The organism is Stappia sp. TSB10P1A, from assembly GCF_900185725.1.
Taxonomy (GTDB): Bacteria; Pseudomonadota; Alphaproteobacteria; order Rhizobiales; family Stappiaceae; genus Stappia.
The window spans coordinates 280135-336902 of sequence record NZ_FYAU01000016.1; the positions used below are offsets into that span (position 1 = coordinate 280135).

A 56768-nucleotide genomic window follows, 5' to 3' on the forward strand; every position below is an offset into this window, starting at 1 on the left:
GGTGAAGAGCAGCGCAAAGCCGATGGGCAGCATCGACTTGATGATCCAGCGGTGGCTGAGGCCGGTCTGGGCGGCCGAAACCTCGCCGATCTGATAGGACTTGCTCGCGAAGACCCAGCCGAACGAGACGATCAGATAGCAATAGGTCAGCAGGAAGAACAGGATGCCGGCCAGTTCCATCCAGACGCGGGCCCGCCGGGTCAGCCGGTCGCGCACCAGCTCGATGCGCACATGGGCATCCTTGCGATAGGCGAAACCGAGGCAGAGCATGAAGAGCACGGCATGCAGGTGCCACTCCAGCTCCTGCAGCTTGGTGCTGTCGACGAAGAACGGCGTGTCCATGATCGACGTGTCGAAGTCGAGCCACTTGCGCTGAGTGACATCGTAGAAGATGACCAGCATCAACGGCACGAAGAGCCAGGAGGCCAGCTTGCCGACGCCGTTGACCACACGGTCGAAGTCGTCCGACGTCTGCAGCATGGTCTCGTAGGCCCGCGGCGCGCGGGCGCGCAGGATCAGCAGGGTGAGGCCGAGGACCAGCAGCGAGCCGATCAGGCCGGACAGCCCGTCATTGGCGCGGAAGAAGGCGCGGGGATCGACGTCCATCAACCGGAGGACGGCCGTCATTCCCGAATCGGTGATCGCGAAGACGAAGGCGGCCAGCACCATGGCGGCCACGGACAGCGACACGCGCCCCCCGAGGAACCCGCCGACGACGCCGAGCGCGAAGCCGGCGGCGCAAAGATAATAGGCAGGAACGCCAAGCTCGAACGCCGCGACGACGGAGGCCGCGATGCCGAGAAGGCTAATCAGCGTTGACATGGAAACCCTCTCCCCGACCGGATAATCGGTGGACCGTACGGCCGCGGTCGGCGTCCAGCGGGCCGTCGGGCGCCAGGCCCTGCGGCCTTGAGCGCAAATGACGGGCCCGCACCACCGGCTGGCAGCGCGGACCCGCCGTGTCAGGCGTTCCGGGTTACCTCTTCAGGTAACCGACGTCGGACCAGATCTTGTATTCCTCGCGGAACTTGGAGAGCGACTCCCAGACGCGGGCGAAGTTCGGGCTGGCCGCCTTCTCTTCCTCGACCACCTCGGCCCAGGCCGCTTCCATGGCCTCGAGCACCGCCGGGTCGAACTGCTTGATCTGGACGCCATGGCCCTGCAGCTCGGCGAGCGCGGAAGCCTGGATGGCCTCGCCCTCGGCAATGCCGTAGATCATGTTGGCGTCGCAGACGGCCTCGAAGATCGCCTTGGTCTGGTCGTCCAGCCCGTCCCACTCGGCCTTGTTCATCATCAGATCGAACATGGTCGACTGCTGGTGCCAGCCCGGGAAGTAGTAGAACTTCGCGACCTGGTGGAAGCCGAGCTTGAGATCGATCGCCGGCATGGAGAACTCGGTCGCGTCGATGGTGCCGAGTTCGAGAGCCGGGAAGATGTCGCCGCCGGCGAGAAGCTGGGTCGAGACGCCGAGCTTCTGCATGACCTTGGCGCCAAGGCCGAAGAAGCGCATCTTCAGGCCCTTGAGGTCGTCGACCGTGTTGATTTCCTTGCGGAACCAGCCGGCCGCCTCGGGCGCGATGACGGCGCAGATCAGCGACTTGATGCCATAGGAGCCATAGATCTCGTCAAGCAGCTCCTGGCCGCCGCCGAACTTCAGCCACGCGACATATTCCGGCGCGCTGGGGCCGAACGGCACCGCCGCGAACAGCGCGAGCGAGACGTCCTTGCCGGTCCAGTAGCCCGGCGTCGACCAGGCGGCCTGCACCGCGCCGGAGGCAACGGCGTCGAAGGCCTCGAGCGCCGGCACGATGGCGCCCGGCTCCTGGAACTTGACGTTGATCTGACCGCCGGAAGCGGCAGCGAGACGCTCGGACACGAGCTTGCCGAGCGTGCCGAGCTGCGTGAGCGAGCCCGGATAGGTCGACTGCATGTCCCAGTCGAGCTTGTCCAGCGCGACGGCCGGCGATGTCGCACCGATCGCAAGAGACGCCGTTACGGCAACTGCAGAAAGAAGAGATTTCACGTTCAGGTCCTCCCTAGGAACATCCTGCGCTCCAGGGACCGGACACGGCAACGACAAGGGCGGGTGCACTGCCCCACCAGACCGATGCCGAAAACGCTCCCCTCGCGCAACAGGACAGAACCGGATGCCTGCCTTTGCCGGCAGATTGTCGCCGCACAACCCGCCTGGCCACATCCGCGCCTGTCACCCGCGAACCGGGCCCGGCCTCCCAACCGGAGCATCGATCCGCGCTAACTGGATAACAATATTGACCACTGAACGCAATACGGAATAAGTTGCCGCTGAACTCTTCAGCACGAAGACTTCCGCTGCGGTGCGGCGAGAATTCTTTTGCGCTGCAATAAAAAAGAACGGGACGATGGTATTCCAAAAGATCCATCACAACCGGACGGCAGATTCCGTTGTCGATCAGGTGGAGGAACTGATCCTGCAGGGGGTGCTGCGCCCCGGCGACCGGCTGCCGGCCGAACGTGATCTGGCAAAGAAAGTTGACGTCTCGCGCCCTATCCTGCGCGATGCCATCAAGACGCTGGAGGAGCGTGGCCTGCTGGTGACCCGCCATGGCGAGGGCACCTTCATCGCCGACGTGATCGGCACCGTGTTCTCCGAGGCCATCGTCGAGCTGGTGCGGCGCCACCCGCCGGCGATCGCCGACTATCTGGAATACCGCCGCGAGATCGAGCGGACCACCGCGCGGCTGGCGGCGCAGCGGGCAACGGACGCCGACAGGGAGATCATCAGCCGCATCTTCCGCGCCATGGAAGCGGCCCATGACGGTCAGGACTTCGCGCGGGAGGCCGAACTCGACGTCGAATTCCACCAGGCGATCGGCGAGAGCGCGCACAACATCGTGCTGCTGCACACGTTGCGCTCCTGCTACCGGCTGCTCGCCGACGGGGTGTTCTACAGCCGCGTCCAGCTCTACCGCTATCCCGGCTCGCGCGAGAAGCTGCTGGAGCAGCACCGGGCGATCTACGAGGCGGTGATGGCGGGCGACGCGGCCCAGGCGGGCGATGCAGCGAGCTCCCACATCGATTTCGTCGAGCAGGTCGCCTATGCAATGGCACGCTCGGGCAGTTGGAGCGTCGTCTCCGAGCTGCGGCTGGCGCAGCGCCTGGAGAGCGAACAGGACGACAGCAAGCGGCGGCGGACCTCGCGCCGCCCGACAGAGGAAGCAGGGACGCAATGACAGCCACCGCGCAAACCGGCGCGCAGCCAAACGAGACAGCGCAGGCGCCGAAAACCGCCCCGCGCGTCGGCCTTTTCGTGACATGCCTCGTCGACCTGTTCCGCCCGAGCGTCGGCTTCGCGGCGGTGAAGCTGATGGAGGACGCGGGCTGCCTTGTCGAGGTGCCGGCGGCGCAGACCTGCTGCGGCCAGCCGGCCTTCAACTCCGGCGACCGGAAGGACGCCCGCGCCATCGCCGTCCAGACGATCCGCGCCTTCGAGGGCTACGACTACGTGGTCGCGCCGTCCGGCTCCTGCGCCGGCATGCTGAAGAAGCATTACGAGGAACTGTTCGACGACGACGCGCCGGCGCGCGAACGGGCGGCGGCCTTTTCCGCCAAGGTGTTCGAGCTGGTCAGCTTCCTCACCGACGTGCTCGGCGTCACCGGGGTGGACGCAAGCTTTACGGGCAGCGTCACCTATCACGACAGTTGTTCGGGCTTGCGCGAGCTCGGCATTTCCCGGCAGCCGCGCAAGCTTCTCGCCTCGGTCGAGGGGCTGGAGCTGAAGGAAATGCGCGATCCCGACGTGTGCTGCGGCTTCGGCGGCACGTTCTGCGTCAAATATCCCGACATCTCCAACAAGATCGTCGAGGAAAAGACCAAGACGATCCGCGAGAGCGGCGCCGGGCTGCTGCTCGCCGGCGATCTCGGCTGCCTGATGAACATGGCCGGCAAGCTCAAGCGCGAGGGGTCGGCCATCGAGGTCCGCCATGTCGCCGAGGTGCTGGCCGGCATGACCGACCAGCCGGCGATCGGCGAAAAGCGTCAGGGCTGACCGCAACAGGCAAGCGCAGGGGAGCCAGCCGCACATGCAGATCACCTCGCCACAGTTCAAGGCCAATGCCCGCCACGCGCTGGACGACGCGCCGCTGCAGCGCGCGCTCGGCCATGTGCGCTCGGGCTTCATCACCAAGCGGGCGGTGGCGGCCGCGGCGCTGCCGGAATTCGACCTGCTGCGCGACAATGCCCGCGACATCAAGGACCATGTGCTGGCGCATCTCGACCTCTACCTCGAAGCCTATGCCGAGAAGGTGGAGGCGGCCGGCGGCACGGTGCACTGGGCCGAGACGGCCGAGGACGCACGCCGCATCATCCTCGACATCTGCCGCAAGCGCGGCGCCCGGACGGTGACCAAGGGCAAGTCGATGATCACCGAGGAGATCGGCCTCAACGCCTTCCTGGAGGAGCATTCGGTCGCGCCGGTGGAGACGGATCTCGGCGAATACATCATCCAGCTCCGCGGCGAGCATCCGAGCCACATCATCGCCCCGGCGGTGCATGTCAACAAGGACCAGGTCGAGGCGGATTTCCGCAGGGTGCATACCCATCTCGATCCGGAGCGCAACCTTGAAGAGCCGACGACCCTGCTCGGCGAGGCGCGGGCGGTGCTGCGCGACAAGTATTTCCAGGCGGATATCGGCATCACCGGCGCCAATTTCCTGGTGGCGGAGACCGGCAGCTCGATCATCGTCACCAACGAGGGCAATGGCGACCTGACGCAGATCCTGCCGAAGACGCATGTGGTGGTCGCCTCGATCGAGAAGATCGTGCCGACGCTGGAGGACGTGTCGCAGATCCTGCGGGTGCTGGCGCGCTCGGCGACCGGCCAGGACATGTCGGTCTACACCACCGTGTCGACCGGGCCGAAGCGCGCCGGCGATCCGGACGGGCCGGAGGAGTATCATGTGGTGCTGCTCGACAACGGCCGCTCGGCGATGCTGGGCACCGAGTTCCAGGACATGCTGCGCTGCATCCGCTGCGGCGCCTGCATGAACCACTGCCCGGTCTATCACGCGGTCGGCGGCCACGCCTATGGCTGGGTCTATCCGGGCCCGATGGGGGCGGTGCTGACGCCCTCGCTGATCGGCGTCGACAAGGCCGGCCACCTGCCCAACGCCTCGACCTTTTGCGGGCGCTGCGAGAGCGTGTGCCCGATGCGCATCCCGCTGCCGAAGATGATGCGGCACTGGCGCGAGCGCGAGTTCTCGCGCAACCTCAACCCGGCAACCGCCCGCTACGGGCTGGCGCTCTGGGCCTTTTTCGCAAGGCGGCCGGCGCTCTACCAGGGGGTCACGCGGCTTGCCATGGGTGCGCTCGGCCTGATCGGGCGGGGGCGCGGGCGCTTCTCCTTCCTGCCGCTGGCCGGCGGCTGGACCCGGCACCGCGACCTGCCGGCGCCGCAAGGCGGCACCTTCCAGGCGCAATGGGCGAAGGCGAAAGACACGCGCTCGAAGAGTGCAAGCGGAAGGGCCTCGGCATGAGCGACGCAAAAGCCTCGATCCTCGCCAGGATGCGCTCGGCGATGGGGCGCAAGGGCGACGAAACGGCCCGCCGCGCGGCGGTCACTGATCGGCTGCAGCGCGCACCGAAGGGGTTGATCCCGGCGCGCGGCCAACTCAACCCGGCGGCGCGGGTGGCGCTGTTCTGCGAGATGGCGGAGAAGGTGCAGGCGAGCATCGCCCGGGTGGCGAGCGCTGCCGAGGTGCCGCAGGCGGTCACCGAGTATCTCAAGTCGAAGAACCTGCCGGCGCGGGTGCGCTTCGGCGAGGACGCGCGGCTCGCCGAAATGCCCTGGGCGGGGCAGGCGAACCTGGAGATCGACCGCGGCCGGGCCGAGAATGCCGACCTTGCCACCGTCTCGCACGCCTTCGGCGGCATCGCCGAGACCGGCACCTTGATGCTGACCTCGGGCCCGGACAACCCGACGACGCTGAACTTCCTGCCCGAGCACCATATCGTCGTGGTGTCGGCGGCCGATATCGCCGGCGACTACGAGAGCCTGTGGGAGCGGATCCGCGCAGCGCACGGCAAGGGCACGATGCCGCGCACGGTGAACATGATCACCGGCCCGTCACGCTCCGCCGATATCGAGCAGACCCTGCTGCTCGGCGCGCATGGGCCGCGCGCGCTGCATATCGTCGTCGTCGGCGAGGCGTGAGGCGAGGCCGCCATGGCGCTCACCAACCGGGTCTCCGCCGACGGCAGCCTGGACGCGGTCGCCGCGCGCGGCACGATGATGGGCAATCGCGGCGGCCGGCTGCACGACCCCGAAACCAGGACGCTCGGCCGGGCACGCTGGCGCTCGCGCGCCTGGATCTGCTGCGTGCTGGCGTTCCGCGGCCGCCGGCGCAAGGTGATGGGGCCGGGCTATACCGAACTGTTCTTCCTCGATGAAGTGACGGCGCTCGCCTCCGGGCACCGGCCCTGCTTCGAGTGCCGGCGGGCGGATGCGCTGCGCTATCGCGCGGCCTGGCAGCGGGCGCAGGGGCTCGGCTCCCCGCCCAGCGCGCCGGAGATGGACCGGCAGTTGCATGACCAGCGCATACGCGAACGAACATGCCTTTCGCTCCGCGACCTTGAGGCGCTTCCCGACGGGGCGATGGCGCGGCTCGGCGAGACGATCCTGACGCGGCGCGAAGGCCGGTGGCTCACCTGGAGCTTCGACGGTTACCGCCCGGCCGAGCCGGACGCCCTCGCGCGCGCCGCCGACACGCAGGCGGAGCTGCTGACGCCGCCGGCAAGCGTCGCCGTGCTGGCCGCCGGCTATGCGCCGCTCTGGCATGACAGCGCGGACAGCCCCGACAGGTCCTGATTGTCGCAGGGCCTGATTGTCGCAGAGACAGGGCGCCGCATCCTCGCGCCGCGCCGCCCGTGCCAACCTTGCCGTTCTGGCGTCCTTAGGAGGGCGGTCCCACCGTGGGCCCGTTCGGGCGCCGCGACACAGGACGGACATCCCATGACGAACAGGCTCACCCGCCTTCTCGAATATATTCCCGTGTTCGGTGCCCTGCTGCGCAGCGCGCGCCGCGGCGGCCAGGCCGAACGCTGGGCCTTCTTCTTTAATATCTTGGCGCTGTGGCTGCTGGCGGTCGCCTGGTACGGCTATCCGGTGCTGATCGTCACCATGCTGACGCTGACCGGTCTCTATCTCTTCGCCCTCGTCTACCTGACCTCGGAAGGCTTGCGCGCGCGCTGGCGCACGCGGCGCTCATAAAGGGTGCGGCAGCGGGCGTGAACCATCAGCGGCGTGCATCGATCCGGTCAACAATCCTGATTGGTCGCGGGGAGCGGGATGGGGCATGATCGCCTCACCCTCTCCCTTCACAGAAACCGCTCATGACCACGCTCGCTTCCGGCGCCGCGCTGCGCGACAGCCCTTCCCTTTCCCCGTTCGACATGGGGCTCTACGGCCTCACCGTGCTGGCCTGGGGCTTTTCCTGGTATGCGCTGAAGATGCAGCTCGGCGTGGTGGCGCCGGAAGTCTCGCTGTTCTGGCGCTTCGTGCTGGCGGCGGCGATCATGATGGCCTGGGCGGCGCTGCGCGGCGTGCGGCTCGACTTCCCGCTGCGCGCGCATCTGCGCTTCGCCGGGCTCGGCCTGTTCCTGTTCTCCACCAATTTCACGCTGTTCTACTATGGCGCCCAGCATGTGCCCTCGGGCCTGTTGTCGGTGGTGTTCTCGCTCGCCTCGGTGTTCAACATGATCCTGGGTTTCGCGATCTTCGGCCAGCGCATCAGCCGGCGGGTGATGCTCGGCGCGCTGCTCGGCTTTGTCGGCGTGGCGCTGCTGTTTCGCCCGCAGATCGTCGGCGCGGCCGGCGTCGGGCTCGACATGCAGGCGGTGCTCGGGCTCGGCCTGTGCGTTGCCGGCACGCTGTCCTTCTGCCTCGGCAACATGGTCTCGACCGCCAACCAGAAGAGCGGCATCCCGCTGGTCTCGGCCAGCGCCTGGGGCATGGTCTACGGGGCAACGTTTCTCGGCCTGTTCGCGGCCGCGCGCGGGGCGTCCTTCGACATCGAATGGACGCCGGTCTATCTCGGCGCGATGGTCTATCTGGCGGTGGTCGCCTCGGTGATCGCCTTCGCCTGCTACCTGACGCTGCTGGCGCGGATCGGCTCGGCACGGGCCGGCTATTCGACGGTGATGTTCCCGATCGTCGCGCTGCTGGTCTCCACGGTGCTGGAGAATTTCCACTGGGGGCCGGACGCGATCGCCGGCCTCGTCTTCGTGCTGGCCGGCAACCTCCTGGTGCTGCGCTCGGGCCGCGCCAAGACCTGACGCAGCGGCCTATTCGGCCGCCATCAGCATCTCGGTGCTGACATTGCCGATGGCCGCGCGGATATGGGCACAGAGCGCGTCATGCACCGGGTCGGTGGCCGCGGCGGCACGGATCATGGTGATGTCGCAGGGCGGCAGCGTCGGGAAGCCGTCGCTTTCCGACAGGATGCGCATGCCGGCGCGCACCGCGCTTTCGGGCAGGACCGCGATGGCAAGCCCGGCCTGGACCGCGCCGATCAGCGCCGCCGCGCTGGACGAGGTGTAAGAGATGCAATGGCGCCGGTTCATGCGGTCGAGCAGCGAGACCGCCTGGCCGCGCCAGGAACAGGTGGTGGGGCCGAGCGCCAGGCGCAGCACGTCCTCGCAATGCAGGCACTGGTTGGCCGGGGCGACCCAATGCAGCGGCTCGCGGCGGATCACCTCGCCCTGCACGCGCACGCAGTCGCCGGAGGTGACGATGGCAAGGTCGAGCTCGCCGCGCTCGATCAACTCGCCGGTGAAGATCGAGCCCTGGCATTGCACGGCGATCTCGATGGCCGGGTTGAGCCGGGCGAAGGCGGCCAGCACCTGCGGCAGCAGGCGCTCGGCATAATCGTCCGGCAGGCCGAGGCGGACGCGGCCGACGATGGAGGGCTCGGAAAAGGCGGTCACCGTCTCGTCGTTGAGACGGATCATCCGCTGGGCGAACTCGATGAGGCGGTGGCCGTCCTCGGTCAGGCGCGACTGGCGTCCGTCCTTGACGAAGATCTGCCGCTCCAGCCGGTCCTCCAGCCGCTTCATCTGCATGGAGACCGCCGACTGGGTCTTGTTCACCGCATCCGCCGCCTTGGTGAAGCTGCCGAGCTCGGCGATGGCGAGGAAGGTGCGCAACTGGTCGATATCGAGGGCATGGGCCATGGCTGCCGCCTCCGGCTGGCGCGGGCGGCGAAGGCACGCGCCGCGCAGGATCGGGTCTGACGTCAATACATCACGAATGAAGATCGATATCCATCGAAAACATTCGTTTGTTTAATTGATCGTCCCTTCCTATTCTCTTGTCATACGAAACGGACAAACGGCGGCGACCCCGCCACAGCACATACCAGGCGCACCATACCGGAGCGCCGGAAAGGAGAGTCTTGCCATGACGCAGGCATGCAACACCCCGCTTCCCGCGCAAACGCGCGTGTCCCTCGCCGCCACGCTCGGCACTGCCGCGACCGCGCTTCTGACGATCGTTGCCGCGGCATGGCGCCAGCGGCAGAACCGCAAGGCGGTGGCCGGCCTCCTCGACCTCGACGACTACATGCTCGCAGATATCGGCGTGACGCGCTCCGACGTCGCCGCCTCGCTGCACGGGTCCGACTATCTCGACCCGAGCGCGCAGCTCGCGCGGCTGCGGAACGAACGGCGGAACTCCAGCGTTTCCGGGCGGCGCAAGCGCGGCGCCTGACCTCCCCTTCGCGCCGGGCGGCTCACGAGACCCTCTCCCTTCGCCCGGTGCCGAGGCCCTGTCGGCCCCTCGCCGACGCACCTTGCCCGCCTCCCCCGAGGCGGGCTTTTTTTGTTCAGGTCTCGTCCGGCTTCGCACCGGAAGAGACCCGCTCGAACAGGCTCTCATAGGCGCGGATCTGCCGTTCCTGGATGTCGCGGCCGAGCGACAGCCAGCGGTCGACCAGAGCCGATCCGGCATCGGCTGCGGTGTCGTCGGCAGGCTCGTCGACAGGTTCGGGAGCGGGCTCGGGCGCCGGCTCCTCCTCCTGCCGGGCGGCGGCGCCGGTCGCGGTGGCGGCGCCGACAAGGCCGAGATAGCCGTCCCAGAACGAGCGCATCGCCTGCGCGTAAGGTTCCATCACCCGCAAGGGGTTGGGCACCGGCTTCGGCCGGCCGCGCGCATAGCCGGCCAGGAAGGCGTCGAGCAGTTCGCGCGCCGGACCGAAGGTGAAGCGCCGCGCCACCTGGCCGAGCGCCAGGGTGGCGACCACCGGCATCATCGTCTCGACGCCCGGCCGCTCCAGCCCGGTCTGCTGGGCGACATAGTCGGCGATGGAGCGCTGCACCTCGGACGGGCCGAAGATCAGCGCCAGCGGCTCGCCCACCAGCGCGGAAGGGTCGGGCAGCGCCGCGGCCCGGCCGGGGCCGGGCATCAGGGCGAGCAGCCCTTCGAGCGCGGAGGGAGAGGCCGCATAGCGGCGCATGCCGGCGAGCGCCGCCGGCATCAAGGCCTCGGCCGCGCGGGCGACGTCACGCTCGCCCCAGCCGAACTGACGGCGCATCGCCTCGCCGACCGCGGCCGGATCGAAGGCGCCCAGGGCAGGAAAGCTCTCGGTCATCGGATGCCTTTCCACTTTCGGATCAGGCATCTTCCGCTGTCGCGGCGGCGCGGTCAAATGACTTGCGCCGCCGCCCCTCGCTCGACAGACCCCTCAATAGGCGTAAGCGGAATAGACCTTGGACAGATCGCCCTGCCAGTCGCCGTTGTAGCGGCGCAGCATGACGTCGGCCGGCGACATGCCGCTCGCCACCGTCTCCTCGACGGCGGCAAGATGCACGCGCTCGTCCTGGCCGCCGTCATTGAGGCGGGCGCGGCGCTTCAGCCCCTCGCGGGACAGCGCCACCATCTCGCGGGCAAGGTCCAGCACCGTGCCGCCGCGGAACGGCGCCTCGAGGCCGAGGCGCGGCACGTCGTTGCGAAGGGCAACGCGCTCCTCCTCGCTCCAGTCGCGGATCATCTCGCCGGCCTGGTCGAGAATACCCTCGTCATAGAGCAGGCCGACCCACAGCGCCGGCAGGGCGCAGATGCGCCGCCACGGGCCGCCGTCGGCGCCGCGCATCTCCAGATACTTCTTCAGCCGCACATCCGGGAACAGGGTCGACAGGTGGTTGTTCCAGTCGCCGATGGTCGGCCGCGCATCCGGCACGACGCCTTCCAGCGCGCCGGTCATGAAGGCGCGGAAGCTGGTGCCGGTGACGTCGTAATAGGTGCCGCCGCGCTTGACGAAATACATCGGCACGTCGAGCGCCCATTCGACATAGCTCTCGAAGCCGAAGCCGTCCTCAAAGGCGATGGGCAGCGGGCCGGAGCGGTCGTTGTCCGTGTCCTTCCAGATCTCGGCGCGGAACGAGCGGAAGCCGTTCGGCTTGCCGTCGGTGAAGGGCGAGTTGGCGAAGATCGCGGTGGCGACCGGCTGCAGCGCCAGGCCGACGCGCATCTTGGCCCGCATGTCGGCCTCCGAGGCGAAGTCGAGATTCACCTGGATGGTCGAGGTGCGGTACATCATGTCGAGGCCGAGGCTGCCGACCTTGGGCATGTAGCGCGTCATGATCTCGTAGCGCGACTTCGGCATCACCGGCACATCCTCGCGGCGCCAGTCCGGCGTCATGCCGAGGCCGAGGAAGCCGATGCCGAGCGGCTCGGCGATCTGGCGGAGCTGCGCCAGGTGCGCGTTGGTCTCGCGGCAGGTCTGGTGCAGGGTCTCCAGCGGCGCGCCGGACAGTTCGAACTGGCCGCCGGGCTCGATGGAGATCGCGCCGCCGCCGACCGGATCGGCAAGGCCGATGACGAGGCCGTTGTCGTCGATCCGCTCCCAGCCGAGCAGGCCTTCCATGCCTGTCAGCAGGGCCTCGATGCCGGCGGGGCCGTCATAGGGAACGGGGGAATTGTCGGCGAGGCGGAAGGCGAACTTCTCGTGCTCCGTGCCGATCCGGAACGCATCCGTCGGCTTGCAGCCGGCCTCCAGCGTCGCGGCGAGGTCGGCCACCCCCACGATCGGGGTGGAATCAATGGTATCGCGGGCCATGGGATATCCCTTCGCGTGGTCGGCGCGCACCATACTCAGCCGTCCCGACCAAAACAAATGCGATTTTTCGTGATCAAATCCAGTGGCGGAATGGCTGGAAAACGGCGGCCATGCCGGCCGTAGGGGCAGCCTCAGACCCAGTCGCCGAGCCGCGCCTGAACCACCGCGAGCGCGGCGACCGCCGCCGTGTCGGCGCGCAGCACGCGCGGCCCCAGCGGCATCGGCACCACGAAGGGCTGCGCCCGCAAGAGGGCGCGCTCGTCTTCCGAAAAGCCCCCTTCCGGCCCGACGAGCACGGCGAGCGGCACACCCTGCGACAGGCCGCCGAGCGCGGCAAGCGGGTTCTGGCTCGCCTCGCCCTCGTCGCAGAAGACAAGAATGCGCGCGCCCTCGCCCGCCTGCCAGCCGGCGAGCAGCGCCTCCAGCGCCACCGGCTCGTCGATCGCCGGAACGGCGAGGACGCCGCATTGCTCGCAGGCCTCGACCGCATTGGCGCGCATCCGCTCCAGATTGACCCGGCCGGGCTGGGTGTAGCGGGTGAGGACCGGACGCAGGGCGCCGGCGCCCATTTCCACCGCCTTCTGCACCATGTAATCGAGGCGGGCATGCTTCAGCGGGGCGAAGAGATAGTGAAGGTCAGGGAGCGGGGCCTGCGGCCGGGTCATCTCGCCCGCCACCAGCGAGGCCTGCTTGCGCCCCTCCTGGCGGAGCGCGGCGCGCCACTCGCCGTCGCGGCCGTTGAACAGCAGCACCTCGTCGCCGTCCTTCATCCGCAACACGTTGAGCAGATAGTTGGACTGGGCCCGGTCGAGCGCGACCGCCGCGCCGGCGGCAAGGCCGTCCTCGACATGAAGGCGCGGCAATCGGAAGTCGTAACGGGGCATGGCGGGGTTTTCCGGAAAGCCTGAACAGAGAGCGCGGAGGCGGGCGCGCGGTCTTGACGGGGGGACCAAGGTGCGGTCCCTTCGCGGGGACGAAACACACCGACCGGATCCCGCCTTGGCAGACAGCGACAACCTTGCCGAATACTCGGTGTCAGAGATTTCCGGCGCGATCAAGCGCACGATGGAAGACGCCTTCGGCTATGTGCGCGTGCGCGGCGAACTCGGGCGCATCTCGCGCCCTGGGTCCGGGCATATCTATCTGGACCTCAAGGACGCGCAGTCGGTGCTGTCCGGCGTCATCTGGCGCGGACAGGCGAGCCGGCTGAAGATCCAGCCCGAGCAGGGGCTGGAGGTGATCGCCACCGGCAAGATCACCACCTTTCCGGGTCAGTCGAAATACCAGATGGTGATCGATTCGCTGGAGCCGGCCGGCATCGGCGCGCTGATGGCGCTCTTGGAGGAGCGGCGGCGCAAGCTTCTCGCCGAGGGCCTGTTCGCCGAGGAGCGCAAGCGGCGCCTGCCGTTCCTGCCGCGGGTGATCGGCGTCGTCACCTCGCCGACCGGGGCGGTGATCCGCGACATTCTCCACCGCATCTCCGACCGGTTTCCGCTGCATGTGCTGGTCTGGCCGGTGCGGGTGCAGGGCGAGACGTCGGCGCGCGAGGTGGCGAACGGCATCGAGGGCTTCAACCGCCTGCTGCCGGGCGGTGCGATCCCGCGCCCGGACGTCATCATCGTGGCGCGCGGCGGCGGCTCGATCGAGGACCTGTGGGGCTTCAACGAGGAGATCGTGGTGCGGGCGGCGGCGGCATCCGAGATCCCGCTGATCTCCGCCGTCGGCCACGAGACCGACTGGACATTGATCGACCACGCGGCGGACCTCAGGGCGCCGACGCCGACGGGGGCGGCCGAGATCGCCGTGCCGGTGCGCGGCGAGCTGATGGCCAGCGTCGACGGTCTGGCGCGGCGGCAGATCTCCGGCCTGCTGCGGCTGATCGCCGGGCGGCGGACGGAATTGCGGGCGGCCTCCGCCGCCCTGCCCTCGCCGCGCGACCTGCTGGCGCTGCCAAGGCAGCGGCTCGACACCTATGCGGAGCGGCTGGCGCCGGCGCTGCGCGCCGCCTTGCGCGACAAGCGGGCGCGGCATCTGATGGCCGCCGGGCGGCTGTCGCCGCACACGCTGGCGCGCACGGTGTCGATCGCGCGCGAGCGGCTCGGCGGGCTGGAGGCGCGGGCGCTCCGGGCGCATCGCCAGCAGATCTCCCGCGACCGGGCGCGGCTCGACGCCGCCGCCAAGCTGCTCGAGAGCCTCTCCTACAAGAACGTGCTGGCGCGCGGCTATGCCCTGGTGCGCGGTGCCGACGGCCAGCCGCTGCGCTCGGCCCATGGCGTCGAGCCGGGCGCTGCGCTCACCATCGAGTTCGGCGACGAGAGCCGGCTTAGCGCGACCGCCGCCGGCGGCGATCCGGCGGGCGGCGAGAGCGAGGCGGCGCGGCCGGCGCCGCGTGCAACCCCACGGCCCAAAACGCGCGCGCCCGGCAAGGGCCGCGAGAGCGGACAGGGCTCGCTGTTCTGAGGGGCTGCGAGGCTTCCGCAGTGTCTTTCGGGAGTGCCGTCGACAGGCCCTCGGCTCTCCGGCCCCGGCTCGGCGCTTGCGCGCCGTCCGGGGTGACGAAAGGAGGGGTTAGCGGGTTCTCGCCACCGATCCGGGGTTACTAGATCCCGGTCTTCGGCTTCGCCGAAACCGGGACGACACGCTGAGCATGGGCGCGCGTCGGCGTGTCCCGCCACCGCTCTGGGAACGAATAGGCCCCGGCTCTGCGCTGCGCTTGGCCGGGGTGACGGCAGAGGGGATGCGAGGTCATGCCTCCTCCCCGGAGGTCATCCCGGCCGCAGGCGAAGCCGGAGAGCCGGGAGCCATTGGCACCCTTTGCGGGTGATTTTTTGATCCCACCTCTCCCCGCGTCTTCCCGGACGAGGCCGCAAGGCCGAAGATCCGGGATCGGGGCGGCACGGCGGTCGCGGTGTCGTTCGGGAGCGCTGCCGAGAGGCTCTCCGATCCCGCATCTGGCTCACGCTGCGTGCGGGATGACGAAAAGAGAGGCCGAAGCGTTGCAAAAGGGGCGCCCGGCGGACGCCCCTTCGTGTTCTTGCGGTGTGCCCGCCCTCACATGATCGAGGGCAGGAAGGTGACGATCGCGGGGAACGCCACAAGGCCGCCGATGGTCAGGATGTCGGCGACGAAGAACGGGGCGCAGCCGCGGAAGACTTCCTGCACCGGGATGTCGTCGCGCACGCCCGCCACCACGAAGCAGTTCAGCCCGATGGGCGGGGTGATCAGGCACAGCTCCGCCATCTTCACCACCAGGATGCCGAACCAGATCGCGCACATTTCTCCCGACAGGCCGAAGGCGCTGTCGGCGGCCGAGACCGTCTCGCCGCCATTCAGCGCCATCACCGCCGGATAGACCACCGGCAGGGTGAGGATCAGCATGCCGATGGCGTCCATGAACATGCCGAGCACCGCATAGGCGCACAGGATGACGATGAGGATCAGCCAGGGCGAGAAGTGCAGCGAGACGATGAACTCCTCGAACGCCTGCGGCAGGCCGGCGAAGCCGAGGAAGCGGACATAGACCAGGACGCCCCAGATCAGCGTGAAGATCATCACCGTCAGCTTGGCCGTCTCGTGCAACGCCTGCCAGAGCTGCTTGCCGCGCATGCCGTTGACGAAGGCGGAAATCAGCACCACGAAGGCGCCGAGCGCGCCGGCTTCCGTCGGCGTCGCGAAGCCGAAATAGAGCGAGCAGAAGATGATCGCCACCACGGCGATGATCGGCAGCGTGCCCGGCACGGAGGCAAGGCGCTGGCCCCAGGTGAAGCCGCGCACCGGCGGGGCATCGCCCTTCCACATCGCCATGCCGATGATGATGGCGATATAGACCACGGCCGAGAAGATGCCCGGCAGGAAGCCGGCCAGCAGCAGCTTGGCGACCGACTGTTCCACCAGGATGGCGTAGATCACCAGGATCGCGGAGGGCGGGATCAGCGAGGCGAGCGTGCCGCCGGCCGCAACCACCGCCGCCGACAGGCGCTTGGAATAGCCGACCTGCAGCATTTCAGGGATGGCGACGCGGGCAAAGACCGCGGCGGTGGCCACCGAGGCGCCGGAGACGGCGGCAAAGCCGGCGGTGGCGAAGACCGTGCCGACCGCCATGCCGCCGGGCAGCCAGCCGAGCCAGCGCTTGGCCGCCTCGAACAACTGCCGGGTGAAGCCGGCATAGAAGGCAAGGAAGCCGATCAGGATGAAGGTCGGCAGCACCGAGAGCGAGTAGGTCACCGACTTGGAATGCGGGATGGTGCCGGCCATCTTGAGCGCCGCCACGAAGCCGCGCTCGAAGCCCATGCGCATGCTGAAGATGGCGATGAGGCCAAGCGTGCCGACAAGGGCGGCGGCGAAGGCGACACGCATGCCGAGGACCACGAGGACCAGCAGCAGGCCGGTCATGATCAGTCCGATTTCAAACGGGGTCATCGGTGGGTTTCCTCCCGCTCACCGGACGTTTCGGCGGCGTCGCCGAGCGCTTCCTCGATTTCATGCCTGGCGACGGTTTCGACATCGGCCAGCACCGGAACGCCGACAGGCTCGGCGGCGGGATCGCGCACCAGCCGCCAGTAGCCGTAGAGCTGCAGCGTCAGCCGCGCCAGCAGCAGCGACAGGGCAACGGGAACGACGAGCTTCGACGGCCAGGTCGGCAGGCGGATGTCGATGGTGCTGTCGCCGATCGTCCAGGCCCGTTCGAAATGGAACCAGGAGCCGTAGATCAGCGCGGCCACCACGATCCAGATGCCGAGAATGCCGATCACCTCGGCGATCCACATGGCCCGGCCGCTCAGCTTGCCGAGGAACAGTTCCATGCGGATATGGCCGCCGACGCGCTGGCAATAGGCGATGCCCATGAAGGCGAACACCGCCATCGCCTGCTCGGTGATGTCGATGAAACCGGGCACGGGCCAGTTGAAGGCGCTGCGGCCGATGACCTGGGCGACGGCAAGCAGCATCAGGGCGAGGATGCTTGCCGCCGCAACGAGGTTGAAGGCGTTTTCGACCGCGCCCAGCCATCCGTCGAAACGGATGTAGCTGCCCGGCGGGTCCTTCTGGGCGGTGGACGATGTCATGGAAAGCTCCAGGCAAGCTCCGTCCGGCCGGCCTCGCGGGTAGGAAGGCACTCCCTCCCGGCGCGGACACGCAAACGGTTCCTGCGGTCAATGGGGAAAGCGGGCCCGCATCGCGAGGCGGGCGCGCGGTGGAACGGCCGCCGGCGGCCCGCCGGCCTCCCCGCAGGAAGGCCGGCGGACGTCCTGGCGACCGGTCTCAGTCGAGCTTGGACAGGGCGAGGTCCAGCAGTTCCTGCCCCGGAAGGCCCTGGCCGTTCATCTTCTGCACCCAGTCCTCCCAGATCGGCCGGCCGGCCTTGTCCTTGAAGGCCTGCAGCTCGTCCCTGGGGAACTCGACCTGCTGGATGTTCATCTTCTCCAGCAGCGGGTACCACTCCTGATAGACCTTGTCGTATTCGGCGAGGTAGTGCTCCATCGCCGCATCGACCGAACTGTCCAGCGCCTCGCGGAAATTCTCCGGCAGGGCGTCATAGGCGGCGCGGCTGACGACGACCGGGCAACTGACCGTGCCCGGATTGAGGTTGTTGGTCCACCAGTTGGCGGCGTCGATCGTGCGGAAGGACAGGTGCGCATGCGGGGCGAAGGAGGCCGCCGCGACGGTGCCGGAATCGATGGCCTGGAAGGTTTCGGAGGCGGTCACCGTCGTCGGCACCGCGCCGATGGCGGTCATCGCCTGGCCGATGCCGCCCAGCGCGCGCACGCGCATGCCCTGGAAGTCCGTCACCTTGGTCGGCGCCGCGCCCTTGCCGATGAAATTGTACTGCGGCATCGGCGAGGACATCAGCAGCTTGGCATCCCAGCGCATCAGGTCCTTCTCGACGGCCGGATGGGCGTAGATGGCGTTTTCCAGCTCGATCTGGGTCGGCAGGTCCGGCACGCCGAGGAAGGGCAGCTCGATGACCGTCAGGGTCGGGTTCTTGTCCTCGTGATAGCCGGCGCAGATCTGCGCCATCTCGAAGGCGCCGATGGAGATGCCGTCGAGATTCTCGCGCGACTTCGACAGGGCCTCGCCATAGGCGATGTTGAAGGTGAATTCGCCATTGGTCTTCTCGGTGACCAGCTCGGCGAGCTTCTCGATATGCTCGGTGAAGGCGCGGCGCTTGCCCCAGACGGAAACGTTCCATTCGAGTGCCATCGTCTCGGTGGCGAAGCCGAGGCCGAGGATCGTCGTCGTGCCGAGCACGGCGAGCTTGCGGGAAAGGGTCATGTCAGTCCTCCCAAGATCCGGCCGGTTGCCGGCCGGATGCCAGTTTCGGCCGGACGCTGACCTTGCGCCGCGGCCATCTCGCTATCCTCGCCCATCCTCCCTGACGGGCGATTGGACAAGGCTTGGCAAGCCGCGTGCCAGATCGGCGATAGAGGCGGAAACCGGACAGGAACCGGGCGAGAAACAGGCGGGAAGCGTCGCGCCGCGCTGCAACACGGGCCGACCGACCGGCAAAACCTTGCCAAAAGGTTACCAGCGATCGGCAAGATCTTGCCGATAACCACGATCAGCCTTCCGCGCTCCCCTCGCCTCCCGCGCGGCTGAGGCCGAGCCGGGCCATCTTCTCGTTGAGGGTGCGGCGGGGCAGGTCGAGCTCCTCCAGCACCGGCGCGATGCGCCCGCCATGCCGGCGCAGCGCATCGACGAGGAGGCGGCGCTCATAGTCCTCCATCAGCTCGCGCAGGCGGCCGCGCGGCGCCTCCTGTTCCCCTGCGCCGGGGCCGATGCCGGACCCGGTGACGAGGTCGCGCAAGGGCGGCGCGCCCATCGGCGCGTTGAGCACGAAACGCTCGGCGGCGTTGCGCAGTTCACGGACATTGCCCGGCCAGTCGTGGACTTCGAGAAAGGCGGCATCGTCCGCCGTCAGGGCGACGCCGTCGATGCCGTACTCGGCCATGAAGCGATTGACGAAACTGTCGAACAGCAGGCGGATGTCGCCGCCGCGCTCGCGCAGCGGCGGAATGCGGATCTCCACCGCGTTGAGCCGGTAGACGAGGTCCTGCCGCATCAGGTTGTCCGCCACCGCCTGGCGCGGATCGACATTGGCGGCGCTGATGATGCGGATGTCGACGGGAACGGCGGCGCGGCCGCCGATGCGGTCGACCTCGCGCTCCTGCAGCACGCGCAGGAGCTTGGGCTGCAAGGCCAGCGGCATCGACGGCACCTCGTCGAGGAACAGCACGCCGCGGTCGGCCTGCTCGATCCGCCCGGCGCGGGTGCGGTCGGCACCGGTGAAGGCGCCGGCCTCATGGCCGAACAGCTCCGCCTCGACCATGGTCTCGGGGAGCGCTGCGCAGTTGAGCGCGACGAAGGGGGCCTCCGCCCGCGGCGACAGCTCGTGCAGGGCGCGCGCCACCACCTCCTTGCCGGTGCCGGTCTCGCCGACGATCATCACCGAGGCGTCGGTGCGGGCGAAATGGGCGATCTGCTCGCGCAGGCGGACCATGGCGGCGGCATCGCCGATGAGCCGGGCCGAAAGGCCGCTCATGTCGCTGAGCCGGCGGCTGAGCGCCCGGTTCTCCAGCACCAGCCGGCGGTGATCGGCGGCGCGGCGCACCATCGCCGCCAGCATGTCCGGGTCGAAGGGCTTTTCGATGAAATCGGCCGCGCCCTCGCGCATCGCCTCCACCGCCATCGGCACGTCGCCATGGCCGGTCATCAGGATCACCGGCAGGTCGGGATCGATCCGCCGGGCCTGCCGCAACAGGTCGAGACCGCTGGCGCCCGGCAGCAATACGTCGGAGATGACGCAGCCGGGAAAGTCGGCACCAAGCCGCGAGAGGGCGGCTTCCGCATCCACCGCCTCGACCGGCTCGAAGCCGGCAAGCCGCATCCATTGCCGCAGGCCGGCGCGCATCGACGGATCGTCGTCGACGACGAGGACCGGCGTGCGCGCCCCCTCGCCCGGCCGGGCATCGCTGTCGATGGTCATGCTGTCCTGCTCCCGCGTTGCGCTCACCCGGCCCTCCCCGCGCATTGCCTCTTTGCGCGCTGCCTCCCCGCGCATTGCCTCTTTGCGCGCTGCCTCCCCGCGCATTGCCTCATTGCGCATCAACCGCGTCGAGCCGGCGCGCGTCCTCTTCGCTGCCCTCATCCCCGCCCTGCACCGCAAGCGGCAGGGACAGCACGAAGCAGGCCCCGCCCGCACGGCGCGCGCGCGTCGCAAGGGACCCGCCGAGGTCTTCCACGATCCGCGCCGAGATCGCAAGCCCGAGGCCGAGGCCGGTCGCCGCCGGCTTGGTGGTAAAGAAGGGCTCGAAGATCCGCTCGCGCAAGGTGTCGGGAATGCCCTCGCCATTGTCGAGGATCTCGATGACGGCGCGCCCCTCTTCGATCCGGGCGCGGGCCTCGACGACGGGCGCCGCCACCCCCTGGCAGGCGTCGATGGCGTTGCGCAGCAGATTGACGAGGACCTGCTCGACGCGCAGCGGCGCGGTGTTGGCGGTCATCGGCCGCGACGGCAGGTGCAGTTGCAGGGCGACGCCGGTTTCCTCGACGCGCGGGCGCACCAGCTTGGCGCTGGTCTTCAGGCAGTCGCGCAGGTCGACCGTCTCGATGCGCGATTCGCCGGGACGGGCGAAGCGCTTCAGCTCCTGGGTCAGCGTCGCCATGCGGTGGCGCAGGGCGTCGATCTCGTCGAGATTCTCGGTGACGGCGGCGGTCTCGCCGCGCTGCTGGTAGAGCCTTGCGCCGGAGACGAACATGCCGAGCGCGGCGAGCGGCTGGTTGAGCTCATGGGCGACGGCGGCGGACATCTCGCCGACGGCGGCAAGGCGGCTGGCGCGGGCAAGATCGGCCTGGGTGTCGCGCAACTCCCGCTCGACCCGGCGCCGTTCGTCGATCTCCTCGACGAGGCGGCGGTTGAGATCGCGCAGGGTCGCCGCGTCCTGGCGCAGGCCCGCGGTGACGCGGCCGAGCCTGCGGCTGCGCAGCACCAGCAGCCAGATCGCATAGAGGAGTACGAGGGCGCCGGCGCCGGCCCAGACCACGCCGCGCGGCGCGCGCACCTCGCTCATCGGCGTGAAATAATGGATGGTCCAGTCGAGGATGCCGACCTTCAGCCGGGCCTGGCGCCAGGCGGTGCCGCCGATGACCAGGCGCGTCTGGGCCAGCGGTCCCTGTTGCAGGCTGGCGAGACGGGCATTGCCATATTGCCGGTCGGATCGGATCGCCGCCACCACCATGTCCTGCAGCGGGGCGAGCGAGGAATAGCGCCAGTCGTCGCGGGTACCGAGGAAGACGACACCGTGCACGTCGGTGACGATGACCGTCTCGCCGCCATGGCGCCAATTGGTCTCCAGCCGCTCCATGTCGACCTTGACCACCACCACGCCGCGCGCCGGCGCCCCGGCCGGCGTCGAACGGGCGAAGAAGAAGCCCGGCTCGCCGGTGGTCGCGCCGACGGCGAAGAAACGCCCCTCCTCCCCGTCCCGCGCCTCCTGGAAATAGGGGCGGAAGGAATAGTTGCGGCCGACGAAGGAGCCGGCCGTGTCGAAATTGCTGGCGGCGACCGTGAGCCCGTCCTCGTTCATCACATAGAGCGCGGCGGCGCCGGTCGTCGCCGCGAGTTCCTTGAGGAAGCGGTTGGCCGAGGGCGCCTGTCCCGGATCGGACAGGACGCCGACCGCGCGCGGATCGCGGGCGACGATATAGGGCAGATGGCGGTACTTCTCGAGCTCGCGCAGGATGGTCTCGCGGTAGAGGGTCAGCCGCTCGCGCGCCACCGCATCGCTGCGCAGGCCCGACTGCACCTCCGCCCAGTCGGCGGCGAAGACGGCCAGCAGCAGCACGAGCAGCGGCGGCAAGAACAACAGCGACCGCCGCAGGCGCGGCGGCAAGAACAACAGCGACCGCCGCAGACGCGGCGGCAAGAACAACAGCGACCGCCGCAGACGCGGCGGCAGGCGCCGCGACAGGACGGCGCCGGCGCGGCCGCGCCAGGAGCGCGCCCGATCCCCGGTCGGCTCATCCCCGGCCCCCTGAACCCTGGCCCCCTGATCCCTGGCCGTGGACAGCGCCGTCGCCGGGCCGTATGTCTTTGCACCTGTCATGGCCGGGTCTTGCGGTCCTGATCCACCCCGTCGGGGACATCATTGTTCTGGGAGGAACGCCGATGCAGTTTTCGTTGAGCGAGGAAGAGTATCTCATCCAGGACACGGCGCGAAAGCTCGCCGAGGACAAGATCGCGCCGCTGGCCGAGGAACTGGACCAGGGCGGCGGGCGGGACGCCTTCCTCGCCAATTTGAAACTGCTCGCCGAAAACGGCTTCATGGGCCTCAACATCTCGCCCGACCACGGCGGCACCGGCGCCGGCAGCGTCGCCTTCGCCATCGCGGTGGAGGAGATCGGCAGGGCCTGCGCCTCCACCGGCGTCACCGTTTCCGTCTCCAACATGGTGGCGGAAGTGATCCAGGCGGTGGGCAACGACGACCAGCGCGCCCGCTATCTGCCGCGGCTGACGGACGGCACCTATGCGGCCGGCGGCTTCTGCCTGACCGAAAGCGGCGCGGGCTCCGACCCGGCGGCGATGCGCACGCGCGCCGAGCGCGACGGCGACGACTATGTGCTGAACGGCTCCAAGCTCTACATCACCTCGGCCGAATATGCCGGCGTCTTCGTCGTGTGGGCCGTGACCGACAAGGACGCGCCGAAGGGCAAGGGCATCTCCTGCTTCCTGGTGGAAGCAGACACGCCGGGCCTCGTCATCGGCAAGGCCGAGAAGAAGATGGGCCAGACCGGCTCGGCGACCAACGAGGTGCATTTCGAGAACTGCCGGGTGCCGGCAAGCGCGATGCTCGGCCGCGAGAACGACGGCTTCCGCATCGCCGTCGGCGAACTCGCCGGCGGGCGCATCGGCATCGCCGCGCTGTCGCTGGGCATCGCCCGGGCGGCGATGGAGCGGGCCAAGGCCTATGTGAAGGAGCGCCGGCAGTTCGGCCAGGCGATCTCCGACATGCAGGGCGTGCAATGGATGATCGCCGACCGGGAGACCGAGCTGGAGGCGGCGCGGCTGCTGATCCTGCAGGCAGCGGCGCTGAAGGACGCGGGCAAGCCCTTCGCCCGCGAGGCCTCGATGGCCAAGCTCTTCGCCTCGGAAGCGGCGCAGCGCGCCACCTATACGGCGCTGCAACTGCATGGCGGGGCCGGCTATATCCGCGACTATCCGCTGGAGCGGCTGGTGCGCGATGCCCGCATCACCACGATCTACGAGGGCACCTCGGAGATCCAGCGGCTGATCATCGCCCGCGAGGCGCTGCGCGGCCAGTAAGGCCGGCGGGCGGTCGATCGCCAAACGAAAAGGCCGGCGGGGGCGCCGGCCTTTCCATGCAACGTGTGCAGCAGGGTCAGTCGGACGGCAGGATCACCTTGTCGATGACATGGATGACGCCGTTGTCGGCGCGGATATCGGCGGTGACGACATTGGCCCCGTCGACGGTGACGCCGCTGTCGGACTTCACCACGGTGATCGTGCGGTCGCCCTCGCCCTTCAGCGTCTCGACCTCGGTGGTCGCCGCCGGGATCTGGTCGGAGGTGATCTCCTGGCCGACCACGTGATAGCTGAGGATCGCCACCAGTTGGTCCTTGTTCTCCGGCTTCAGGAGGGTCTCGACCGTGCCCTCGGGAAGCGCGGCGAAGGCCTCGTCGGTCGGGGCGAAGACCGTCAGCGGTCCGGGGCCGGACAGCGCCTCGACAAGGCCGGCGGCCTCGACGGCGGCGATCAGCGTGTTGAACGTGCCGGCCTGCTGGGCCGTCTCGACAATGTTCGCCGCATTCGCGGCCCCGGCCCCGGCCAGAACCGTGGCAAGGGCAGCTCCCATCAAGTACTTGCGCATTTTTGCCTCCATCCAGATTGTCATTTCTCGGGATATCACCGCGCCTGCGGCACGATGCATTCCAGACCTTCTTACGCAGCCGAGGCCGGCCGGATGAAATACTCCGGGGCCAAAATCTTCAGCGATTTAAATCTGATCCGGCCTGTGCGACGATGCGTACCCGCGCATTCGCTGCGGGCCGCCCACGTGTCCGGCCGGCACCAACCGACTGATCCCGATCAAAGATTGATCCCGGTCAAGGACCGGGGCCCCCGGACACCCTAGTTTCGGCACATCTTCCGTCGCAGCCTCTTGGCTTGCTGCGGCATGGTCTCAAATGGAGGGACGCGATCCATGGCTATCAAGGACATTCTCACGCTGGTCGACCTGGCCGGCAAACAGCACGCCGCGGGCGTGGCGCTCGACCTTTCGACCCGCACCGGCGCGCATGCCACGGGCCTGACGATCGCCTTCGAGCCGGTGGTTCCCGGCTTCATCGCCGGGCCGATGCCGGCCGACTATATCGAGATCGCCCGCAACCAGGCGCTGAAGGCGGCGCAGGAAGCCGGCGACACTTTCCGCGAAATGGCCCGCAAGGCCGGCGTTGCCGCCGAGGTGCGGACCGCCGAGGTGATCACCGGCGGCTCCGCCGAGAGCGTGCTCACCCATTGCCGCCTCACCGATCTGGTGGTGATCGGCCAGGACAATCCGGACACGCCGGAGCCGATGCGCGAGCTGCTGATCGAGACGGTGCTGTTCGAGGCGGGCGTGCCCGTGCTGATCGTGCCCTATATCGGCGGCACCATGGAAATGAAGAACGTGATGGTTGCCTGGGACGGCAGCCCGACCGCCAGCCGCGCGGTGCATGCCGCGCTGCCGATGCTGCAGATGGCCAAGAAGGTCACCGTGATGATCGTCGACACCGGGCGCCGCATCACCGACGGCGAGCCGGGCTCCGACATCGCCACCTATCTGGCCCGGCACGGGCTTTCGGTCACCGTCGACGTGGTGCCCCGGCCCGGCTCCGGCGTTGCCGATGCGATCCTCAACTACGTCTCCGACCACGGCATCGACATGATCGCGATGGGCGGCTACGGCCACTCGCGCATGCGGGAGTTCCTGTTCGGCGGCGCGACGCGGGACATCCTCGCCTCGATGACGGTGCCGGTGCTGATGGCGCATTGACACCGCCGGTCGCAGACAAGGCTTCTTCCAGGCGGCGGCCCAGGCCGTTCGCCCGGAAGCGAGGCGCCGCCACATCGGGGGAGTGGCGGCGCCTTTGACTTTCCGGGCCCGGCGCCCCACTCTCCCACCCTGACGCTCGCGCCTGACAGACAGGATGAGTGCCGATGACGATCCGCAATCTCGATGCGCTCTTCCGCCCCGCCTCGCTCGCCGTGGTCGGGCCCAACCGGTTCGGCGCCGAGGCCGCCGACCTGCTGCTGGCGCGCATCGCCGGCGCCGGCTTTCGCGGGCAGATCCTCACCATTGCCTGTCCCGGCAAGGCGGACGCGGCGCCGGCACGGGCCGTGCGATCCCTCGCCGATCTCGACAAGGCGCCCGACCTTGCGCTCTATCTCGGCGCCCCCAAAGATGCGCCGGCCGCCGTCGCCGCGCTCGGCGGAGCGGGCACGCGGGCCGTCGCCGCCCTGTCGCCGGGCTACGACCGCTGGGACGATGCCACCGTGACCGCGACGCTGCAGGCGGCGCGCCCCCACACCCTGCGCCTGCTCGGCCCCGGCAGCCTCGGCATCGCGGCGCCGGCCGCCGGGCTCGCCGCGCATCTGGGCGTGTGCGAGGCCGGTACGGGCGACCTTGCCTTCATCGCCCGTTCCGGCACGGTGGTGAACGCGACCCTGTCCTGGGCCAAGGCCAACGGCATCGGCTTTTCCGCCATCGCCTCGCTCGGCCAGCGCACCGATGTCGACGTGTCGGACCTGCTCGACTGGTTCGCGCTCGACTACCGGACACGGGCGATCCTGGTGCATCTGGAGACCATCGCCAATCCGCGCAAGTTCCTGTCGGCCGCCCGCGTCGCTGCCCGCTCCAAGCCGGTCGTGGTGCTGCGCTCCGGCGCCAGCCGCGAGCGGATCGGCGAGCGCGTCACCCATGCCGGGCGGATCGCGGCGCAGGATGCGGTCTATGACGCGGCGCTGGCCCGTGCCGGCGTGCTGCGCGTCGAGGACATCGACGAGATGTTCGAGGCGGTGGAAACGGTGAGCCGGGTGAAGCCGGTGGCCGGACGGCGCCTTGCCATCCTGGCGACCGGCGGCAGCCTGGCCACGCTTGCCGGCGACCAGTTGGAGCGCCAGGGCGGGCAGATCGCCGAGCTGGACGCGGAGACGACCGCGCATCTGCAGCCGGTCATGCGGCAGGGCGAGACCCGCGCCAACCCGCTGACCCTGCATGAGACCTCCTCGCCCGAACGCTATGGCGAGGCGGCGCGGATCCTGCTGAAGGACCGCAATGTCGACGCGGTGCTGGCGGTGGCCGCCCCGTCCGCCTTCACCCGGCTGGAGGACGTCGCCAGCGAACTGGCCAAGGCCCATGCCGCGAGCCAGTCCGGCTACGGGCGGCGCAAGCCGCTGCTGGTGGCGCTGACCGCCGGCGCCCCGCTGCCGCGCCAGCCGCTCGACGCGGCACGCATTCCCTGCCATGCCAGCGCCTCCGAGGCGGTGCGCTCGTTCATGCATCTGGTGCGCTATGCCGATGCCCGCGAGATGCTGATGGCGGCGCCGCCCAGCCTGCCGGCCGGCTTCACCACCGACAGCGAGCGGGCGCAGCACCTGGTGCGCCAGGCCCTCGACGAGGGGCGCACATGGCTGCACCCCGGCGAGATCTCCGACCTGCTTGCCTGCTACGGCATCCATCAGGTGCCCAGCCGCCTCGCCGCCACGGCGGACGAGGCCGAGATCCTGGCGCGCGAGTTGCTGATGCAGCACGAGCGGCTGGCGCTGAAGCTGGTCTCACCGCAGTTGCCGTTCAAGTCGGATGTCGGCGGCGTCGTGCTGGACCTTGCCACGCCCGAAGCGGCACGCGCCGCTGCCGCGACCCTGCTCCAGCGGATCGGCGCGGCGCACCCCAAGGCCGAGATCACCGGCATCCTGCTGCAGCCGATGGTGCGCTCGCCGAGCGGAACGGAGATCTTCATCGGCCTTGCCGACGATCCGAGCTTCGGCCCGGTGCTGCTGTTCGGCCATGGCGGCACCGGCGTCGAGGTGATGGGCGACGTGGCGCTCGCCCTGCCGCCGCTCGATCTCAACCTCGCCCAGGCGCTGATCCGCCAGACGCGGGTCAGCAAGCTGCTGGCGGGCTTCCGCAACCGGCCGGCGGCCGATCTCGACGCCATCGCCCTGACGCTGGTCAAGGTGGCGCAGATCGCCGTCGACCTGCCGGAGGTGCGCGAGCTCGACCTCAATCCGCTGGTCGCCGACGCGGCCGGCGTCACCGCGCTCGATGCCCGCATCGCCCTCGGCGAGCCGCAGGTGCATCGCGGCCGCCACGCGACCTCGCGGCTGGCGATCGCGCCCTATCCGAAGGAGTGGGAGCAGCAGCTCCAGCTCAAGGACGGCAGCCTGGTCGATATCCGCCCGGTGCGCCCGGAGGACGAGGACCGCTATCGCCGCTTCTTCGAGAAAGTGTCGCCGGACGACCTGCGGCTGCGCTTCTTCGCGCCGGTCAAAGAGTTCAACCACGCCTTCATGCAGCGGCTGGTGCAGCTCGACTATTCGCGCGCCATGGCCTTTGCCGCGCTGACGCCGGGAACGGACGAGATCCTCGGCGTCGTGCGCCTGCATGCCGATCCGGACCACCGCACCGGCGAATACGCGATCATCGTCCAGTCGGACCTGAAGGGCCGCGGCCTCGGCTGGGCCTTGATGCAGTTGATCATCGACTATGCCCGCTCGGACGGCATCGAGACGATCACCGGCGAGGTCCTGAAGGAAAACTCCACCATGCTGGCGATGTGCGAGGCGCTCGGCTTCACCGTGCGCCCCTCCGCCGACGACGACGCCATCGCCAAGGTGACGCTGCCGGTGGCGGCGGCGCAGTTGGGCGGCAGCGAACCGCCTGAACAGACCGCCTGAAGAGCCCACCTGAAGGGCCCGCCCGAACGGCGGGCCCCGCCGGGTCAGCCGGCGCGGATCTGGCTGAGGGTGCGCACCGGGGTGATCGCCTCCGGATCGAGCTTGAGATGCAGCAGCGCCGGCCCGCCGGAGGCTGCCGCCCGCTCGAAGGCCGGGCCGAACTCCTCCGCCGTCAGCACCGTTTCCGCATGGGCGCCATAGGCGCGGGCAAGCGCTGCGAAGTCCGGATTGACGAGGCTGGTCGCCGAGACGCGGCCGGGGAACTCGCGCTCCTGATGCATGCGGATGGTGCCGTACATGCCGTTGTCGACGACGACGAGGATGAGGTTGGCCTTGTCCTGGCAGGCGGTGCCGAATTCCTGCAGGGTCATCTGCAGGCAGCCGTCGCCGGCAAAGCAGACGACGCGGCGGCCGGGCGAATGCAGCGCCGCGGCAATGGCGGCGGGAAGGCCGTAGCCCATCGAGCCGCTGGTCGGGGCAAGCTGGGTGTTGTGCCGGCGGAACCGGTGGAAGCGGTGCACCCAGGTGGCGTAGTTGCCCGCGCCATTGGTCAGCACCGCGTCTTCCGGCAGGTTTTCCTCCAGCCAGTCCATCACCTGCGCCATCTGCAGGGCGCCCGGCACCTGGGGACGTGCACCCGACCAGGCGAGATAATCGGCATGGGCCGCCTCGGCGAGGCCCGACCAGGCGATCTCGTTCGGCGGCTGCAGGCCCTCCAGCGCGGCGGCAAAGCCGATCGGGCTCGCGTGGATCGCAAGGTCCGGCAGGTAGACGCGGCCGAGTTCCTCGGCGCCGGCATGGACATGCACCAGGGCCTGGCGCGGCAAGGGAATGTCGAGCAGCGTGTAGGACTGGCTCGGCATCTCCGACATGCGGCCGCCGACGAGAAGCAGCAGGTCCGCCTCCTTCACCCGCTCGGCCAGCGCCGGGTTGATGCCGATGCCGACATCGCCGGCATAATTGGGATGCAGGTTGTCGAACAGCATCTGCCGGCGGAACGAGCAGGCGACCGGCAGGCGGAAGCGCTCGGCGAAGCGCACCAGCGCGGCGCGCGCCGCCTCGCTCCAGCGGCTGCCGCCGAGGATCACCAGCGGCCGGCGCGCCGCCCACAGGCGCTTTTGCAGCTCCGCCATCTGGGCGAGGGAGGGATGCGTCTCGACCGGGCGGAACGGCGGCAGTTCCATCACCTCGGCGGTTCGGGCGAGCGTGTCCTCCGGCAGGGCGAGGACCACCGGGCCGGGGCGGCCGGAGGTCGCCACATGATAGGCGCGCGACAGCATCTCGGGGATGCGCGCCGGGTCCTCGATCTCGGCGACCCATTTGGCGATGCCGCCGAACATCTGCCGGTAGTCGACCTCCTGGAAAGCGTCGCGGCCGCGCATGCCGGTCTCGATCTGGCCGACGAAGAGGATCATCGGCGTGGAATCCTGCTGCGCGACATGCAGGCCGGCGGCGGCATTGGTGGCGCCGGGGCCGCGGGTGACCATGCAGATGCCGGGCCGGCCCGTAAGCTTGCCGAAGGCCTCCGCCATCATCGCCGCGCCGCCTTCCTGGCGGCACACCGTCACCGGAATGGAGGCATCATGCAGGGCGTCGAGCACCGGCAGGTAGCTCTCCCCCGGCACGCAGAAGACGCGGCCCGCGCCAAGCTGCTCCAGCGCCTTGACCAGCAAAAATCCGCCCGTACCGGAGATCCGGCGCGCCTCGTTCCCGTGCATGTGGCTCCATCCCGCTCGAAAGTGTCGTTGCCTGCCGGTATAGCCGCCGGCGCCCCCCCGCGCAAAGGCACGAGTGTCGGCATCTCATTCCGAACCGGAATGACCCTCGCGTCGGCAGGGCCGTCAGAGCTCCTGCACCGTCACCACCTGGAACGTATGCAACTCGCCGTCCTCGTCGCGGATGGAGACATATTCGCCCGGCACGAAGGCATGGGCGCCGAAGCGGTAGCCGGCCTCGTCGTCCTCGTCGCCGCCGATGTCGTAGTGAAACGCCCAGGAGCCGCCCGGCCGGCGCACCAGATGGCCGATGTCGTGCTCCTCGTCCGCCCAGAACCGCCGCACGCGGCACGCCTCGCGATGCTGCTTCCACAGGACGGCATCGATATGCCCGTCCTCGCCGAGCGGGGCGATGAACTCGTAGCCATGCCGCGCCGAGCCGGCCGGAAACTCGCGGGTGCGGGCAAGGTTGAGGCGGATCTTGCGCAAGGGGGACTGGGCTGTCATCGGATCGGATACTCCCGTGTTGCCGATATTGTTCCGCCAGTGTGCGCCCGCAGGGGCTGCCGACAATGAGCAAAATCAAGCCGGCAACACAATGGCAGCCGGAAACCGGCCTCGCAGCCCTGGACAAAAGGGGGCGGGGCCGGAAACCGGCCCCGCAGCCCTGGACAAAAAGGGGGCGGGGCCGGAAACCGGCCCCGCAGCCCAAGACGAAAAGGGGGCGGGGCCGGAAACCGGCCCCGCCCCGGGGGTCAAACGCTGCCGCCTGGGAGGGGGAAAGCGGGCCGCGTCGAACCCGAACCGTTGCTGTCAGACGGCGATGGCGCGCAGCGGCAGAGCCTGGATCGGCGCGGCCGCGCGCTCGGCGGCAGGACGGCGGCGGCGGACGCCCTGATAGGCGAGGCCGTGATGAAACTCGCAGTAAGAGCGGCCATTCTCGGCCTCGTGGCTGCAGAAGTGGAAGTCGGCATCCGCCGGATCGCCGATCGGCCACTTGCAGGTGCGGCTGGTCAGCGTCATCAGCGTGACGCGGTCGCCCTGCTCCGCCTGAAAGCCGGTCTCGAGCACAAGGCCGAGGTCGCGCTGGAACTGCTTCTCCATGATGCTCTCACGCGGCGCCGGCCGGGCACCGACCAGGGCGAGCGACGGCTTGCCGCGCTGGACCCGCGGCTTGGGGCGGTGGCTGGTGGCCGGAGACCGCTTGGGAAGCCCCATGCGATGGGCCTTGCCGATCACCGCATTGCGCGTGATGCCCGCCATCACATAGGCGATCTGGCTGGCGCTGAGCCCCTGCAGCCACAGCTTCCTGAGCAGATCTTCGCGTTCCTGAGTCCAAGCCATGTTCAGCCCCGCTTTCCTGACCGAGAGGAAGCCTTGCCCGAGGCGAAGGTTTCCCGTTCCGCCAGAGCCCTGTCGGGCACTGGCGGTTGCCAATATTCTGTCGTGTTCGGTAGCGATCTCGATCGCCGTTTCCAGGTTCCGGGCCTTGTCGCCCGACGCCCTTGCGTTACCCGATGAACGTGCCATCGACTATGCGTATTGTATAGTTAACAAAAACTTAATGCGTCAATTGATTGGGGTTTTCAATGTGAATTCTACTTCTTTTTCTCAAGTATTATTGAGTTTATAGATTTAACGACAATGTCGACGACGTCTTTCTGGAATTTTCTGCTTATATCTTCTTGCTGCTGAGCGGGGTGCGCAAAGTCCATACGGTCAGATATAGAAAAGACAAGCTTCTGCCTCTCTTTCCTCATTTCAAGGATCCCGTCCGCGCACATTTTCTCCACCTTTCTGCGCACGGTCGAGTAGGGAATGTCGGTTTCCTCAGAGATAGTTTCAATATCCGCATCGATCTTGTTCGCATTCGCAATGGCTATCGTCGTCAGGATCATAAGCTGACCAAGATCATTTACCTCGTATTCCTCCATGAAACGGAACATGAGACTGAAGAACATCTCATAGAGGCGGAGGATCCGATGAGCCTGAGTCGGAAGTTCGTCGTCCTGCAGCGACATCGCGATCCTCCCTCGGCTCCACCTTCGTCATTTTGACGATGTTTCACCATTTCCCGGGGCGATTCCCGACCATGCAAGCCGCAAGGCGCCCGGACGTTGCGTAATCCCCTGAGTATTTTGGGTCTCTTTTCAGATTTTCCACAAATTTTAAGGATATCGGGGTTGCGCCGGCTCAATCGTTGGCAATGTCGTAAACCATCGCCATGACCGCCTTCACCATGTCGACGCTCATGTCCGTCGCCGTCTCGCCGTTGGCGCAAGCCGGCGGGGACACCAGGTAAACGACTGACTTTCCGCGCCGTTCCTTGAGAACACGGCCATCGTCCAGATAGGGCTTGAGACGTCGCTCGATGGTCGAGCGCGACGATCCGAGCTTTTCGGCAAGCAGTTCGGCGTCCATCGGCGCGCCGCGCAGGTCGGCAATGGCGATGAGGACGAGCAACAGCACATCGGAGATGTCGCGCGCGTCGAGGCGCTCGCCGATCTGCAGCGTCAGGTCATAATAGGTTTCGAGCAGCCGACGCGTCCGGTAGCCGGTCGCGCCGCCGGCATCGCCGGCGGATCCGTTGTCCTGCGTCATGTCCCCCACCCGCCCGTTGTTGTTGTGTGCGGCGGTCCGTCTCCAGCCTGCCCCAAGACACGGGCGCGAGGCAAGGCGAACCGGATCACCCGCCGCCGGCAAAGCGTCGCAGACGGCAAGCGGGCGCCGGAGCCCAACGGGACACGGTCATCGGAACATGGAAGGAACCGACAGGGGGAAACGAGGGGGGAAACGACAGGGGGGGGGGGAGAAACTGTCAGGGAGAGCGAATGGTACAGACGGTTGGAGTTGAACCAACGACCTTCGGAGCCACAATCCGACGCTCTAACCAACTGAGCTACGTCTGCACGTCAATTCGGTGGCGGAACCTAGTTTGAAACGGCGGTGATTGCAAGAGGCGCAAACCGCCTTTCGGCCCGTTCGTCCACAAGCTGGTGCCGCGCCGGACGATGCCTGGCCGCGACGCAAAGAGCCCGGACCTTGCGGCCCGGGCTCGATGTCGGTCCGGTCGTCGACCGGAGGCGGATCAGGCTGCCTTGAAGTCCTTGGACGCCTTCTCGACGGCACCCTTGAACGTCTCGTTCATCTCGCCGGCCAGCTTGGTGGTCAGCTCCTGCATGTCCTTGGCCTGGGCGCCGAGAGCGTCGAACTGGGCGCGGGCGAAGGAGGTCTGCAGCTCGATCGCCTCGGCCAGCGTCTTCACCTCGAACAGGTCCTTGACGAACTGGAACGTGGCGTCGGTGTTGGCGCGAGCCGCGTCGACGGCCTTGTGGTTGAAGTCCAGCACGCTGCGGCGGGTGGTCTCGAAACCGTCCTCGAGGAGGTCGGTCGCGTCCTCGGCAGCGGTCTTGAGCTTGGCATAGGCCTCACGCGCCTGCTCGATGCTCTTCTCGGCCAGCTCGCGGGTCACGGCGGGGATTTCCATCTTGGGCATGGTGAAAGCCTCGAATGTCGGGAAAGCGGTCACGGTCGCATCAGCGGCCTTGGCGGTCTTGGCGCGCGTCGTCTTCGGCGCGGCGGCAACGGTCTTGGTCTCGGTCTCGGTCATGGTATGCTCCTTTGGCAGAGACATCGCCCTGGAGCGGTCTGCCTTGCGGGAATGCCTGCGACCTGAACGCCGGATGCGCTGGTCGCCCTCTACAGGTCTCTATATAGCAAAGGGCATTGTGCATTGCAACATTAATATTGCATCGCACAATGCCCGGATCCGAAAAGGCCTGTTCCGGCCGGAACAGGCCGCGGCGGCTCCCGCTCAGTCCTTGACCTTGCGCGCCACGTCCTGCGCCGTCTTCGCGGCCTTGTCGCCGAGTTCGCGCACCTGCTCGCCGAGCGCTTCCATCTGCTTCTTCAGATACTCGCTCTGCAACTGCATCATCTCCTGCGGGTCCTTGGCCCGGACCATCTTCTGGGCGAGATCGAAGGCCGCAGAGACATGCTCCTCGGTGAATTCGAGCGCCGCACGGCCCATGTCGCCGGCCCCGGCCTTGACCGTCTGCGCGGTCTGCTCGGCGCTGCCCACCGCCTTGCGGGTCGCCGACATGTACTCGTCGAAGGCCTTGCGGGCCTGATCGACGCTCTGGTCGGCGAAGTCGCGCATCTGTTCGGGAATTTCGAAACCTGTCTTGCCGCTTTTCGTCACGATGGCTCTCCTTGACCCAAGTGAATGTCCCCTGCGAGATGACCCGGCGAGATGACCCGCGGGATGGCCCTGGCGGTCAGGCCCTGGCCGCCGCAACCTCCGCCGACCTTAGCGGAAAACCCGCCCGATGGGAGCCCCATGCGCGAAACCAACCGGCCGCCGTCACATCGTCGCCCCAGACCTCGATTAACCACAGTGCAAGAGAAACCGGTCATTCACGGCCCCTGGCGTGGACGACTCGAATGCGAAACGATATTTACTGTTTGTTTACCGCGTCGGACATCGCACGCCCGGCGTCTTCCCGGGTGCCTGCGGCAAAGCCTTGACGAAACAGGCCGTTGCCGACACCCACTGCCACCGGTGGCCCGGTGGCGGCCTCGAAGACGCCGACAAGGCTGAAATGGCGGAGTGAGCATGCCCATGAACAGCCAGTTGAGCACCTTCATGGCGTTGAGCGGCCTTGCGGCCGCCAGCAGCCATCTGACGGATGCGCGTCCGGCCTGGATCTGGGCCGAGGACGGCAAGACGCTGCTATGGGCGAACCCGGCGGGCGCGGCCTTCTTCGGCGTCCGCAGCCTTGCCGAACTGTCCGAACTGTCCGGCCTCGGCCGGGCGCCGGCCCGCCCGCATATCGCGCGGGTGGCGATCAGCGGCCCGACCGACCGGGACACCACCGACCGGCTGCGCTTCTATCGCGGCCTCAGGGTGATGCTGCTGACCTGCGCCTGCCGCCGGCTCGACCTGCCCGACGGCTCCAGCGGCGCGCTGATCGTGGCGCTCGATGCCCCGGCCAATGCGGGCGACGGCGACGAGGGCGCCCTTGTCGACTTCCTCCAGGGCGAGGGGCATGTCGCCCTGCTCTACCGGCGTGACGGCAGCCTGCAAAGCAGCGGCGATCTGGCCTCGCCGCCCGACGGCGCCACCGTGCGCGCGGCCCTGCGCGAGGCCAAGCACGCGCCGCTGCGCCGCGCCTTCGTCTTCGGCGACCACCTGCACGAGGCTGCCGCGCTGACCCTGGACAGCGGCGCGATCCTGATGGTCGCCGCGAGCGAGGGCCGGCCGATCGCCGACAGCCCCGCCGCTGCGGCCGAGGCCGAGAGCCTTCCCGCGCCGGCAGAGGACGCGGCCGAGGCGCCGGCCACAGCCGATACGGCGGCGGCGGGCGGCACCGGCATTGCCCCCGAGAGCGGGAGCGAGAGCGAGGCTGAGGCCGAAACGCCGGTCGAGGCTGAGGCCCTCGAACTGCCGGCGGCGCCCGCCGCGCCGGTTGTCCTGCGCGCGAGCCGGGGCGGTCTCTTCGCCTTCGCCAGCGGCACCCGCTTCCTGCCCGAAACGCCGGCGGCGGCCGCGCCCGTGGCTGCGAGCGCCGGCGCTGATCTTGATACGGAAACACCAGACGCCGAGGACAGCGCGCTGCGGCAGGACGAGGCTGTCGCCGAGGTCTTGGTTCCGCCGCTCGAGGCGGCCGTCCCGATGGACGAGACGCATGACGAGCCGGTAAACCGCGACGTGGCGGAGGCGCCTGCCGCGCCACAGGGCGCGGCCCCCGAGAGCGCCGAGCAGCAGATCACCGAGCCGCAGAGCCCTGAGCCGGAGAGCCCTGAGCCGCAGACGGTGGACCAGCCGCTTGCCGAGGCACGGGAGCACGCCGAGACGACAGACGCGGCGGAGGCCGACGACGATCTGCAGGCTGGCGACGATCTGCAGGCTGGCGAGCCGGCCAGCCCGGCGGAGCCGGACGAGGCAGCGGCGGCCGAGGTAGAGGTGCCCGAGGCGGAAGCATCGGAGACTGAGGCAGAGACTGAGACAGAGGCAGAGGCAGAGGCAGAGGCAGAGGACGAAACCGAAGCCGCAACCGCAACCGAAAATGGGGACCTGCCCGTCGCGGGTGCGACGGGCTTTGCCTTCGAGGCGCGCGAGCGCCCCGTGCGCTTTGCCTGGAAGATGGATATCGACCGGCGCTTCACCTTCATCTCGCCCGAGTTCGCGGAAGCGCTCGGCCCGCAGGCCGCCGATGTGGTGGGCCTGACCTGGGAAGAGGCGGCGGAGCGCTTCGGCCTCGATCCCGACGGGCGGGTGGCGGCGGCACTGCGCCGGCGCGACACCTGGAGCGGACGCACGGTCGACTGGCCGGTCAGCGGCGCGGCCCTGCGCGTGCCGGTCGACATGGCGGCGCTGCCGGCCTTCGACCGCCAGCGGGTGTTCGAGGGCTTCCGTGGCTTCGGCGTGTGCCGGATCGGCGAGGCGCTCGCGGATCCGGAGGCGACCGGGCTCGGGCTCGCCTTGCGGACACCTCTGCGGCCGTCCCCTGCCGACAGCGCCGCGGAGGAGGAGGCCGGTCTTTCGGAGAGGGCCGGAGACGCGGCCCCGGCTGAGGCCGAGACGGTCACGGACCAGCCCTTGCCCGAAGCGCCGGCCGACGAGCCTGTCACTCACGCCGGCACAGAAGCCAGAACCGAGGCGGCCGAAGAGAAGGCCGAAGAGTTCGCGGAAACGCCCTCGCACGAGCCTGCGGACCTGGCGCCCACGGCGGCGGTCGCCCCGGACGAGGCGATGGATCTTGCCGACCTGATCGACCTGCCCGGCGCGCGGGAGATCGACGACATCATCGCCCCGCCCGCCGAGACCCTGCCCAGCGAGACCCTGCCCAGCGAGTTCCTGGCCGACGAAGACACCGACGGCCTCTTCGCCGACGATGACGGGCTCTTTGCCGACGAGGATGACACGGCCGAGGACGAGACGGCCGAGGAGGACACGGGCGAGGAGGACACGGCAGGTCCGGCGACCCTTGCCAAGACGCCTCCCGCCGACATCCCGCTCTCTGGCCTGCTGCCGCCGGAAGAGCCGGCGCCGACCCTGTTCCCCGACCGGGAGGCCCGCCTGACGGCGCGCGATGCCGATATCGACACCTCGCGCCTGTCGAAGCCCGAGCGCGAGGCCTTCCGCAAGATCGCCGAGGCGCTCGGCGCGCGCAGCGCGCTGGACGAGGAGACACAGCCCACCGAAAAGTCCGCCGAACAGGCTGCTGGACAGGCCGCCGAACAGGCCGCGCGCGAGGAACTGCCCGCGCCGGATCAGACGGCCGAGGCACCGGACGGCGCTGGAGAGGCCGGCGGAGAGGCCACCCCGCAAGAGCAGGCGGCCGAGAGCCCCGCGAGCGCGGCGGCAAGCGCCGCGGAACCCTCCAACGTCTCCAGCCTCGGCATCGTGCCGCGCCTGCAGGCGCCGGCCCCGCGCGCCGCCCGCACCACCCTGCTCGACAAGCTGCCGGTGGGTGTTGCGATCATCGCCGAGGACGATGTCGACTATGCCAATGCGACGCTGCTCGACCTGCTCGGCTACGCCGACCTTGCGACGCTGAAATCCGTCGGCGGGCTCGACGCGGTGTTCGCCGAGCCGGAGGACTGGCCGAGCACCCTGCCCGGCGCGATGACCGAGCGGACCATGCGCATCCGGCTCGCCGACGGCGGCACCAAGCCGGTGAAGGCGCGGCTGCACACCGTGCCCTGGAAGGAGGGCACGGCGCTGATGATGTCGCTGCTCGACCGGCACGACCCGGCGCAGGAGGCCGCGCTCGACCGCCTGCACGAGGCGCAGTCGTCGCTGGCGCTGGCCGAGGAACATCTGGCCGAGATGGACGCGGTGCTGGAAACGGCGACGGACGGGGTGCTGATCCTCGACGAGACCGGCCGCATCGTGAAGGTCAACCGCTCGGCGGAGGCACTGTTCGATGCCGCCCGCGAGGACATGGTCGGCGCGCTGCTGACCGAATTCCTCGCCCCCGAAAGCCACCGCGACGCCAACGACTATCTCGACGGGCTCGCCCGCAACGGCGTCGCCAGCGTGCTGAACGACGGGCGCGAGGTGATCGGCCAATTGCGCTCGGGCGGGCTGATCCCGCTGTTCATGACCATCGGCCGGGTCGGCCACGGCTCGGAAGGGCCCCGCTTCTGCACGGTGCTGCGCGACATCACCCAGTGGAAGACCGCCGAGGAGGAACTGACCGACGCCAAGCGGCAGGCGGAGAACGCCAGTTCGCAGAAGTCGGACTTCCTCGCCAAGATCAGCCACGAGATCCGCACGCCGCTCAACGCCATCATCGGCTTTTCGGAAGTGATGATGGAGGAGCGCTTCGGCCCGGTCGGCAACGACCGCTACAAGGGCTACCTGCGCGACATCCACAATTCCGGCTCGCATATCATGAGCCTGATCAACGACCTGCTCGACCTGTCGAAGATCGAGGCGGGCAAGCTCGACCTGACCTTCGAGGCGGTGTCGGCCAACGACATCATCCGCGAATGCGTCGCCCTGATGCAGCCGCAGGCCAACCGGGAGCGGGTGATCATCCGCGCCAGCCTGCCGACCTCGGTGCCGAAGATCGTCGCGGACGGCCGCTCGGTGCGCCAGATCGTGCTCAACCTCCTGTCGAACGCCATCAAGTTCAACCAGCCGGGCGGCCAGGTGATCGTCTCGACGGCGCTGGAGGACACCGGCGAGGTGATTCTGCGGGTGCGCGACACGGGCATGGGGATGAGCCACCAGGACCTCGCCGCGGCGATGGAGCCGTTCCGCCAGCTCCACACCGCCCGCCACGGCGGCGGCACCGGGCTCGGCCTGCCGCTGACCAAGGCGCTGGTGGAGGCGAACCGGGCGAGCTTCCGGATCGATTCGGAAGTCAATCACGGCACGCTGGTGGAAGTCACCTTCCCGCCGCAGCGCGTGCTGGCGGAATAACGGACAGGTACGGCAGGCGCGGGCGGGGATTGACCCGCCCTGCCCCAGGCGCCACTGTACCGGCCTCGCCATCGGGCGGGCCTGCCGCACGGGTCCGCCATCATTTTCCGGATCCGCCATGCTGACCCTTGCCGCCATCGAGGATGCCGCCGAGACCGTCTACCGGTCGATGGCACCGACCCCGCAATATGCCTGGCCGCTGCTGGCCGAGGCCGTCGGCCGGCCGGTCTGGGTCAAGCACGAGAACCACACGCCGACCGGCGCCTTCAAGGTGCGCGGCGGGCTGGTGATGGCCAGCGGCATCGCCCGGCACCATCCGAGCGGCACCGGCATCATCTCCGCCACCCGCGGCAACCACGGCCAGAGCCTTGCCTTTGCGGCGGCCCGCAACGGGCTCGCCTGCACCATCGTCGTGCCGCGCGGCAATTCCCGCGAGAAGAACGCCGCGATGCGGGCCTTCGGCGCCGAACTGGTGGAGGCCGGCAGCGATTTCGACGAGGCCAAGCAGCACGCGATGGCGCTGGCGGACGAGCGCGGGCTGGTGATGGTGCCGAGCTTCCACTCCGACCTGGTGCGCGGCGTCGCCACCTATGCGATGGAGTTCTTCCGGGCCGTTGCGGATCTTGACGTCGTCTATGTGCCGATCGGTCTCGGTTCCGGCATCTGCGGCATGATTTCCGCCCGCGACCTGCTCGGGCGGCGGACGAAGATCGTCGGCGTCGTCTCCGACAAGGCCGATGCCTATGCGCTGTCGCTCGAAAGCGGGCAGCGGGTGGAGACGGCGAGCGCCGCGACCTTCGCCGACGGCATGGCGGTGCGCGGGCCGGACGAGACCGCGCTGGCAGTGATCCGCGCCGGGGTGGACGACATCCTGCGCGTCAGCGACGAGGCCATCGCCGATGCGGTGCGGCAGCTCTACCGCGCCACGCACAATCTGGCCGAAGGCGCCGGTGCCGCCGCCCTGGCGGCGCTGCTGCAGGACCGCAATCGCGGCAAGACCGCCGGCATCGTCTTGAGCGGGCAGAACATCGACACCGACTGGATGGCCACGATCCTGGCCGGCCACACGCCGGCGCCGTGACCGGGTCTGCCGCGGCTTTCGGGAAAAGTTACCAAAAACGCTCATGTTAACTTAGAACAATTCTAAACTATTGATTTTTCAGGCGATTATTCTTGACACACAAACTCCTGTTTTTATGATGCAGACGCCTCGCAAGAAACTGCCGTTGCGGCAGGGTCGCGTGGCCAACGCAACCGACATCAGGGCCTTGTCCCCTGATCGCTGGGAGAGATTCATGTTCCACAAGGTTCCCCTTCTGCGCACCGGCGTCCTGTCCGCCGCGCTGCTCGCATCCGCCGCGATCGCAACGCCGGCCTTCGCCGAGGGTGAGGTCAACATCTATTCCTATCGCCAGCCGTTCCTGATCGAGCCGCTGCTCGAGGCCTTCACCAAGGAGACCGGGATCAAGGCGAACGTGATCTTCGCGGCGGACGGCCTGGCCGAGCGCATTCAGGCGGAAGGCGCGAACTCGCCCGCCGACGTGCTGCTGACCGTGGACATCGGCCGTCTCGACGGCGCCAAGGAACTCGGCATCACCCAGCCGGTGTCGTCCGAGGTCGTCAACGAGAACGTGCCGGCCATGTATCGCGACCCGGAAGGCCACTGGATCGGCCTGACCACCCGCGCCCGCATCATCTACGCCTCCAAGGAGCGCGTGGAGCAGGACAGCATCACCTATGAGGAACTGGCCGACCCGAAGTGGAAGGGCAAGATCTGCACCCGTTCCGGCCAGCACGTCTACAACGTCGCCCTGTTCGCCTCGATCATCGCCCACAAGGGCGCCGAGGAAGCCGAGGCCTGGCTCACCGGCCTGCGCGACAATCTCGCCACCAAGCCCACCGGCAACGACCGCAGCCAGGTCCAGTCGATCTTCGCTGGCGAGTGCGACCTCTCGCTCGGCAACACCTATTACATGGGTGCGATGCTGACGAACGAGAAGGAGCCGGAGCAGAAGGACTGGGCCAACTCCGCCAAGATCCTGTTCCCGAACAGCGACGACCGTGGCACCCACGTCAACATCTCCGGTGTGGTGATGGCCAAGAACGCGCCGAACCCGGAAGCTGCCGTCAAGCTCATCGAGTTCCTGTCCTCGGACGAGGCCCAGCGGATCTATGCCGAGGCCAATAACGAGTATCCGGTGAAGGCCGGTGTCGCGCTCTCCGAGATGGTCGCCTCCTGGGGCGAGTTCACGGCCGACACCCTGTCGCTCGATGACATCGCCAAGAACCGCAAGGCCGCCAGCGAGCTGGTCGACAAGGTCGGCTTCAACGACGGCCCGCAGAGCTGAGGCACGTCCTCGCAAACAGGTGTAAAACCGCACGGCGTCCGGTCCTGGTGACCGGGCGCCGTTCTCCGTTTCCAGAAGATCCGCATCGCCGCACGCGCCCATGAACCAGACCGCCCGCCTCGACGATCTTGCCGCCACCCCGGTCGCGCCGCGCGCCTCGCGCAGTCTTGCCGACAGGGCCTGGCTCGTCGCCGGCCTCCTGGTCGCCGCCCTGACGCTGCTGCCGGTCGGCGCGCTGGTGGTGCTGGCGGCGCAACCGACAGGCGATGTCTGGAACCATCTGATGACGACCGTCCTGCCCCGGTCGCTCCGCACCACCTTCCTGCTGCTGCTGGGCGTCGGCCTGATCACCTTCGTGATCGGCACTGGTACGGCCTGGCTCGTCACCATGTGCCGCTTCCCAGGCCGGCGCCTGTTCGACTGGGCGCTCTTGCTGCCGCTGGCGGTGCCGACCTACATCATCGCCTATACCTATGTGGAGATCCTCACCTTCACCGGGCCGGTGCAGAGCCTCGTCCGCGATCTCTTCGGCTTCCGCACCTCGCGGGAGTACTGGTTTCCGGAAATCCGCTCGCTGGGCGGGGCGATCTTCGTGATGGGCTTCGTGCTCTATCCATATGTCTACCTGACGACCCGCGCCGCCCTGCTGCTGCAATCGGCCTCGACGCTCGACGTGTCGCGCACGCTCGGCGCAGGTCCCATGCGCCTGTTCTTCCGCGTGGCGCTGCCGCTCGCCCGTCCGGCGATCGTCGTCGGCATCTCGCTCGCCCTGATGGAGTGCCTCAACGACATCGGCGCGGTCACCTTCTTCGGCGTCCACACGCTCAGCTTCTCGGTCTACGACACCTGGGTGCATCGCTCGAGCCTCGCCGGAGCGGCGCAGATCGCCTGTGCCATGCTGGCGCTGGTCTTCGCCCTGCTGTGGATGGAACGGCGCGCCCGCAAGGGGCAGAATTTCCACACGCCCTCAACCCATTACCGGACCCTGCCGAGCTACCGGCTGACCGGCGGGCGGGCGTGGCTGGCGACCGCCGCCTGCGCCCTGCCGATCCTGATCGGCTTCGTCTTCCCGGCCGCGCTGCTGGCCGACTATGCCAGCCGGCGCCTCGACGCCCTGTCCGATCCCCGGCTGATCTCAGCGATCAAGAACACGCTGACCCTGTCCGTCTCGGCGGCGCTGCTGACCGTGGTGATCGGCGTGGTGCTCACTTACGCGCACCGCGTCCAGGCCAGCCGCCTGACGCAGCTCTCCGGCCGGATCGCCTCGATCGGCTATGCCATTCCCGGCACGGTGCTTGCCGTCGGCATCCTGATCCCGCTCGCCAATTTCGACAATTTCGTCGATGGCGTCGCCCGTTCCACCTTCGGCGTCTCGACGGGACTGCTGCTGATCGGCTCCGGCACCGCTTTGGTCTATGCCTATATGATCCGCTTCCTCGCCGTCTCCTATGGCCAGATCGAAAGCGGCTTCGGCAAGGTGACGCCGCATCTCGATATGGCGGCGCGCACGCTGGGGCGCAGTTCCGGGCGCATCCTGTTCGAGGTGCATCTGCCGATCCTGCGGCCGGTGCTGCTGACGGCGCTGCTGCTCGCCTTCGTCGACTGCATGAAGGAACTCCCCGCGACGATCCTGCTGCGCCCGTTCAATTTCGAGACGCTGGCGACGACGGTCTACAACGCCGCCTCGCGCGAGGCCTTCGGCGAAGGCGCCCTGCCGGCGCTGCTGATCGTGCTGGTGGGGCTGGTGCCGTCGATCCTGCTGGCGCGCACCTCCGCCGTCAGCTTCCGCGACAAGGCCAGCACCCGCCGCCTTTGAACCGGCCGGCGGCCGCGGCTACCAGAGCCGGTCGCGCAGGGCGAACCAGCTCATCGCCAGCACCAGGATCGGCCAGCGGAAGGCCCGCCCGCCGGGGAATTTCGGCGGTGCGAGCGTCTCGAACACATCGAAACGGTCCGCATCGCCCAGCATGGCGCAGGCGGCCGCATGACCGCAGAAGCCGGCCATCGCGACGCCGTGGCCCGAGAACCCCGCCGCCACATAGACCCCCGGCGCGGTGCGCCGCAGGCAGGGCATGCGCGAGGCCGTGACGCCGAGCGTGCCGCCCCAGACATGGGAGACGGGGGCTGTCGCAAGCTGCGGATAGACATTGTTCAGATGCGCGCGCACGAAGCTGCGCAGGTTCGGCGGAAAGCCGCGCCGATAGGACTCGCCGCCGCCGAACAGCAGACGCAGGTCCTGGGTCAGGCGCCAGTAATAGACGACGAAGCGGCTGTCGGAGACGGCCTCGCGGCCGGGAATCAGATGATCCGCCGCCTCGCGCGACAGCGGTTCGGTGGTCAGGATGTAATTGTTGATCGGCATGACGCGGGCCTCGCTGTCGGGATCGAGCCCGGCGAGATAGCCGTTGCCGGCCAGCAGCACGGCGCCCGCGTCGATCTCGCCCTGGCCGGTCTCGACCCCCACGCGCCCATCGACATGCCGCAGGGCGAGGGCATGGGTCGCCTCGTGCAGGGCCGCCCCGGCCGCCTCAGCCGCATCGGCCAGCCCCTGCGCCAGCTTCAGCGGATGCAGGTGCCCCGCCCCGCCGTCGCGGCTGCCGCCGAAATAGCGATCCGTGCCGATGGCGGCGGCGAGCTGCTGGCGGTCGAGCGGAGTGACCGCGTCATAGCCATAGTCGCGGGCAAGCTTCTCGGCATAGGCCCAATCCTCGGCGACGAGACGCGCCTTGTGGGCGGCGTGGATCAGGCCTTGCGTCCAGTCGCAGTCGATGCCGAAGCGCCGCACCCGCTCGTGCAGCAGGGCCTTCGCCTCCTCGGCGAAGCTCCACAGCCGGCGGGCGGTGTCGCGGCCATACTGCCGTTCCAGGTAATCCTGGTCGCGCCGCTGGCCGCTGTGGAGCTGTCCGCCATTGCGCCCGCTGGCGCCCCAGCCGATGCGGTTCTGCTCGATCAGGACGACGGAGCGGCCCGCCTCGGCCAGGGTGATCGCCGCGTTGAGCCCGGTGAAGCCGCCGCCGACAATGGCGACATCCGCCCGCACCGCGCCCGCCAGGGCCGGCCGCACGGGACGGTCCTCGACGCTCGCTGCATAGTAGGACGGGGCATGGGCGCTGGCGATTTCGGTCACATCCCCTCCCTTGGGCTGGTGTCGGGCTCGTTTCCCACTCGTTTCAGGCTGGTTTCAGGCGGCCAGGCGGCCGTCCTTCTTGAGCGCCGCATAGGTGTCGTCGAGCGTGCGCTCCGCCCGCGCGACCAGTTCGTCGGCCTCCTCATGGGTCAGCACCAGCGGCGGCGAGATGATCATGCTGTCGCGCACCGCGCGCATGACGAGGCCGTTGCCGAAGGAGATGTCGCGGCAGAGCGTGCCGACCTCGCCGGTCGGCGCGAACTTGCGCGAGCGGTCGCCCTTGGCCGGCACCAGCTCCAGCGCGCCGACGAGCCCGACCATGCGCGCCTCGCCGACCAGCGGATGATCGCCAAGAGCCTTCCAGCGCTGCTGCAGATAGGGGCCGATGTCGTCCGCCACCCGCTCGACCAGCCGCTCGCGCTGCATGATGTCGAGATTGGCGAGCGCCGCCGCGCAGCAGGCCGGATGGCCGGAATAGGTGTAGCCGTGGAAGAACTCGCCACCCTTTTCGATGAAGGCGTCGGCGACCCGGTCGGCGATCATCACGCCGCCGATCGGCAGGTAGCCGGAGGACAGGCCCTTGGCGATCGGCATCAGGTCCGGCTCGATGCCGTAATGCTGCGAGCCGAACCAGGTGCCGAGGCGTCCGAAGCCGCAGATCACCTCGTCGACGACCAGCAGGATCTCGCGCTCGCGGCAGATGCGGGAGACTTCCGGCCAATAGGTGTCCGGCGGAATGACGACGCCGCCGGCGCCCTGGATCGGCTCGGCGATGAAGGCGGCGACCTTGTCCTCGCCGATCGCCTCGATGGCGCGCTCCAGCTCGCGCGCCGCCCAGATGCCGAACTCGTCCGGCGACATCTCGCCGCCCTCGCCGAACCAGTAGGGCTGGGCGATGTGGTGGACGCCGGGCACCGGCAGGTCGCCCTGCGCATGCATTCCCGCCATGCCGCCGAGGCTGGTGCCGGCGAGCGTCGAGCCGTGATAGCCGTTCCAGCGGCCGATGATCGTCTTCTTCTCCGGCTTGCCCATCAGGTCCCAATAGGTGCGGACCATGCGGAACACCGTGTCGTTCGCCTCCGAGCCGGAGGAGGTGAAGAAGACCCGGTTGAACTGCGGCGGGCTGAGCTGCGCCAGCCGCTCCGACAGGGCGATGACCGGCGGATGGCTGGTCTTGAAGAAGGTGTTGTAATAGTCGAGCTCGCGCATCTGCTTCTCGACCGCGTCGACGATCTCGCCGCGGCCATGGCCGACCTGGCTGCACCACAGGCCGGCCATGCCGTCGAGATAGCGATTGCCGTCGCTGTCGGTCAGCCACACGCCCTCGGCCGAGGTGATGACGCGCACGCCCTCGCGGTTCAGCGCCCCGGTGTCGGTGAAGGGGTGGAAATGGTGCGCGGCGTCGCGGGCGCGCAGGTCGGCGGTCGGGTAAAGGTTCGAGGCACCGGCCATGGTGGCGTCTCCCGGTCTTTTCTGGTTGTCGATCTCTTCGCCCCGCCTGAACCGCGCCTGACGCGGGTCAGACGTTGAGCAGCAGGTATTCCCGCTCCCAGGGGCTGATGACCTTCATGAAGGTCTCGAATTCTTCCTGCTTGATGGCGCGGTAGGTGGCGACGAACTTCTCGCCGAAGACGTCGATCAGCTCCTCGCATTCGTCGAACAGGGCGACGGCCTCCAGCAGTCCGCGCGGCAGGGCATGCATGTCCTCGCTGGAGTTGACGCTGCGCGGCTCGTCCGGCGTCAGGCGCTGCTTGATGCCGAGATAGCCGCAGGCGAGCGAGGCGGCGATGGCGAGATACGGATTGGCGTCCGACGAGGGCACGCGGTTCTCCAGCCGGCGGGCGGCCGGCTTGGAATTCGGCACGCGCAGGCCGACCGTCCGGTTGTCGTAGCCCCAATGGACGTTGACCGGCGCCGTGGTGCCGCGGGTGAAGCGGCGATAGGAGTTCACGTAAGGCGCCAGGATGCAGGTGACGGCCGGCAGATAGGCCTGATGGCCGGCGATGAAGGACAGGAACGCGCCGCTCGGCTCGCCGTCGTCGCGCGAGAAGATGTTGGTGCCGGTCTCCACGTCCATCACCGACTGGTGGATGTGCATGGACGAGCCGGGCTGGTTGGACATCGGCTTGGCCATGAAGGTCGCGTACATGTCATGGCGCAGCGCCGCCTCGCGGATCGTCCGCTTGAACAGGAACACCTGGTCGGCAAGCTCCAGCGGATGGCCGTGCCGGAGGTTGATCTCCATCTGCGCGGCGCCTTCCTCGTGGATCAGGGTGTCGATCGCCAGGCCCTGCGCCTCCGACAGGTCATAGATGTCGTCGATCAGGTCGTCGAACTCGTTGAGCGCGGAGATCGAATAGGACTGGCGGCCCACCTCCGGCCGGCCGGAACGCCCGGTCGGCGGCTCCAGCGGATAGTCCGGATCGGTGTTCGGGCGGACCAAGTAGAACTCCATTTCCGGCGCGACCAGCGGTGCCCAGCCCTCGTCCTCGTAGAGCTGCAGCACGCGCTTCAGCACATTGCGCGGCGCCGTCTCCACCGGAATGCCCTCGCGGGTATAGGCATCGTGGATAAGCTGCGCGGTCGGATCGCTCTCCCAGGGCACCGTCGTCAAGGTCGAGTAGTCGGCCCGGAAGAACAGGTCGCTGTCGGTCGAATTGTGCTGGAAGCGGTCGTCGTCCGGCGGATAGTCGCCGGAGATGGTCTGGGCGAAGATCGAGGCGGGCATGGTCATCACCGGACCGGAGAAGAACTTCTCCGCCGGCATCATCTTGCCGCGCGCCACGCCGGCAAGATCCGGGACGATGCACTCGATGTCCTCGATTCCGCGCTCGGCCAGCCACAGTTGCGCCTCCTCGAAGGAGGCGACGCCGCGGCGGCTGACGATCTTGGGTGCGGATTTCTTCTTCTTGCTCACGGGTCTCGCCTTTCGGGCGCGGGGCGCGCGGGACGGCCGGTCACGATCCGCCTTCCCTGCACACGGCCCACATTTTGTGATCACATTTTCATCAAGTCAATCACCGACAATCATCCAGGGCCGGACGGCACCGCATCGGGAAGGCCGATGTCGAGCAGATCCATGCCGCAGCGGATGTCCGCCGCCACCGCCTTGCGCAGGGCCGCGGCATCGCGGGCCCGCACCGCCTCGATCGCCTCCTTGTGGTGATCGATCAGGGCGGAGGTTCCCACCCGCCCGTAGACGGTGCGCATGAACGGGGCGAACTGCAACCAGAGACTTTCGACGAGCGGCAGCAGCACCTCGGATCCGGCCGCACGATAGATGGTGAAGTGAAAGGAATGGTTGAGACGCATGTAGGTCTCGGCATCCCCGCCATCGAGGCTGGCATCGATCCGGTCGTCGATCGCCGCGAGCGCGGCAGCCTCGCGCGGGCCGAGATGCGCCGCCGCGGCCTCCGCCAGTTCCGGCTCCAGCAGCACGCGCGCCCGGACGAGTTCGGCCAGGCGCGACGGCGTCATGGTCGGCACCTGGATCCGGCCGTTGGCGCGGATTTCCAGCGCATGCCCCGCCGACAGCGCCCGCACCGCCTCGCGCACCGGCATCGGGCTGACCTTGAGTTCCTCCGCAAGACCGCGCAGCGTGACGGCGCGGCCGGGCACGAAGCGGCCGGTCAGCAGCGCCTCGCGCACGCTCGCCTCCACCCGGTCGCGCAGCGAATGGCGGACGGCGGCGGACGGCGCCTGCGCGTCCCCCGCCTGTCGCGGGCGGCTCCGGTCAGCCATGTCCTTGCCTCCCCTTGTCCGGCTTGCTTGACAGCCTTGCCGCTACGTGATCACATTTTTGCGTAAACGGCAATTCGCGCGAACGACGGGTTCGCGCCCTGGAGGACCTATGTTGCAGACCCATCGCACGGCCTGGCAGCGCCCGGCCGGCGGCGTCGACTGGCAGGAGGAAGTGGCGCGGTTCGAGGCGGACTATCCCGATCTCGACACGCTGGAGGTGATCCTGCCCGACAGCAACGGGGTCCTGCGCGGCAAGTGGCTGCCCGGCAGCGCATTGCGCAAGGTGTTCGAAAACGGCGTCGCCCTGCCCTTCTCGCTGTTCGGCCTCGATGTCTGGGGCCGCGAGGTCGAGGAAACCGGCATGCATATCGAGACCGGCGACAAGGACGGCGTGTGCTGGCCGGTGCCGGGCTCGCTACGCGCCGTGCCCTGGGCCGAGCGCCCGACCGCGCAGGTGCTGCTGTCGATGCATGACCGGGACGGCAGCGCCTTCATGTGCGACCCGCGCCACGTGCTGGCGCGCAAGGCCGGCCGGCTGGGCGAGCACGGGCTGACCGCGACGGCCGCCTTCGAGCTGGAATTCTACCTGTTCGAGGACAAGGACGACGGCGACTGGAGCAGCCCGCCGACGCCGGTCTTCTCCACCCATCTCGGCCCGGCACGGCAGAACATGTATGCGCTCTCGGACCTGGAGGCGTTGATGCCGCTGGTCGACGAGATCCGCCGCTCGGCCGACGCGCAGGATATTCCCGCCGATGCCGCCGTCTCCGAGGCCGCGCCCGGGCAGTTCGAGCTCAACCTGCACTACCAGCGCGATCCCCTGCGCGCCGCCGACGATGCGGTGCTGCTGCGCCGGCTGGTCGCGGGTGTCGCCCGCAAGCACAATCTCAAGGCCTCGTTCATGGCCAAGCCCTTCGTCGAGTGGCCGGGCAACGGCATGCATGTGCATGTCTCGATGGAGGACGGCACCGGCAATATCTTCGCCGACCCCGAAACCGGCGAGACGCGGCTCGGCTACGCGATCCGCGGACTGCTCGACACGATGCCGGAGGCGCATCTGCTGTTCGTCTCCACCTTTAACGGCTTCCGCCGCATGCAGCCTGGCTCCTATGCGCCGACCTCGATCTGCTGGGGCTACGACAACCGCTCGGTCGCCTTGCGCGTGCCGGCCGGAACGCCGGCCTCGGCGCGCATCGAGCACCGCATCGCCGGCGCCGACGCCAACCCCTATCTGGTGCTGACCGGCGTGCTGGCGGGGATGATGCAGGGCGTGCTCGGCGAATTGCCGCCGCCGCCGGCCGTCGACGGCAATGCCTATGAGAAGACCGCCCCGCGCCTGACGCCGTGGATGGACGAGGCGATCGACGCCTTCGCCGCCTCGCAGCGGATGAAGGAGGCGGTCGGCGCGGAAATGCACAAGGTGCTGGTCGACATCAAGCGTCACGAACTCTTCGCATTCGGACGCGAAATTTCGTCGCTGGAACGGCAGACCTATCTGTGAGCGGCGATCGCGCCAGGCTTGGGGAAATGCCTGTCGGCAGAAGCAGATCGTTGCGATTGCCGGTCGAGGTCACTTGAGGCCGGAGGCCATCGCTTCTAGGCTGGAACAGATGCGGCCGGTCACCGGCCGGACAACAACACACCCCGGAGCGGAGAGCATCCGCAACCGGAACGACAGGGCGCCGGATCGCAAGCCGCACCGGCCAGGGCAGACGGAGGGACTGATGAACAAGCTGCTTTTCACCAGCGTCGCGATGCTAGGCGTGCTCGCCGCGAGCACGCTGTCCGCCCAGGAGCGGCAGGTCCGTGTCTATAACTGGTCGGACTATATCGACGAATCGATCCTGGCGGACTTCACCAAGGAGACCGGGATCCGCGTCGTCTATGACGTGTTCGACAGCAACGAGATGCTGGAGACCAAGCTGCTGGCCGGCGGCACCGGCTATGACGTCGTGGTGCCGACGGGCACCTTCCTCGGTCGCCAGATCCAGGCCGGCGTGTTCCAGAAGCTCGACAAGTCGAAGCTGCCGAACCTGTCCAACGTGTGGCCGGACATCGCGGCCCGCATCGAGAAATACGATCCGGGCAACGAGTATGCCGTCAACTACATGTGGGGCACCACCGGCATCGGCTACAATGTCGAGAAGATCAAGGAGCGCATGCCCGACGCTCCGGTCGACAGTTGGGACATGGTGTTCAAGCCGGAGATCATCTCGAAATTCGCCGATTGCGGCGTGCATCTGCTCGACACGGCCGAGGAGCTTTTCCCGGCGGCGCTGAACTATCTGGGTCTCGAGCCGGACAGCAGCAATCCGGACGACTTCGCCAAGGCGGGCGAATTGCTGATGTCGATCCGCCCCTATATCCAGAAATTCCACTCCTCGGAATATATCAACGCGCTCGCCAATGGCGACATCTGCATGGCGGTCGGCTGGTCGGGCGACGTGCTGCAGGCGCGCGACCGCGCCGCGGAAGCCGGCAAGGACGTCACCGTCGAATATTCGATCCCCAAGGAGGGGGCGATGATGTGGTTCGACAACATGGCGATCCCGGCCGATGCCCCGCATGTGGAGGAAGCGCATGCCTTCATCGACTACATCATGCGGCCGGAGGTGATCGCCAAGGCGACCAACTACGTCTTCTATGCAAACGGCAACATCGCCAGCAAGGAATTCGTCGATCAGGAAATCCTTAACGACACGGCGATCTATCCCAGCGAGGAGACGGTGGCCAAGCTCTTCACCACCACGACCAAGCCGCCGGCGGCGCTGCGCGCCATGACGCGCGAGTGGACCAAGGTCAAGACCGGCCGGTAACCCGGTTCGCCCCCCGGCCGCCGCTGGCGGCGGCCGGGCCCTTTCCCGCGTCGATGAGGGGGCTGCCTTGGCAAAGAAACCAATCGGACCGGTGCGCCGCGACTTTGCACCCTGGGATGACCCGCAAGCCCGGCCATATATCGAGTTTCGCAACGTTACCAAGAAGTTCGGCGATTTCACCGCCGTCGACGACCTGTCCCTGAAAATCTACGAGCGCGAGTTCTTCGCCCTGCTTGGCGGCTCCGGCTGCGGCAAGACGACGATGATGCGCATGCTCGCCGGTTTCGAGACGCCGAACGCGGGCGAGATCTTTCTCGACGGGCAGAACCTGGCCGGCGTTCCGCCCTACAAGCGCCCGGTCAACATGATGTTCCAGTCCTACGCGCTGTTTCCGCATATGAGCGTGGAGGCGAACATCGCCTTCGGCCTCAAGCAGGAAGGCATGCCGAAGGACGAGATCGCCGAGCGTGTGGCGGAAATGCTGAAGCTGGTGAAGCTGCAGGACTTCGCCAAGCGCAAGCCGCATCAGCTTTCCGGCGGCCAAAGGCAGCGCGTCGCCCTTGCCCGTTCGCTCGCCAAGAAGCCGAAGGTGCTGCTGCTCGACGAGCCGCTCGGGGCGCTCGACCGCAAGCTGCGCGAGGAAACCCAGTTCGAGCTGACCGACCTGCAATACGAACTCGGCATGACCTTCCTGATCGTCACCCACGACCAGGAAGAGGCGATGACCATGGCCGACCGGATCGCGGTGATGGACCGGGGGCGGATCATCCAGATCGCCTCGCCGGCCGAGATCTACGAGGTTCCAAACTCGCGGTTCGTCGCGGATTTCATCGGCGACATCAACCTGATGGAATGCAAGGTGACCGCCAGGAACGGCGACACCTGCCGGCTGCAGTCGGTCGAGTTCGGCTGCGAGATCGACACCGCCCAGGCAGTGGACGCGGCGGTCGGCGACACGGTGTGGTTCGCGATCCGCCCGGAAAAGGTGCGCATCTCCTTCGACGAGCCGGAAAGCCGCGTCAACGCGGTGACGGGCGAAGTCTGGGACATCGCCTATCTCGGCGACGTGTCGATCTATCACACCCATATCGCCAACGAGCAGACCGTGCGCGCGACCGTCGCCAACCGCTCGCGCGTGGTCGAGCGGCCGGTCGGCTGGGACGACAAGGTGTGGCTGTCCTGGGACCGGGATGCGGGCGTCATCCTGACCAGGTAACGAGCGAGGCGGGCCGCATGTCCGCGACCAACGGGGAGGCAAGGCGATGCCAGATCAGGTAAGCGCGAAACCCAGGCGCAGCATCGGCGGATGGCTGCTGATCGCCCTGCCCTATTCCTGGCTGCTGTTCTTCTTCCTCGCGCCCTTCTTCATCGTCTTCAAGATCTCCCTGTCGGAGATCGCCGTGGCGATACCGCCCTATACGCCGACCTTCGACCCGGCCACCGGCTGGAGAGGGTTGGTGAAGATGCTCGGGGACCTGTCCTTCGAGAACTATGTCTGGCTGACCCGCGACTCCCTCTACTGGAAGTCCTATCTGTCGAGCGTGTCGATCGCCGCGGTGTCGACCCTGATCACCCTGGTGGTCGGCTTTCCGATCGCCTATGGCATGGCCCGCGCGCCGACCGAGTGGCGCACCACCTTGCTGATGCTCGTCATCCTGCCGTTCTGGACCAGCTTCCTGATCCGCGTCTATGCCTGGATCGGCATCCTGAAGAACGAGGGCCTGCTCAACCAGTTTCTCATGTGGCTCGGGCTGATCGACCAGCCGATGACGATCCTCAACACCAATATCGCCGTCTATATCGGCATCGTCTATTCCTACCTACCCTTCCTGGTGCTGCCGCTCTACGCCAACCTGGAGAAGATGGACGCCAGCCTGCTGGAGGCGGCGGCCGACCTCGGCTGCCCGCCCTGGCGCAGCTTCTGGACGATCACCGTGCCGCTGGCGATCCCCGGCGTCATCGCCGGCTGCTTCCTGGTCTTCATTCCGGCTGTCGGCGAGTTCGTCATCCCCGACCTGCTCGGCGGATCGGAGACCCTGATGATCGGCAAGACCCTGTGGACGGAGTTCTTCACCAATCGCGACTGGCCGGTTTCCTCGGCCGTCGCCGTCATTCTGCTGCTGATCCTGGTGGTGCCGATCGTGCTCTTCCAGAACCAACAGCAGAAAGCCGCGGAGAAGGGCCTGTGAGCGCCCGACCGACAGGACCGGACGGGGCCGGAAAGCGCGGGGGAGCACGATGAGACAGGGACCGAGCTGGTTCAACATCACGTCGCTGGTGCTGGGATTCTCGTTCCTGTACCTGCCGATCGTGCTGCTGGTGATCTACTCCTTCAACGCCTCGCGGCTGGTCACCGTCTGGGGCGGTTTCTCGACGCAGTGGTATGTGTCGCTGTTCAACAACCAGCAGCTCCTCGACGCCGCCTGGGTGACCGTACGGGTCGCCTTCGCCTCGGCGAGCATCGCGACCGTGCTCGGGACCCTCGCCGCGCTGGTGCTGGTGCGCTCGGGACGCTTCGCCGGCAGGAGCCTGTTCTCCGGCATGGTCTATGCGCCGCTGGTGATGCCGGAGGTGATCCTGGGCCTGTCCCTGCTGCTGCTCTTCGTCGCCATCGACCAGGCCCGCGGCTTCTGGACGATCATCATCGCCCATACCACTTTCGCAATGTGCTACGTCGCCGTCGTCGTGCAGTCGCGGCTCGCCGGCTTCGACACCTCGCTCGAGGAAGCCGCGCAGGATCTCGGCTGCCCGCCGGTGCGCACCTTCTTCTCGATCACCCTGCCGATCATCCTGCCGGGCGTCGTCGCCGGCTGGATGCTGGCCTTCACCCTGTCGCTGGACGACCTCGTCATCGCCAGCTTCACCACGGGTCCGGAGGCCACCACCCTGCCGATGAAGATCTATTCGCAGGTGCGTCTCGGGGTGACGCCGGAGATCAACGCGGTCTGCACGATCCTGGTCGGCGTGGTGACGGTGGTGGTGATCTTCACCTCGCTGATCACCAAGCGGCGGGAGATGCAGCGCCAGCAGGACATGCGCCGGGCCGAAGCCCAGGGCTGAGCGCGGCCGGCCTCTAAAAATGCAAGTGTCGCAACGACTTCAGCGCTGCGACGGCGAGCCGACGCCGGTGAGATCAGGCAGCAGGCTCGGCTGCGCCAGGGTGCCGCGCACCAGCACGGGCATGCCAGCCTCGGCAATCGCCGCCGCATCCGGCTGCGTGCCGGCCAGGCGCGGCGCCAGCCGGCCGCGCAGCGAAAGGGCCAGATCCGTCAAGGACATGCGGCCACCGGCCTGGAGCACCTGCTGCCCGGTCAGCACCTCGACCTCCGCCAGCCGCAGGTCTCCCTCCTCGACCCTCGCCTTCGCCGACAGCCGCTCGACCACCAGCGGCGTGGCGCCGGAACCAGGGCCCGACCCGGAGCTGGAGCCGCTCGCCGCCTGGCCGTCCGAAAGCAGCCGGCCCAGCACCTCTCCCCCGGCGGGGAAGCTCGCCTTCTCCAGTGCCAGTTCGACCTCGCCCCCGGCGGAGGCGAGGATCGCGGCCAGGGTTTCTCCCCGCCCCGAGCGATCGATACGCAGGCTCAACCGGCCCGTATCAGGCAGGGAAACCCTTGCAAAGCCAGTCAGTTGGCGGGTATCGACCGCCTCCACGACGACATTTGCCGAGAAGTCGAAATCCTCGCCGCCGCCGCCGACCGGTTTCAGCCGGGCCGCGCCGTCGAGCACACCGCCGGCAACCATGGTTTCGCTGAGGTCGACCGTCAAATCCCCGTCGCGCAGCAACAGCGAGATCGCGCTCGGCCCGCCGGACAGGCCCGCCGTGACGAATTTCGCCGTCGACAGGCGAAGATCGATATCGCCGGCCCGCAGAAACCCGGCGAGCGGCCGCTGTCGCAGGCTGTTGGCCCCCTTGTCCCCGGACGCGACGGCGAGACCGGCAATGCCCTGCAGCTCGCCGAGATAGGCGGATAAATCGAAGCTCTCGAAGGCAAGAGTTCCCTCAAGGCGCGGCCGCTTCTCGCCGAGTTCGAAGCCGAGGCGCCCTTCGCCGACATTGCCGTCGAGTTCGAGCCTCGCCGTGTCGAGCACGAGGCGCGACAGATCGACCGCCCCCTGGCCGCCGATCCGCAACGCGCCGAAACTCGCCTCGCCGACCAGTGCCCGGCCGAAACGGATCGACAACCCCCTGAAATCGCTGGTGCTGAATTCGAAGGTCCCCTCGAGGCGCGCCGCGTCCGGATTGCGCAGGGCGCCGTTCATCCGGAACGCGGCAAGGGGCGAGGCGATCGACACCGCCACCGGCCCGCTGGCGCGGCCGGTCAGGGTTCCGCGGTTTCCAAGGCTGGCGCTGAACTCGACCTTCTGGTCGCCGGCCATCAGCGACCCGCGGATAGAGCCGCCCTCGACAGTGGGATTAAGGCGCAGGGAGAGATCGACCAGCCGGGGCTGCCGCGTGTCGCCCCAACTGACCTCTCCCCCGGCGATCGCGACCTGCGCCTCGATCAGCCGCGTCAGGTCCTCGCCAAGCCCGGCAAGGCTTGCCGGCGCGAGGTCCAGGCCATCGAAATGAAGCCGCGCGCCTTCCAAAAGATGAGACGACAGAAGGACTTCGCCGAAGAACAGGCGTGCCGGCTCGATGTTTGACACCAGCCGATCCGCCTCCACGGCCCACCGGCCGTCCCGGCCTTCCAGGCGCAGGTCCTCGATCACCAGAGAGGGGCCGTGGAGCAAGGAAATCCTCGGCGCGGCGGCCAGATGGACCGTTCCGCCGAAATGCGAGGACAACATCGCCTCGACACGCTCGCGCGACACCTCGCGGGCGATCAGCAGATAGGCGGACAAGCCGGCCGCCGAGGCGAGGACAAATGCCGCAGTGAGGATCGCCAGCAGGCGCTTCATGACCAGATCCGACCGGCGCCCCGACTGCGCCGTGTTGACTTCTCGCGGCGCTGCATCGCGCCGCGTTGCCTTCCTGCGGCGCTGCATCGCGCCGCCCTGACAACCGGGATAGGGGGTCGGCGCGAGCCGTTCAAGACGAAACCGGCACAAATCCCGGACAAGATGGATGATGCTTGAGATAACAGGGCAAGGACGGTATCACAGGTCGCCTGACGAACGGTTCATGTTGGCTGCCGGCCCACGGTTACCGGGCCGTCCCGCATGGCCTGTTGCGAGGAGACGCGGATGCGAGGAGACGCCCATGAATAAGGTATACCCCAGCGCGGACGCCGCGCTTGCGGGACTGACGTTTGACGGCATGACCGTGATGGCCGGCGGGTTCGGCCTCTGCGGCATCCCCGAGAACCTGATCACGGCGCTGCGCGACAGCGGCGCGAAGAACATCACGGCGATCTCCAACAATGCCGGCGTCGACGATTTCGGGCTCGGCCTGCTGCTGCAAACCCGCCAGATCAGCAAGATGATCTCCTCCTATGTCGGCGAGAACGCCACGTTCGAGCGCCAGTACCTGAACGGCGAACTCGCGCTGGAATTCAACCCGCAAGGGACCCTCGCCGAGCGCATCCGCGCCGGCGGCGCCGGCATTCCCGGCTTCTACACCAAGACCGGCGTCGGCACGCTGATCGCGGAGGGCAAGGAGCACAAGGAGTTCAACGGCGAGACGTATATCCTGGAGACCGGACTGGTCGCCGACGTGTCGCTGGTGAAGGCCTGGAAGGCGGATAAGGAAGGCAACCTGATCTACCGGAAGACCGCGCGGAACTTCAATCCGATGATGGCGACCGCCGGCAAGGTCACCCTGGTCGAGGTGGAGGAAATCGTCGAGATCGGCGATCTCGATCCGGACGCTATCCACACGCCGGGCATCTTCGTCGACCGCATCATTCTCGGCCAGCACGAGAAGCGGATCGAGAAGCGCACCACCCGCGCCGCCTGAGGACAAGGGAGAACAAGATGGCCTGGACTCGCGACGAAATGGCCCAGCGGGCGGCGCAGGAACTGGAGGATGGTTTCTACGTCAATCTCGGGATCGGCATCCCGACGCTGGTCTCCAACTACATCCCCGAGGGCGTCCACGTGACGCTGCAG

At 68.2% G+C, this 56768-nt stretch carries 47 protein-coding genes and 1 tRNA gene (2 of these 48 only partly in view); 23 read left to right on the plus strand and 25 right to left on the minus strand.

Translation table 11 applies throughout. The features are described 5' to 3' along the window. Both TSB10P1A_RS23535 and TSB10P1A_RS06240 read right to left on the minus strand, forming a co-directional pair. Positions 1-822 carry the 5' portion of a TRAP transporter small permease subunit gene (locus TSB10P1A_RS23535; protein ID WP_208987021.1) on the minus strand. 141 nt of this gene lie to the left of the window's left edge, so 822 of the gene's 963 nt are visible here — the first part of the coding sequence; its start codon is at positions 820-822; its stop codon lies off the left edge, out of view. Between the two features lie 154 nt (positions 823-976). Then, positions 977-2023: a TRAP transporter substrate-binding protein gene (locus tag TSB10P1A_RS06240; protein ID WP_208985394.1), complete on the minus strand. Its 1047-nt coding sequence runs from the start codon at positions 2021-2023 to the stop codon at positions 977-979. Between the two features lie 358 nt (positions 2024-2381). Between TSB10P1A_RS06240 and TSB10P1A_RS06245 the strand changes: the two genes are divergently transcribed. From TSB10P1A_RS06245 to TSB10P1A_RS06275, 7 genes are all read left to right on the plus strand, one after another. Continuing rightward, the gene (locus TSB10P1A_RS06245) at positions 2382-3212 is read left to right on the plus strand and encodes a FadR/GntR family transcriptional regulator (protein WP_186387032.1); all 831 of its coding nucleotides are present in this window, start codon (positions 2382-2384) and stop codon (positions 3210-3212) included. Then, on the plus strand, positions 3209-4027 hold the full coding sequence (locus tag TSB10P1A_RS06250; protein WP_186387033.1) for a (Fe-S)-binding protein: 819 nt from the start codon (positions 3209-3211) through the stop codon (positions 4025-4027). The genes TSB10P1A_RS06245 and TSB10P1A_RS06250 overlap by 4 nt, the downstream gene beginning before the upstream one ends. Before the next feature lie 34 nt (positions 4028-4061). Then, positions 4062-5513 carry a LutB/LldF family L-lactate oxidation iron-sulfur protein gene (locus tag TSB10P1A_RS06255; RefSeq protein WP_186387034.1) on the plus strand — a complete coding sequence of 484 codons (1452 nt, stop codon included), beginning with the start codon at positions 4062-4064 and terminating at the stop codon, positions 5511-5513. Further along, complete coding sequence (locus TSB10P1A_RS06260; RefSeq protein WP_186387035.1) at positions 5510-6190, plus strand: lactate utilization protein; 681 nt, start codon at positions 5510-5512, stop codon at positions 6188-6190. Before TSB10P1A_RS06255 ends, TSB10P1A_RS06260 begins: the two co-directional genes overlap by 4 nt. 12 nt (positions 6191-6202) lie before the next feature. Next, the gene (locus tag TSB10P1A_RS06265; RefSeq protein ID WP_186387036.1) at positions 6203-6844 is read left to right on the plus strand and encodes a hypothetical protein; all 642 of its coding nucleotides are present in this window, start codon (positions 6203-6205) and stop codon (positions 6842-6844) included. A gap of 144 nt (positions 6845-6988) precedes the next feature. After that, the gene (locus TSB10P1A_RS06270; RefSeq protein WP_186387037.1) at positions 6989-7246 is read left to right on the plus strand and encodes a hypothetical protein; all 258 of its coding nucleotides are present in this window, start codon (positions 6989-6991) and stop codon (positions 7244-7246) included. A gap of 122 nt (positions 7247-7368) precedes the next feature. Continuing rightward, positions 7369-8310 carry a DMT family transporter gene (locus tag TSB10P1A_RS06275; protein WP_186387038.1) on the plus strand — a complete coding sequence of 314 codons (942 nt, stop codon included), beginning with the start codon at positions 7369-7371 and terminating at the stop codon, positions 8308-8310. Positions 8311-8319: 9 nt separating this feature from the next. On the opposite strand, the gene TSB10P1A_RS06280 is transcribed toward TSB10P1A_RS06275, so the two are convergent. Continuing rightward, on the minus strand, positions 8320-9207 hold the full coding sequence (locus TSB10P1A_RS06280) for a LysR substrate-binding domain-containing protein (protein ID WP_186387039.1): 888 nt from the start codon (positions 9205-9207) through the stop codon (positions 8320-8322). Between the two features lie 226 nt (positions 9208-9433). On the opposite strand from TSB10P1A_RS06280, the gene TSB10P1A_RS06285 reads away from it, so the two are divergent. Then, positions 9434-9742 (plus strand): DUF1127 domain-containing protein, encoded by a 309-nt coding sequence (locus TSB10P1A_RS06285; protein WP_186387040.1) that lies wholly within the window; start codon positions 9434-9436, stop codon positions 9740-9742. A gap of 115 nt (positions 9743-9857) precedes the next feature. On the opposite strand, the gene TSB10P1A_RS06290 is transcribed toward TSB10P1A_RS06285, so the two are convergent. From TSB10P1A_RS06290 to TSB10P1A_RS06300, 3 genes are all read right to left on the minus strand, one after another. Further along, entirely contained in the window at positions 9858-10622 is a 765-nt protein-coding gene (locus tag TSB10P1A_RS06290) for a DUF937 domain-containing protein (protein WP_186387041.1), read from the minus strand. Between the two features lie 93 nt (positions 10623-10715). Continuing rightward, positions 10716-12089, minus strand: coding sequence for a glutamate--cysteine ligase (locus TSB10P1A_RS06295; protein WP_186387042.1), 1374 nt, complete (start codon positions 12087-12089; stop codon positions 10716-10718). A gap of 131 nt (positions 12090-12220) precedes the next feature. Beyond that, positions 12221-12973, minus strand: a complete 753-nt coding sequence (locus tag TSB10P1A_RS06300) for a 16S rRNA (uracil(1498)-N(3))-methyltransferase (protein ID WP_186387043.1) — start codon at positions 12971-12973, stop codon at positions 12221-12223. Between the two features lie 115 nt (positions 12974-13088). Here TSB10P1A_RS06300 and xseA point away from each other — a divergent pair, with 115 nt between their 5' ends. After that, entirely contained in the window at positions 13089-14549 is a 1461-nt protein-coding gene (xseA, locus tag TSB10P1A_RS06305) for an exodeoxyribonuclease VII large subunit (protein ID WP_244293003.1), read from the plus strand. A gap of 591 nt (positions 14550-15140) precedes the next feature. Here xseA and TSB10P1A_RS06310 read toward each other — a convergent pair. The 5 genes from TSB10P1A_RS06310 to TSB10P1A_RS06330 form a co-directional block, all read right to left on the minus strand. Further along, positions 15141-16508, minus strand: coding sequence for a TRAP transporter large permease (locus TSB10P1A_RS06310; protein ID WP_186387045.1), 1368 nt, complete (start codon positions 16506-16508; stop codon positions 15141-15143). Beyond that, positions 16505-17152 carry a TRAP transporter small permease subunit gene (locus tag TSB10P1A_RS06315; RefSeq protein WP_186387046.1) on the minus strand — a complete coding sequence of 216 codons (648 nt, stop codon included), beginning with the start codon at positions 17150-17152 and terminating at the stop codon, positions 16505-16507. Before TSB10P1A_RS06315 ends, TSB10P1A_RS06310 begins: the two co-directional genes overlap by 4 nt. 196 nt (positions 17153-17348) lie before the next feature. Further along, complete coding sequence (locus TSB10P1A_RS06320) at positions 17349-18359, minus strand: C4-dicarboxylate TRAP transporter substrate-binding protein (RefSeq protein ID WP_186387047.1); 1011 nt, start codon at positions 18357-18359, stop codon at positions 17349-17351. 286 nt (positions 18360-18645) lie between these two features. Continuing rightward, on the minus strand, positions 18646-20097 hold the full coding sequence (locus tag TSB10P1A_RS06325; protein ID WP_305849895.1) for a sigma-54 dependent transcriptional regulator: 1452 nt from the start codon (positions 20095-20097) through the stop codon (positions 18646-18648). An 82-nt stretch (positions 20098-20179) separates the two neighbouring features. Continuing rightward, positions 20180-21943, minus strand: coding sequence for an ATP-binding protein (locus tag TSB10P1A_RS06330; RefSeq protein ID WP_186387048.1), 1764 nt, complete (start codon positions 21941-21943; stop codon positions 20180-20182). Positions 21944-22251: 308 nt separating this feature from the next. On the opposite strand from TSB10P1A_RS06330, the gene TSB10P1A_RS06335 reads away from it, so the two are divergent. Continuing rightward, the gene (locus tag TSB10P1A_RS06335; RefSeq protein WP_186387049.1) at positions 22252-23406 is read left to right on the plus strand and encodes an acyl-CoA dehydrogenase family protein; all 1155 of its coding nucleotides are present in this window, start codon (positions 22252-22254) and stop codon (positions 23404-23406) included. Positions 23407-23482: 76 nt separating this feature from the next. Here TSB10P1A_RS06335 and TSB10P1A_RS06340 read toward each other — a convergent pair whose 3' ends face one another. Beyond that, positions 23483-23971: a fasciclin domain-containing protein gene (locus TSB10P1A_RS06340; RefSeq protein ID WP_186387050.1), complete on the minus strand. Its 489-nt coding sequence runs from the start codon at positions 23969-23971 to the stop codon at positions 23483-23485. Positions 23972-24304: 333 nt separating this feature from the next. Here TSB10P1A_RS06340 and TSB10P1A_RS06345 point away from each other — a divergent pair, with 333 nt between their 5' ends. Then, on the plus strand, positions 24305-25135 hold the full coding sequence (locus TSB10P1A_RS06345) for a universal stress protein (protein WP_186387051.1): 831 nt from the start codon (positions 24305-24307) through the stop codon (positions 25133-25135). A gap of 164 nt (positions 25136-25299) precedes the next feature. Further along, positions 25300-28038 (plus strand): bifunctional acetate--CoA ligase family protein/GNAT family N-acetyltransferase, encoded by a 2739-nt coding sequence (locus TSB10P1A_RS06350; protein WP_186387052.1) that lies wholly within the window; start codon positions 25300-25302, stop codon positions 28036-28038. Positions 28039-28082: 44 nt separating this feature from the next. Here the strand turns inward: TSB10P1A_RS06350 and TSB10P1A_RS06355 are convergent, their stop codons facing one another. The 8 genes from TSB10P1A_RS06355 to TSB10P1A_RS06390 all read right to left on the minus strand — a co-directional run bounded on the left by TSB10P1A_RS06355 (position 28083) and on the right by TSB10P1A_RS06390 (position 33954). Next, entirely contained in the window at positions 28083-29756 is a 1674-nt protein-coding gene (locus TSB10P1A_RS06355) for a thiamine pyrophosphate-binding protein (protein WP_186387053.1), read from the minus strand. A gap of 123 nt (positions 29757-29879) precedes the next feature. Next, entirely contained in the window at positions 29880-30260 is a 381-nt protein-coding gene (locus tag TSB10P1A_RS06360; RefSeq protein ID WP_186387054.1) for a hypothetical protein, read from the minus strand. 306 nt (positions 30261-30566) lie between these two features. After that, positions 30567-31097, minus strand: coding sequence for a GcrA family cell cycle regulator (locus tag TSB10P1A_RS06365; RefSeq protein ID WP_186387055.1), 531 nt, complete (start codon positions 31095-31097; stop codon positions 30567-30569). 254 nt (positions 31098-31351) lie between these two features. Next, a complete protein-coding gene (locus TSB10P1A_RS06370; protein ID WP_186387056.1) occupies positions 31352-31774 on the minus strand; it encodes a hypothetical protein in 423 nt (140 codons plus the stop codon). Positions 31775-31946: 172 nt separating this feature from the next. Next, on the minus strand, positions 31947-32354 hold the full coding sequence (locus TSB10P1A_RS06375) for a hypothetical protein (RefSeq protein WP_186387057.1): 408 nt from the start codon (positions 32352-32354) through the stop codon (positions 31947-31949). 231 nt (positions 32355-32585) lie between these two features. Beyond that, positions 32586-32662 (minus strand) — tRNA-His (locus TSB10P1A_RS06380). Between the two features lie 179 nt (positions 32663-32841). After that, entirely contained in the window at positions 32842-33363 is a 522-nt protein-coding gene (locus TSB10P1A_RS06385) for a phasin (protein ID WP_186387058.1), read from the minus strand. A gap of 204 nt (positions 33364-33567) precedes the next feature. Next, positions 33568-33954, minus strand: a complete 387-nt coding sequence (locus TSB10P1A_RS06390; protein WP_244293004.1) for a phasin — start codon at positions 33952-33954, stop codon at positions 33568-33570. A 414-nt stretch (positions 33955-34368) separates the two neighbouring features. Here TSB10P1A_RS06390 and TSB10P1A_RS06395 point away from each other — a divergent pair, with 414 nt between their 5' ends. The 4 genes from TSB10P1A_RS06395 to TSB10P1A_RS06410 all read left to right on the plus strand — a co-directional run bounded on the left by TSB10P1A_RS06395 (position 34369) and on the right by TSB10P1A_RS06410 (position 42852). Beyond that, positions 34369-38688 carry an ATP-binding protein gene (locus TSB10P1A_RS06395; protein WP_208987022.1) on the plus strand — a complete coding sequence of 1440 codons (4320 nt, stop codon included), beginning with the start codon at positions 34369-34371 and terminating at the stop codon, positions 38686-38688. A 118-nt stretch (positions 38689-38806) separates the two neighbouring features. Continuing rightward, positions 38807-39769 (plus strand): threonine dehydratase, encoded by a 963-nt coding sequence (locus tag TSB10P1A_RS06400; protein ID WP_186387059.1) that lies wholly within the window; start codon positions 38807-38809, stop codon positions 39767-39769. Positions 39770-39983: 214 nt separating this feature from the next. Further along, positions 39984-41036, plus strand: coding sequence for a Fe(3+) ABC transporter substrate-binding protein (locus TSB10P1A_RS06405; RefSeq protein ID WP_186387060.1), 1053 nt, complete (start codon positions 39984-39986; stop codon positions 41034-41036). A gap of 100 nt (positions 41037-41136) precedes the next feature. Next, the gene (locus TSB10P1A_RS06410) at positions 41137-42852 is read left to right on the plus strand and encodes an iron ABC transporter permease (RefSeq protein WP_186387061.1); all 1716 of its coding nucleotides are present in this window, start codon (positions 41137-41139) and stop codon (positions 42850-42852) included. Between the two features lie 18 nt (positions 42853-42870). Here TSB10P1A_RS06410 and TSB10P1A_RS06415 read toward each other — a convergent pair whose 3' ends face one another. The 4 genes from TSB10P1A_RS06415 to TSB10P1A_RS06430 all read right to left on the minus strand — a co-directional run bounded on the left by TSB10P1A_RS06415 (position 42871) and on the right by TSB10P1A_RS06430 (position 47904). Then, positions 42871-44163 (minus strand): FAD-binding oxidoreductase, encoded by a 1293-nt coding sequence (locus TSB10P1A_RS06415; protein WP_186387062.1) that lies wholly within the window; start codon positions 44161-44163, stop codon positions 42871-42873. A 54-nt stretch (positions 44164-44217) separates the two neighbouring features. Beyond that, positions 44218-45615, minus strand: coding sequence for an aspartate aminotransferase family protein (locus TSB10P1A_RS06420; protein ID WP_186387063.1), 1398 nt, complete (start codon positions 45613-45615; stop codon positions 44218-44220). A 67-nt stretch (positions 45616-45682) separates the two neighbouring features. After that, positions 45683-47080, minus strand: a complete 1398-nt coding sequence (locus tag TSB10P1A_RS06425; RefSeq protein ID WP_186387064.1) for a glutamine synthetase family protein — start codon at positions 47078-47080, stop codon at positions 45683-45685. A 110-nt stretch (positions 47081-47190) separates the two neighbouring features. Continuing rightward, positions 47191-47904: a GntR family transcriptional regulator gene (locus TSB10P1A_RS06430; protein ID WP_186387065.1), complete on the minus strand. Its 714-nt coding sequence runs from the start codon at positions 47902-47904 to the stop codon at positions 47191-47193. A 109-nt stretch (positions 47905-48013) separates the two neighbouring features. Between TSB10P1A_RS06430 and TSB10P1A_RS06435 the strand changes: the two genes are divergently transcribed. From TSB10P1A_RS06435 to TSB10P1A_RS06455, 5 genes are all read left to right on the plus strand, one after another. Then, entirely contained in the window at positions 48014-49405 is a 1392-nt protein-coding gene (locus tag TSB10P1A_RS06435) for a glutamine synthetase family protein (protein ID WP_186387066.1), read from the plus strand. Between the two features lie 223 nt (positions 49406-49628). Continuing rightward, positions 49629-50720 carry a polyamine ABC transporter substrate-binding protein gene (locus TSB10P1A_RS06440; protein WP_186387067.1) on the plus strand — a complete coding sequence of 364 codons (1092 nt, stop codon included), beginning with the start codon at positions 49629-49631 and terminating at the stop codon, positions 50718-50720. 67 nt (positions 50721-50787) lie between these two features. Beyond that, entirely contained in the window at positions 50788-51936 is a 1149-nt protein-coding gene (locus TSB10P1A_RS06445) for an ABC transporter ATP-binding protein (protein WP_186387068.1), read from the plus strand. Between the two features lie 46 nt (positions 51937-51982). Then, a complete protein-coding gene (locus TSB10P1A_RS06450) occupies positions 51983-52909 on the plus strand; it encodes an ABC transporter permease subunit (protein WP_186387069.1) in 927 nt (308 codons plus the stop codon). Between the two features lie 49 nt (positions 52910-52958). After that, positions 52959-53780, plus strand: a complete 822-nt coding sequence (locus TSB10P1A_RS06455) for an ABC transporter permease (RefSeq protein ID WP_186387070.1) — start codon at positions 52959-52961, stop codon at positions 53778-53780. Between the two features lie 39 nt (positions 53781-53819). Here the strand turns inward: TSB10P1A_RS06455 and TSB10P1A_RS06460 are convergent, their stop codons facing one another. Beyond that, positions 53820-55619: an AsmA-like C-terminal region-containing protein gene (locus tag TSB10P1A_RS06460; RefSeq protein ID WP_186387071.1), complete on the minus strand. Its 1800-nt coding sequence runs from the start codon at positions 55617-55619 to the stop codon at positions 53820-53822. Positions 55620-55920: 301 nt separating this feature from the next. On the opposite strand from TSB10P1A_RS06460, the gene TSB10P1A_RS06465 reads away from it, so the two are divergent. Together TSB10P1A_RS06465 and TSB10P1A_RS06470 are read left to right on the plus strand one after the other, a co-directional pair. After that, positions 55921-56616: a CoA transferase subunit A gene (locus TSB10P1A_RS06465; RefSeq protein WP_186387072.1), complete on the plus strand. Its 696-nt coding sequence runs from the start codon at positions 55921-55923 to the stop codon at positions 56614-56616. 17 nt (positions 56617-56633) lie between these two features. After that, positions 56634-56768: the start of a CoA transferase subunit B gene (locus tag TSB10P1A_RS06470; protein ID WP_186387073.1), read on the plus strand. 501 nt of this gene lie beyond the right edge of the window; 135 of the gene's 636 nt are visible here — the first part of the coding sequence; the start codon lies at positions 56634-56636; its stop codon lies off the right edge, out of view.

What these genes read in the sequence shown, in the direction of transcription:
- TSB10P1A_RS06245 (WP_186387032.1), top strand. Translation starts at nt 2,382, where the DNA reads ATGGTATTCCAAAAGATCCATCACAACCGGACGGCAGATTCCGTTGTC.
- TSB10P1A_RS06250 (WP_186387033.1), top strand. Translation starts at nt 3,209, where the DNA reads ATGACAGCCACCGCGCAAACCGGCGCGCAGCCAAACGAGACAGCGCAG.
- TSB10P1A_RS06255 (WP_186387034.1), top strand. Translation starts at nt 4,062, where the DNA reads ATGCAGATCACCTCGCCACAGTTCAAGGCCAATGCCCGCCACGCGCTG.
- TSB10P1A_RS06260 (WP_186387035.1), top strand. Translation starts at nt 5,510, where the DNA reads ATGAGCGACGCAAAAGCCTCGATCCTCGCCAGGATGCGCTCGGCGATG.
- TSB10P1A_RS06265 (WP_186387036.1), top strand. Translation starts at nt 6,203, where the DNA reads ATGGCGCTCACCAACCGGGTCTCCGCCGACGGCAGCCTGGACGCGGTC.
- TSB10P1A_RS06270 (WP_186387037.1), top strand. Translation starts at nt 6,989, where the DNA reads ATGACGAACAGGCTCACCCGCCTTCTCGAATATATTCCCGTGTTCGGT.
- TSB10P1A_RS06275 (WP_186387038.1), top strand. Translation starts at nt 7,369, where the DNA reads ATGACCACGCTCGCTTCCGGCGCCGCGCTGCGCGACAGCCCTTCCCTT.
- TSB10P1A_RS06280 (WP_186387039.1), bottom strand. Translation starts at nt 9,207, where the DNA reads ATGGCCCATGCCCTCGATATCGACCAGTTGCGCACCTTCCTCGCCATC.
- TSB10P1A_RS06285 (WP_186387040.1), top strand. Translation starts at nt 9,434, where the DNA reads ATGACGCAGGCATGCAACACCCCGCTTCCCGCGCAAACGCGCGTGTCC.
- TSB10P1A_RS06290 (WP_186387041.1), bottom strand. Translation starts at nt 10,622, where the DNA reads ATGACCGAGAGCTTTCCTGCCCTGGGCGCCTTCGATCCGGCCGCGGTC.
- TSB10P1A_RS06295 (WP_186387042.1), bottom strand. Translation starts at nt 12,089, where the DNA reads ATGGCCCGCGATACCATTGATTCCACCCCGATCGTGGGGGTGGCCGAC.
- TSB10P1A_RS06300 (WP_186387043.1), bottom strand. Translation starts at nt 12,973, where the DNA reads ATGCCCCGTTACGACTTCCGATTGCCGCGCCTTCATGTCGAGGACGGC.
- TSB10P1A_RS06310 (WP_186387045.1), bottom strand. Translation starts at nt 16,508, where the DNA reads ATGACCCCGTTTGAAATCGGACTGATCATGACCGGCCTGCTGCTGGTC.
- TSB10P1A_RS06315 (WP_186387046.1), bottom strand. Translation starts at nt 17,152, where the DNA reads ATGACATCGTCCACCGCCCAGAAGGACCCGCCGGGCAGCTACATCCGT.
- TSB10P1A_RS06320 (WP_186387047.1), bottom strand. Translation starts at nt 18,359, where the DNA reads ATGACCCTTTCCCGCAAGCTCGCCGTGCTCGGCACGACGACGATCCTC.
- TSB10P1A_RS06335 (WP_186387049.1), top strand. Translation starts at nt 22,252, where the DNA reads ATGCAGTTTTCGTTGAGCGAGGAAGAGTATCTCATCCAGGACACGGCG.
- TSB10P1A_RS06340 (WP_186387050.1), bottom strand. Translation starts at nt 23,971, where the DNA reads ATGCGCAAGTACTTGATGGGAGCTGCCCTTGCCACGGTTCTGGCCGGG.
- TSB10P1A_RS06345 (WP_186387051.1), top strand. Translation starts at nt 24,305, where the DNA reads ATGGCTATCAAGGACATTCTCACGCTGGTCGACCTGGCCGGCAAACAG.
- TSB10P1A_RS06350 (WP_186387052.1), top strand. Translation starts at nt 25,300, where the DNA reads ATGACGATCCGCAATCTCGATGCGCTCTTCCGCCCCGCCTCGCTCGCC.
- TSB10P1A_RS06355 (WP_186387053.1), bottom strand. Translation starts at nt 29,756, where the DNA reads ATGCACGGGAACGAGGCGCGCCGGATCTCCGGTACGGGCGGATTTTTG.
- TSB10P1A_RS06360 (WP_186387054.1), bottom strand. Translation starts at nt 30,260, where the DNA reads ATGACAGCCCAGTCCCCCTTGCGCAAGATCCGCCTCAACCTTGCCCGC.
- TSB10P1A_RS06365 (WP_186387055.1), bottom strand. Translation starts at nt 31,097, where the DNA reads ATGGCTTGGACTCAGGAACGCGAAGATCTGCTCAGGAAGCTGTGGCTG.
- TSB10P1A_RS06370 (WP_186387056.1), bottom strand. Translation starts at nt 31,774, where the DNA reads ATGTCGCTGCAGGACGACGAACTTCCGACTCAGGCTCATCGGATCCTC.
- TSB10P1A_RS06375 (WP_186387057.1), bottom strand. Translation starts at nt 32,354, where the DNA reads ATGACGCAGGACAACGGATCCGCCGGCGATGCCGGCGGCGCGACCGGC.
- TSB10P1A_RS06385 (WP_186387058.1), bottom strand. Translation starts at nt 33,363, where the DNA reads ATGACCGAGACCGAGACCAAGACCGTTGCCGCCGCGCCGAAGACGACG.
- TSB10P1A_RS06395 (WP_208987022.1), top strand. Translation starts at nt 34,369, where the DNA reads ATGCCCATGAACAGCCAGTTGAGCACCTTCATGGCGTTGAGCGGCCTT.
- TSB10P1A_RS06400 (WP_186387059.1), top strand. Translation starts at nt 38,807, where the DNA reads ATGCTGACCCTTGCCGCCATCGAGGATGCCGCCGAGACCGTCTACCGG.
- TSB10P1A_RS06405 (WP_186387060.1), top strand. Translation starts at nt 39,984, where the DNA reads ATGTTCCACAAGGTTCCCCTTCTGCGCACCGGCGTCCTGTCCGCCGCG.
- TSB10P1A_RS06410 (WP_186387061.1), top strand. Translation starts at nt 41,137, where the DNA reads ATGAACCAGACCGCCCGCCTCGACGATCTTGCCGCCACCCCGGTCGCG.
- TSB10P1A_RS06420 (WP_186387063.1), bottom strand. Translation starts at nt 45,615, where the DNA reads ATGGCCGGTGCCTCGAACCTTTACCCGACCGCCGACCTGCGCGCCCGC.
- TSB10P1A_RS06430 (WP_186387065.1), bottom strand. Translation starts at nt 47,904, where the DNA reads ATGGCTGACCGGAGCCGCCCGCGACAGGCGGGGGACGCGCAGGCGCCG.
- TSB10P1A_RS06435 (WP_186387066.1), top strand. Translation starts at nt 48,014, where the DNA reads ATGTTGCAGACCCATCGCACGGCCTGGCAGCGCCCGGCCGGCGGCGTC.
- TSB10P1A_RS06440 (WP_186387067.1), top strand. Translation starts at nt 49,629, where the DNA reads ATGAACAAGCTGCTTTTCACCAGCGTCGCGATGCTAGGCGTGCTCGCC.
- TSB10P1A_RS06450 (WP_186387069.1), top strand. Translation starts at nt 51,983, where the DNA reads ATGCCAGATCAGGTAAGCGCGAAACCCAGGCGCAGCATCGGCGGATGG.
- TSB10P1A_RS06455 (WP_186387070.1), top strand. Translation starts at nt 52,959, where the DNA reads ATGAGACAGGGACCGAGCTGGTTCAACATCACGTCGCTGGTGCTGGGA.
- TSB10P1A_RS06460 (WP_186387071.1), bottom strand. Translation starts at nt 55,619, where the DNA reads ATGAAGCGCCTGCTGGCGATCCTCACTGCGGCATTTGTCCTCGCCTCG.
- TSB10P1A_RS06465 (WP_186387072.1), top strand. Translation starts at nt 55,921, where the DNA reads ATGAATAAGGTATACCCCAGCGCGGACGCCGCGCTTGCGGGACTGACG.